The sequence below is a fragment of the Streptomyces decoyicus genome (assembly GCF_019880305.1).
Taxonomy (GTDB): Bacteria; Actinomycetota; Actinomycetes; order Streptomycetales; family Streptomycetaceae; genus Streptomyces; species Streptomyces decoyicus.
This window is the reverse complement of sequence record NZ_CP082301.1, coordinates 8,410,090-8,467,760: the sequence shown is the minus strand read 5'-3', so window position 1 is coordinate 8,467,760 and position 57,671 is coordinate 8,410,090. Positions and strand designations below refer to the sequence as shown.

General features: G+C 69.4%; 44 protein-coding genes and 7 pseudogenes (2 of these 51 only partly in view). 26 read left to right on the top strand and 25 right to left on the bottom strand.

Annotation, left to right across the window (positions count from 1 at the left end; genetic code table 11):
- The 4 genes in view from K7C20_RS37080 to K7C20_RS37065 are tightly spaced (at most 41 nt apart) and all read left to right on the top strand, a layout consistent with a single transcriptional unit that may run on beyond the window.
- Nucleotides 1-1,622, top strand: the 3' portion of a protein-coding gene (locus K7C20_RS37080) for a YncE family protein (protein ID WP_053209653.1). 3,127 nt of this gene lie to the left of the window's left edge; 1,622 of the gene's 4,749 nt are visible here — the last part of the coding sequence; its start codon lies beyond the left edge, outside the window; the stop codon is at nt 1,620-1,622.
- Nucleotides 1,619-3,967, top strand: coding sequence for a hypothetical protein (locus K7C20_RS37075; RefSeq protein ID WP_053209652.1), 2,349 nt, complete (start codon nt 1,619-1,621; stop codon nt 3,965-3,967). Before K7C20_RS37080 ends, K7C20_RS37075 begins: the two co-directional genes overlap by 4 nt.
- The gene (locus K7C20_RS37070) at nt 3,960-7,565 is read left to right on the top strand and encodes a hypothetical protein (RefSeq protein ID WP_053209651.1); all 3,606 of its coding nucleotides are present in this window, start codon (nt 3,960-3,962) and stop codon (nt 7,563-7,565) included. The genes K7C20_RS37075 and K7C20_RS37070 overlap by 8 nt, the downstream gene beginning before the upstream one ends.
- Before the next feature lie 41 nt (nt 7,566-7,606).
- Nucleotides 7,607-8,923, top strand: coding sequence for a hypothetical protein (locus K7C20_RS37065; RefSeq protein WP_030083908.1), 1,317 nt, complete (start codon nt 7,607-7,609; stop codon nt 8,921-8,923).
- 282 nt (nt 8,924-9,205) lie between these two features.
- Here the strand turns inward: K7C20_RS37065 and K7C20_RS37060 are convergent, their stop codons facing one another.
- Entirely contained in the window at nt 9,206-9,382 is a 177-nt protein-coding gene (locus tag K7C20_RS37060; RefSeq protein ID WP_160328743.1) for an alpha/beta hydrolase, read from the bottom strand.
- Nucleotides 9,383-10,549: 1,167 nt separating this feature from the next.
- Entirely contained in the window at nt 10,550-11,389 is an 840-nt protein-coding gene (locus tag K7C20_RS37055; protein WP_030083910.1) for an SDR family oxidoreductase, read from the bottom strand.
- 92 nt (nt 11,390-11,481) lie between these two features.
- Between K7C20_RS37055 and K7C20_RS37050 the strand changes: the two genes are divergently transcribed.
- Both K7C20_RS37050 and K7C20_RS37045 read left to right on the top strand, forming a co-directional pair.
- On the top strand, nt 11,482-11,853 hold the full coding sequence (locus K7C20_RS37050) for a winged helix-turn-helix transcriptional regulator (protein WP_030083911.1): 372 nt from the start codon (nt 11,482-11,484) through the stop codon (nt 11,851-11,853).
- Nucleotides 11,854-12,015: 162 nt separating this feature from the next.
- Nucleotides 12,016-12,396 carry a hypothetical protein gene (locus K7C20_RS37045; RefSeq protein ID WP_030083913.1) on the top strand — a complete coding sequence of 127 codons (381 nt, stop codon included), beginning with the start codon at nt 12,016-12,018 and terminating at the stop codon, nt 12,394-12,396.
- Nucleotides 12,397-12,435: 39 nt separating this feature from the next.
- On the opposite strand, the gene K7C20_RS37040 is transcribed toward K7C20_RS37045, so the two are convergent.
- Nucleotides 12,436-12,750 (bottom strand): hypothetical protein, encoded by a 315-nt coding sequence (locus tag K7C20_RS37040; protein ID WP_030083915.1) that lies wholly within the window; start codon nt 12,748-12,750, stop codon nt 12,436-12,438.
- Nucleotides 12,751-12,993: 243 nt separating this feature from the next.
- Between K7C20_RS37040 and K7C20_RS38830 the strand changes: the two are divergent.
- From K7C20_RS38830 to K7C20_RS37025, 5 genes and pseudogenes are all read left to right on the top strand, one after another.
- Nucleotides 12,994-13,191 (top strand): annotated as a pseudogene (locus K7C20_RS38830) (hypothetical protein); the annotation flags it as partial.
- 60 nt (nt 13,192-13,251) lie between these two features.
- Nucleotides 13,252-13,455: pseudogene (locus K7C20_RS38825) on the top strand (IS110 family transposase); the annotation flags it as partial.
- Nucleotides 13,456-13,565: 110 nt separating this feature from the next.
- Nucleotides 13,566-14,093 (top strand): hypothetical protein, encoded by a 528-nt coding sequence (locus K7C20_RS38820; RefSeq protein WP_246655323.1) that lies wholly within the window; start codon nt 13,566-13,568, stop codon nt 14,091-14,093.
- Nucleotides 14,094-14,678: 585 nt separating this feature from the next.
- Nucleotides 14,679-15,053 carry a hypothetical protein gene (locus K7C20_RS37030; RefSeq protein WP_030084138.1) on the top strand — a complete coding sequence of 125 codons (375 nt, stop codon included), beginning with the start codon at nt 14,679-14,681 and terminating at the stop codon, nt 15,051-15,053.
- 508 nt (nt 15,054-15,561) lie between these two features.
- A complete protein-coding gene (locus tag K7C20_RS37025) occupies nt 15,562-16,008 on the top strand; it encodes a DUF5958 family protein (RefSeq protein ID WP_150127294.1) in 447 nt (148 codons plus the stop codon).
- A gap of 305 nt (nt 16,009-16,313) precedes the next feature.
- On the opposite strand, the gene K7C20_RS37020 is transcribed toward K7C20_RS37025, so the two are convergent.
- The gene (locus tag K7C20_RS37020; RefSeq protein ID WP_053209649.1) at nt 16,314-17,129 is read right to left on the bottom strand and encodes an SDR family NAD(P)-dependent oxidoreductase; all 816 of its coding nucleotides are present in this window, start codon (nt 17,127-17,129) and stop codon (nt 16,314-16,316) included.
- A 724-nt stretch (nt 17,130-17,853) separates the two neighbouring features.
- On the opposite strand from K7C20_RS37020, the gene K7C20_RS37015 reads away from it, so the two are divergent.
- A complete protein-coding gene (locus K7C20_RS37015) occupies nt 17,854-18,348 on the top strand; it encodes a hypothetical protein (RefSeq protein WP_030084149.1) in 495 nt (164 codons plus the stop codon).
- Here the strand turns inward: K7C20_RS37015 and K7C20_RS37010 are convergent.
- The 5 genes and pseudogenes from K7C20_RS37010 to ku all read right to left on the bottom strand — a co-directional run bounded on the left by K7C20_RS37010 (nt 18,323) and on the right by ku (nt 23,999).
- Complete coding sequence (locus K7C20_RS37010) at nt 18,323-18,646, bottom strand: TfoX/Sxy family protein (RefSeq protein WP_030084151.1); 324 nt, start codon at nt 18,644-18,646, stop codon at nt 18,323-18,325. The genes K7C20_RS37015 and K7C20_RS37010 overlap by 26 nt on opposite strands.
- A gap of 174 nt (nt 18,647-18,820) precedes the next feature.
- The gene (locus K7C20_RS37005; protein WP_150127293.1) at nt 18,821-19,630 is read right to left on the bottom strand and encodes a hypothetical protein; all 810 of its coding nucleotides are present in this window, start codon (nt 19,628-19,630) and stop codon (nt 18,821-18,823) included.
- 1,426 nt (nt 19,631-21,056) lie between these two features.
- Nucleotides 21,057-21,800, bottom strand: coding sequence for a VOC family protein (locus tag K7C20_RS37000; RefSeq protein ID WP_030084155.1), 744 nt, complete (start codon nt 21,798-21,800; stop codon nt 21,057-21,059).
- A 323-nt stretch (nt 21,801-22,123) separates the two neighbouring features.
- Nucleotides 22,124-22,662: pseudogene (locus tag K7C20_RS36995) on the bottom strand (Dps family protein).
- Nucleotides 22,663-22,919: 257 nt separating this feature from the next.
- The gene (gene ku, locus K7C20_RS36990; protein ID WP_030084157.1) at nt 22,920-23,999 is read right to left on the bottom strand and encodes a non-homologous end joining protein Ku; all 1,080 of its coding nucleotides are present in this window, start codon (nt 23,997-23,999) and stop codon (nt 22,920-22,922) included.
- Between the two features lie 893 nt (nt 24,000-24,892).
- On the opposite strand from ku, the gene K7C20_RS36985 reads away from it, so the two are divergent.
- Nucleotides 24,893-25,348 carry a hypothetical protein gene (locus K7C20_RS36985; RefSeq protein WP_030084159.1) on the top strand — a complete coding sequence of 152 codons (456 nt, stop codon included), beginning with the start codon at nt 24,893-24,895 and terminating at the stop codon, nt 25,346-25,348.
- A 7-nt stretch (nt 25,349-25,355) separates the two neighbouring features.
- Nucleotides 25,356-26,228: a pentapeptide repeat-containing protein gene (locus tag K7C20_RS36980; protein WP_030084161.1), complete on the top strand. Its 873-nt coding sequence runs from the start codon at nt 25,356-25,358 to the stop codon at nt 26,226-26,228.
- Between the two features lie 1,296 nt (nt 26,229-27,524).
- Here K7C20_RS36980 and K7C20_RS38810 read toward each other — a convergent pair.
- Nucleotides 27,525-28,115 carry a protease pro-enzyme activation domain-containing protein gene (locus K7C20_RS38810; protein WP_245171525.1) on the bottom strand — a complete coding sequence of 197 codons (591 nt, stop codon included), beginning with the start codon at nt 28,113-28,115 and terminating at the stop codon, nt 27,525-27,527.
- Nucleotides 28,116-28,720: 605 nt separating this feature from the next.
- Here K7C20_RS38810 and K7C20_RS36970 point away from each other — a divergent pair.
- Complete coding sequence (locus K7C20_RS36970) at nt 28,721-28,921, top strand: hypothetical protein (RefSeq protein ID WP_053209648.1); 201 nt, start codon at nt 28,721-28,723, stop codon at nt 28,919-28,921.
- A 950-nt stretch (nt 28,922-29,871) separates the two neighbouring features.
- On the top strand, nt 29,872-30,525 hold the full coding sequence (locus K7C20_RS36965; RefSeq protein ID WP_150127292.1) for a hypothetical protein: 654 nt from the start codon (nt 29,872-29,874) through the stop codon (nt 30,523-30,525).
- Between the two features lie 325 nt (nt 30,526-30,850).
- Here K7C20_RS36965 and K7C20_RS39155 read toward each other — a convergent pair whose 3' ends face one another.
- On the bottom strand, nt 30,851-33,127 hold the full coding sequence (locus K7C20_RS39155) for an ATP-binding protein (RefSeq protein ID WP_048828541.1): 2,277 nt from the start codon (nt 33,125-33,127) through the stop codon (nt 30,851-30,853).
- 647 nt (nt 33,128-33,774) lie between these two features.
- On the opposite strand from K7C20_RS39155, the pseudogene K7C20_RS39595 reads away from it, so the two are divergent.
- From K7C20_RS39595 to K7C20_RS36945, 4 genes and pseudogenes are all read left to right on the top strand, one after another.
- A pseudogene (locus K7C20_RS39595) lies at nt 33,775-34,011 on the top strand (hypothetical protein); the annotation flags it as partial.
- Complete coding sequence (locus tag K7C20_RS36955) at nt 33,991-34,347, top strand: dihydrofolate reductase family protein (protein WP_409351354.1); 357 nt, start codon at nt 33,991-33,993, stop codon at nt 34,345-34,347. The pseudogene K7C20_RS39595 and the gene K7C20_RS36955, both read left to right, overlap by 21 nt.
- 45 nt (nt 34,348-34,392) lie before the next feature.
- On the top strand, nt 34,393-35,982 hold the full coding sequence (locus tag K7C20_RS36950; protein WP_245171477.1) for an alpha/beta hydrolase: 1,590 nt from the start codon (nt 34,393-34,395) through the stop codon (nt 35,980-35,982).
- Between the two features lie 245 nt (nt 35,983-36,227).
- A complete protein-coding gene (locus K7C20_RS36945; RefSeq protein ID WP_030075116.1) occupies nt 36,228-36,938 on the top strand; it encodes a 2-phosphosulfolactate phosphatase in 711 nt (236 codons plus the stop codon).
- A 19-nt stretch (nt 36,939-36,957) separates the two neighbouring features.
- Here the strand turns inward: K7C20_RS36945 and K7C20_RS36940 are convergent.
- Nucleotides 36,958-37,095 (bottom strand): annotated as a pseudogene (locus K7C20_RS36940) (IS5/IS1182 family transposase); the annotation flags it as partial.
- Nucleotides 37,096-37,550: 455 nt separating this feature from the next.
- Between K7C20_RS36940 and K7C20_RS36935 the strand changes: the two are divergent.
- The gene (locus K7C20_RS36935; RefSeq protein WP_030075117.1) at nt 37,551-37,772 is read left to right on the top strand and encodes a DUF7489 domain-containing protein; all 222 of its coding nucleotides are present in this window, start codon (nt 37,551-37,553) and stop codon (nt 37,770-37,772) included.
- 265 nt (nt 37,773-38,037) lie between these two features.
- On the opposite strand, the pseudogene K7C20_RS38800 reads toward K7C20_RS36935, so the two are convergent.
- Together K7C20_RS38800 and K7C20_RS36930 are read right to left on the bottom strand one after the other, a co-directional pair.
- A pseudogene (locus K7C20_RS38800) lies at nt 38,038-38,121 on the bottom strand (chitinase); the annotation flags it as partial.
- Between the two features lie 15 nt (nt 38,122-38,136).
- Entirely contained in the window at nt 38,137-38,712 is a 576-nt protein-coding gene (locus K7C20_RS36930) for a CGNR zinc finger domain-containing protein (protein WP_030075118.1), read from the bottom strand.
- A gap of 103 nt (nt 38,713-38,815) precedes the next feature.
- Between K7C20_RS36930 and K7C20_RS36925 the strand changes: the two genes are divergently transcribed.
- Complete coding sequence (locus K7C20_RS36925; protein ID WP_030075119.1) at nt 38,816-39,988, top strand: epoxide hydrolase family protein; 1,173 nt, start codon at nt 38,816-38,818, stop codon at nt 39,986-39,988.
- A 225-nt stretch (nt 39,989-40,213) separates the two neighbouring features.
- Nucleotides 40,214-40,600 (top strand): annotated as a pseudogene (locus K7C20_RS39590) (Uma2 family endonuclease); the annotation flags it as partial.
- A gap of 377 nt (nt 40,601-40,977) precedes the next feature.
- Here the strand turns inward: K7C20_RS39590 and K7C20_RS36915 are convergent.
- Nucleotides 40,978-41,340 (bottom strand): peptidase inhibitor family I36 protein, encoded by a 363-nt coding sequence (locus K7C20_RS36915; RefSeq protein ID WP_078953355.1) that lies wholly within the window; start codon nt 41,338-41,340, stop codon nt 40,978-40,980.
- An 87-nt stretch (nt 41,341-41,427) separates the two neighbouring features.
- Between K7C20_RS36915 and K7C20_RS39585 the strand changes: the two genes are divergently transcribed.
- Nucleotides 41,428-41,733 carry a transposase gene (locus tag K7C20_RS39585; protein ID WP_078953354.1) on the top strand — a complete coding sequence of 102 codons (306 nt, stop codon included), beginning with the start codon at nt 41,428-41,430 and terminating at the stop codon, nt 41,731-41,733.
- A gap of 202 nt (nt 41,734-41,935) precedes the next feature.
- Here the strand turns inward: K7C20_RS39585 and K7C20_RS36905 are convergent, their stop codons facing one another.
- The 10 genes from K7C20_RS36905 to K7C20_RS36860 all read right to left on the bottom strand — a co-directional run bounded on the left by K7C20_RS36905 (nt 41,936) and on the right by K7C20_RS36860 (nt 55,022).
- Nucleotides 41,936-44,674 carry a helix-turn-helix transcriptional regulator gene (locus K7C20_RS36905; RefSeq protein ID WP_053209645.1) on the bottom strand — a complete coding sequence of 913 codons (2,739 nt, stop codon included), beginning with the start codon at nt 44,672-44,674 and terminating at the stop codon, nt 41,936-41,938.
- Between the two features lie 417 nt (nt 44,675-45,091).
- A complete protein-coding gene (locus tag K7C20_RS36900) occupies nt 45,092-46,288 on the bottom strand; it encodes a M6 family metalloprotease domain-containing protein (RefSeq protein ID WP_048828572.1) in 1,197 nt (398 codons plus the stop codon).
- A 65-nt stretch (nt 46,289-46,353) separates the two neighbouring features.
- Entirely contained in the window at nt 46,354-47,619 is a 1,266-nt protein-coding gene (locus tag K7C20_RS36895; protein ID WP_030075125.1) for an alpha/beta fold hydrolase, read from the bottom strand.
- A gap of 200 nt (nt 47,620-47,819) precedes the next feature.
- A complete protein-coding gene (locus tag K7C20_RS36890; protein WP_030075126.1) occupies nt 47,820-48,545 on the bottom strand; it encodes a GntR family transcriptional regulator in 726 nt (241 codons plus the stop codon).
- Between the two features lie 46 nt (nt 48,546-48,591).
- Nucleotides 48,592-49,974, bottom strand: coding sequence for an aldehyde dehydrogenase family protein (locus tag K7C20_RS36885; protein WP_053209644.1), 1,383 nt, complete (start codon nt 49,972-49,974; stop codon nt 48,592-48,594).
- Complete coding sequence (locus K7C20_RS36880) at nt 49,971-50,975, bottom strand: proline racemase family protein (protein WP_030075129.1); 1,005 nt, start codon at nt 50,973-50,975, stop codon at nt 49,971-49,973. The genes K7C20_RS36885 and K7C20_RS36880 overlap by 4 nt, the downstream gene beginning before the upstream one ends.
- 25 nt (nt 50,976-51,000) lie before the next feature.
- Nucleotides 51,001-51,909, bottom strand: coding sequence for a dihydrodipicolinate synthase family protein (locus tag K7C20_RS36875; protein ID WP_030075130.1), 909 nt, complete (start codon nt 51,907-51,909; stop codon nt 51,001-51,003).
- A 79-nt stretch (nt 51,910-51,988) separates the two neighbouring features.
- Nucleotides 51,989-53,518 (bottom strand): NAD(P)/FAD-dependent oxidoreductase, encoded by a 1,530-nt coding sequence (locus tag K7C20_RS36870; RefSeq protein ID WP_053209643.1) that lies wholly within the window; start codon nt 53,516-53,518, stop codon nt 51,989-51,991.
- Entirely contained in the window at nt 53,499-53,813 is a 315-nt protein-coding gene (locus K7C20_RS36865) for a (2Fe-2S)-binding protein (protein WP_030075133.1), read from the bottom strand. Before K7C20_RS36865 ends, K7C20_RS36870 begins: the two co-directional genes overlap by 20 nt.
- 54 nt (nt 53,814-53,867) lie before the next feature.
- Nucleotides 53,868-55,022 carry an NAD(P)/FAD-dependent oxidoreductase gene (locus K7C20_RS36860; protein ID WP_030075134.1) on the bottom strand — a complete coding sequence of 385 codons (1,155 nt, stop codon included), beginning with the start codon at nt 55,020-55,022 and terminating at the stop codon, nt 53,868-53,870.
- 301 nt (nt 55,023-55,323) lie between these two features.
- Between K7C20_RS36860 and K7C20_RS36855 the strand changes: the two genes are divergently transcribed.
- Both K7C20_RS36855 and K7C20_RS36850 read left to right on the top strand, forming a co-directional pair.
- On the top strand, nt 55,324-57,069 hold the full coding sequence (locus tag K7C20_RS36855) for an ABC transporter substrate-binding protein (protein ID WP_030075135.1): 1,746 nt from the start codon (nt 55,324-55,326) through the stop codon (nt 57,067-57,069).
- 14 nt (nt 57,070-57,083) lie between these two features.
- A protein-coding gene (locus K7C20_RS36850) for an ABC transporter permease (RefSeq protein ID WP_053209642.1) crosses the window boundary here: on the top strand, nt 57,084-57,671 show its 5' portion. Its footprint extends 357 nt past the window's final position; the window shows 588 of its 945 coding nt (coding positions 1-588); the start codon lies at nt 57,084-57,086; the stop codon falls past the right edge of the window.

Here is a 57,671-nt window from a genome sequence, read left to right as displayed (position 1 = left end):
GCGAGCACCTCGACTCGAAGCTCACGGTCACACTCACCGGCAACGACGGTCCCCAGGACCTGAGCAAGTGGGCCACCACATCGAACGTGGCGAGCCTGCCCGCAGCCCTGTGGGGCAAGTACGACGGCAAGCTGACCACCGGCAGCGAGCAGCGCGTCGACGGCCAGCTGACGGGCGTCGATCTGCGCCTGCCGCAGCCCACGTCGGGCAGCACGCCCGGCCCCATCAAGGCCGGGACGATCGCGCACGACGACCGGACGCCGAACGGCAAGCTGCCGCTGACGCAGCCGGCCGTCGTACCGGTGGTCACCGCCGTGGAGTCCGCGCCGGCACAGGTCGAGGCCGTGCCGCCGGGCACCGTCGATCTCGTCGCCGAGGCCGGGCCGGTGCCGGAGATCCGCGCGAGCGTGGCTGCCGTCACCGGCGGCCACGCCGGCACGCTGATCGACCAGTCCCGCGACCGGCTCTTCGCCGCCATGGACTATCTGGGCGTGAGCCCCGGCACCAATGAGCGGCTCGCCGCCACGGACGGACTGGTCGCGGGCGACATCAACGCGAAGCCCGCGCCCCCGGTCCCCGGCACCCCGACCGCGAGCGAGCGGCTGTACGTGCTGGGCGCGGGGGCTTCGGTGACGCCGGTCGACGCGCAGAGCCTGACGGCGTACGACCGGGTCCCGCTGGAGTTCGCCCAAGGGTCCTCCGCACCGCTTCACTTCGCCGTCAGCCCAGGCGGCCACCGGCTGTGCGCGGTCGACAACGACCAGAACATCGACGTGCGCGACGTCTCGGCGAACCCACCGGGAGAGACCACGTCCCTGTTCCACGACCGCATCTGGGGATACCAGCAGACGCGAGGAGCGGCGGTCTCTCCCGACAGCAAGTGGGCGTACGTCACCGCCACGCAGTCGCAGCAGCTGCTCGTGCTCAACCTTCAGCTGGATGTGCCTGCCAAGAAGTGCGACTTCGGCCTCCAGGCGGTCCTCGGCGAGGTCGTCCCCGCCGCCCGGTGGGACGACGCCTCGCAGATCGTGTACGTCGCCGAGCCCGAGCTGAACACCGTCGCCCAGGTGAACGTCACCAACGGGAAGTACCCCACGACCAACCCGGGTGACAACCTCCCCACGGGCCCCTCCCCCACGCGCCTCGCCGTGGACCCCCAGGGCCGCTGGCTCTACGCGCTCAACCCGACCAAGTCGACGGTGACCGTCACCGACCTCGCCGCCAAGCAGATCGTCGCCGCGCTGCGCACCGGCACCAGCCCGAGCGCCCTGGCCGCCTCTGCCGACAGCAAACGGCTGTACGTGGCGAACTACGTGACCGGCACGGTCTCCGTGTTCGACACCAGCGGTGGCTTGCCACGGGAATCGGCTGAGCCCGTGTGGGTGGGGAAACGGCCGATCGCGCTCGCGGTGTCCGCCGCGGGTGACCGGCTGTACGTCGCCCGGGAGAAGGTCCAGCAGGTCCAGGTCGTGGACGTCGCGTCGGACCAGCCGGTCCTGCTCCCCGTCACCGTCCCTCTCAAGGACGACCCGGTGGCGCTCGCCGTCACCGTACCGCCGACCGTCACCGGCACCCCGGCAACCCCCAGTGTCACCCGAATCACCGAAGGCGGTGCAGCATGAGCCATCCCGAGTACGCCCCGGACCCCGACCCGTCGCTGAACGTGCAGTTCGTCGACTCGCTGGTGCCCACGCTCACCGCCGGGCGGTACAAGCTCACCGCGCACCAGTCCCTCACCAAGGGCGGCGCCCGGGTCGACACGGACAACTACCTGGACACCCCGGTGACGCAGGACGTGGAGGTCCGCGCGCCGCGCTTCACCGTGCAGCCGGAGTGGATCCACGGCGCGTACCCGACGCCGGGCGCCAGCGGCTTGTACGACGACGTGCTGCCGCACGTCACGCTCGACCGGGTCCCTCTGCCGTGGGAGCGCGAGGCGAGAGCGCAGAGCGGTGCGCGCCTGCCGTGGCTGGCCCTCCTCATTTTCGGCGAGGGTGAGTTGCCCGACACCGACCCGCACTGCCTCGGGCAGACGGACGCCAAGACGGTGGCCGACCTGATCGGCTCCGAGAGCGGCGTCGTCCTGCCCCCGTTCGACCGGACCACGGACCCCATCACCGAGGGCGACAAGCAGCAGGTGTGCCGCACCGTCCTGGTGCCCGCCGCTGTCTTTCACGCGCTGGCCCCGACCGAGGCTGAACTGCCGCTCCTGACCCATGTGCGCCGGGTCAACGAGGAGCACCAGCGCGTCGCGCTGGGCGACGACCTGATCCAGGTCGGTGACTACGCGGTCGTCGTCGGCAACCGCCTGCCCCGCGCGGCGGGCGGGCGCTATGTCGCCCACCTGGTGTCCTTGGAAGGCTGGCAGTCGCGCCTGCCCGACGGCGCCAAGGCGTACGACGGGCCCGACGAGAAGCTGCGGCTGATCTCCCTGTGGTCGTGGGCGTTCGAGACGATCCCCGACCACGCCCCCGGATTCGCCGCGCTGACCGAGCACTTCGTCGACACCGAGGGCACGGACGGCTCCGCGCTGCTGCTGCGCGTGCCGCTGCCCGACCTGCCGCTGTCCGGGAAGGACCAGCAGGAAGTCGCCGACCGGCTCGGCCGGGGCTACCTGCCGATCTCGTGCCGCACCGAGTCCGGACGCTCCACCTTCGGCTGGTACCGGGGGCCGTTCACCGCCCGGTACGTCCCGCCGGAGACCGACCGCGAACGGCGCCGCTGTGCGACGGAGGCGCTGATCCAGCTGCAGCAGTACGGCGTCTTCGACGTGAGCCTCGCGACCGCGTTCACCGCGGGCCGGGGCGTCGCCCTCGCCGACCACCAGTTCGGCGCGGCGCTGCTGCGCCTGCGCGGCAAGGTGCGGCGAGCGGCGGAGAAGAGGAGCCGTGCGACGGCGACCACCGGGGCCCGGTCCCGTGTCGAGCACCTGGCGGCGAACGGCCTCGCCGGCCACCTCCGCGAGGTCCTGACCACTCCGGCCCGCGCCCAGGCCGTCAGCGCTCCCGTGCAGCGCCCCGGCGTCACACCCGTACCCGCCGCGACCGAGTTGCCCGCCACCGCAGGGCTCACCCCGGAGTGCCTGCGCGCCGACGCGGACCTGCACATGCGGCTCACGTCGGACGACACACCACTGGTGGACCCGCACGACGACGACCTCACCCCCGTCCGGAACCGGCTGCTCGACCTGCGGAACCTGACGGGCGTGCCGTTCGCACACCTCGTGCCCGACACGCGGATGCTGCCCACGGAGAGCCTGCGCTTCTTCTACGTGGACGCGAACTGGACCGCCACGTTGCTCGACGGCGCCCTGAGCGTGGGTCTCGCCCACACCTTCGACCTCACCTCGGACGACCTGGTCTTCGGGCCCACGGGCGTGGCCCCGCTGCCGCCGCAGGCCACGCCGGTCACGGGTCTGCTGCTGCGCTCGGAGCTCGTCAGCGGCTGGCCTGCGCTGGAGGTCCGCCCGTACAGGAACCCCCGGACCACCGAAGGGGAAACGGCCCTGCGGGTAATGCGCCGCGAGGCACTCGCCGACGACATCCTGCTCGTGCTCGTCGAGGGCGTGCCGGGCCGGGTCGAGCTCGCCGAGCCGCAGCAGGGCGTGCACTTCGGCATCGACGAGCCGGAGGAAGGCGGCGGCGACGACCCGGTCGATGACGGCATCATCCGGCTGCGCGAGATCGACCCGAAGAGCCCAACGCCCCTCGGGCAGGAGACCGGCGCACAGTTCCCGACGCAGCCGGGACTGCGTTCCTTCCTGCGTACCGCGGGCACCGGTGGCCCCGACACCGTACTGAACGTCGCGGCGCTCGCCGACGGGCTGAAAGGAGCGCTGAGCCTGAACCGTCCGCTGACACCCAGCGAGTTCGCCATCCAGATGATCAACGCCGCGCAGCGCCGCACCTTCACCACCGTTTCCAACGCGCACACCCCCTTCACGACAGGAGGCCACCCCAATGGCTGACCGCGACGACACCCTCATCGTCCCGGTGGACGTGGACGCCCTGGTGGTCAACCAAGACCTGCGCCAGCGCGACGGCCAGGGCTTCCGACGCTGGCGCCCCAACTTCAACCTGCTGCGCCACAGCCTCAGCCCCGAGGTGGCCCCGTTCACCAACGAGGACCCGTGGAACGCCACCCAGCAGGGCAAGCCGGACGACAAGTACAAGAAGTACGACGGCGTCTACGTGCGCTGGGAGCTGCCCGACGCGCTGCGCCAGGGCGCCGCGCGGGGCGAGGGCCGGCGGACGGAGTTCCCGCTCGTGCCCAACCGCTGGCTCGTCGTCCGGCAGGTGCAGGGCAGGGACGACCTGACCGCCGGCTGGGTGGTGGAGAGCGACTTCCTCGACCCAAAGGACGGCACGTCGCGCTTCATGCACCCGGTGCGGCCCGACGCCGGGGATCCGGCGACCACGCCGTACCGCTCGACGATCATCACGACGCAGATCGGCAAGAAGCAGAGCATCAGCGGCAGCAGCACGTGGAGCGAGCCCACGGACGCCTCGCGTAAGGAGCTGTTCCTCACCGCGGTCGGCCCCGGCATCATGACCTTCCACGTCTACCAGCCGTACCACGAGAACGTCTTCTCGCTGCATGACCCGCTGGACGGCGTCGACTCCGCGACCGTGAACTACCAGGTCGTGGGCTGGTATTCGGACCCGGCCCAGGAGGAGCTGCGCCGCCGCCTCGACGGCGCGGGCGCGACGGTCGCGTCCGTCCTGGCCAATCTCGGCTGGACGGTCGCCGACCTGCCGGGCACCTGGACACCCGACAGCACCACCTACTGCGGCCGCGCCCTCCAGGTGCAGTGGAACCGCAACGGCAGCGCTCCGGACTCGGACCGCCCGGAGAAGACGGACGTCCGTGACCGGATCGCCGTGGGCAGCAGCGCGGACGAGGCGCATGCCGCGCTGGTCGCCAAGGCCCGCGCGGCACTGCCCGACGGCGCCGGCAACGCCACCGACCCCGCCCTCCTGCACGTGCTCGGCAAGGGCCTGCTGAACACCCTCGACGAGCCCGACGGCGACGTCCTCACGGCCCAGGCCCTGCACAAGGGCTGGTTCCAGCAGGTGCCGGGCGGCTACGTGTGGCGCCTCGCCGACACCGCCGACAAGGGCCACGTCTCCGGCGCCCCGAAGTCGGTCACGTGGTCCGGCGTCGCGCCCGAGCACGAGGCGTGGCTGGCGGAGCTCAACGGCTACCAGAGCGCATACGACGCAGCGGAGCGCAAACTCACCGCACTGCAACAGCGGTTGTACGCACTGTGGTGGATGCACAGCCTGCCGCTCCTCCCGCCGCAGTACCGCCGCGAGCGACTTTACGCCGAGATCGACCCGGCGAACACGGACGGCCTCGCCGCCCGCGTGGCCGCCGCGCAGAACGACCTGAAGAACAAGAAACTGAAGGCCGTCACCGACTGCCTGGGCCGCCATCAGCTGCCCGAGGGTTACGAGCTGCGCAAGGAGACCTTGCCGCCCTTCTACCAGGTCACCGACCCGACGATGGTGCTGGCCGGCGCGAAGGGCCACACCGCGCACAAGCCGCTGACGGGCGGCGGGGCACTCATCTGCCGCATGCCGTCGCAGATCGTCAGCGACGGGCGCGCGAACCCCTTCGCCTCGCTCCAGCTGAGCGGGCTGCCGCCGGTCGTGCCTGCCCTGCTGATCGAGTTCGCGTGCGTGCTCGACCCGAAGGACGCGGGAAAGTACACGGCCGACATCGCCCCGGTCCCCTGGCGGCAGCCGTGGAAGCCGCTGCTGTTCCAGTGGCGGATCGAGCACTGGCAGGTCCCCTACGGCACCCTGAACAGCCCCAACTGGACGTTCGACGGCAGCCACTACCAGTGGACGAACGGCTCCCCCGCCGCCCACGCCATCGAGGTGACCGGCCGCCGCTTCCTCGTACCGCTGCCGCAGTACACGGCGAGCAGCGGGCTCGAACAGCACGCCGCCGACCACCCCGACGCGGCGACCGCCGAGGCACTCACGACAGCAGCGGCGCAGATCAAGGACCTGGACCTGCTCTCGCAGCGGCTGGACGGGCTCACCGACGCCTTCGCCCTGCGCGACCCCGCGCCCGGTGTCAGCCCGCCCGGCAGGATCGGCGAGCTCGTCGGTGACGCATTCCGTCACCTGCCAAACCCGGGCATGCTGCCCGTGCCGTTCCAGGGCTGGCAGGACTCCGGATTCACCCAGATCCGGGCCGGGCAGTTCGCGGTGAACAGGCTGAGCATCGTCGACGAGTTCGGCCAGAGCCTCGACGTCCTGCTGCCCGGCGACGCGCCCACGTTCGTCCCCAAGGTGGGCGACAGCCTGCACACCCACGACAAGTTCGTCCAGCCCACGGACACAGGGCGGTTCGTCCAGCTGCCGCCGCGCCTGCTCCAGGCCGCCCGGCTGCGGTTCGACTTCGTCGCCGAGCACGACGACGCGCGGCTCGTCGACCTCACCGCGAACACGACGCCGGTGAGCGCGTGGATCGTCCCCAACTACGTCGACCGCTCGTTGCTGTGCTACGCGCCGACCGGCGAGCCGCTCGGCGAACTGCGCCTCGAACTCCGTGAGGGCGCAGGCGGCGACGTGACGGCCGTGGTCGGCTGGGGCCCCCTGCCGGATTCCCAAGCGGACACGCTCGACGCGCTGCGGGAGGCCCAGCCGCAGCTCTACGCGTTCGCCGGCGAGCTGGCCGCGAAGGGACCGGACGCCTTCGCCGACCTGCTGGCCACCGTCGACAACGCGCTCGCCGGGATCGACCCGGGCAACCCGTACGGCGACGAGGTGCTCGGCGCGCTGCTCGGGCGCCCGCTCGCCCTGGTCCGCGCCCGGCTCGGCTTCGAGCTGGACGGCCTCCCCGTCGCCGACGGGGGCTGGCAGCACGCGCTGGACTGGCAGACGCAGGAGGCGTGGGCCACGCGTCAGGGCGAGACGGCGCCGGCCGAAATGGCCCACCTCGACTACCAGTGGCCTATCCGGCTCGGCAACGCCGGGCAGAAGGGCGACGGTCTGGTCGGCTACTTCTCCGAGGCCGACTACGGGACGTTCTACTCGGTGGCCACCCCGGGCGACCACCCGCACACGGACTACGTGGCGCGGATCTCCGACGCCAACTGGCCCAGGCTCCGGGCGGACTCGACGGACCAGACGCACCTCACGCTGCTGCTCGACCCGCTGGCCACCGTCCACGCGACCACGGACATCCTTCCCGTGACGGGACTTCAGCTCCCGTCACGCTTCACCCGGGCAGCCATGGCCGCGATGCAGGTGGCGCTGCGGCTCAGCCCGGTGCTGACCACGACGCGGAAGGTCCCGGCCAAGGACGTGGGCGTGGGCGACGCGTCGTCCGGCTTCGTCAACACCCTCGCCATGCCGCACCCCACGTCCCCGCAGGGCACGTGGGACTGGGCCGAGCTGGTCGTCCCGGACGCGCCCGCCGGCGCCGCCCCCGCGCCGCAGTGGAACCACGAGTCGATCGTGCAGATCGACCAGACGGCCCGACTGGACGAGAACGGCCCGACCGTACGCACAGGCTTCCTGCGCCTGTCCGGCGGCTTCGAGACCAAGTGACTTCGCAGCACCCCCACCCGACCCTGAAAGGAGCCGACTCCGTGAGCGAGCCGGACGCCCCCCTGCCCCTGCTGGACTACGCCATCATCAGCGAACCGTTCCCGCTGTACGCGACGACCGGTACCGACGACCCTGCCACGGCCCTGTACATCGTGGTCTCGAACGGCGGCGGCGAGACCGTCTACTGCCGGGAGATCGTCTTCTACCTGCCGAAGGGCGATCTCGCCCAGAGCCTGGTCAATGCCCCCGCGGGCGACGGCCGGGCCAAGGGCTGGGACGTGGTACGCCTCCAGCCCGGCACGCAGACCGCCCTGCCGTCGGGTGACTACGCCCGGTTCCAGGCCACGCCCAAGGGCGACGACAAGAAGAAGACGGGCGTACCGGTCGACGCCTCCGGCCTCGTCATCACCCTGGAGAACCTGAAGATCAGCACCCTTCCCGGCACGGCCCGCATCGAGATCCGCGAGTTCGCCACCACGAACGCGGACCAGTGGCCGGAAAACCCGCGCTTCACCAAGCTGGCCCTCACGAAGTTCCCGGCGCCGAAGATCCCGGCCATGGCAGTCTCCGACTTCACGGCGGACAAGCTGGAGGTGACGGCCGGCACCTCGGTCCGCCTCACGTGGAACGGCCCGTCGACGCTCGACTACACGGTCTCGCACGGCGGCAGTGCGCACCCGGTCGGTAAGCAGCACGAGTACAGCACGACGATCGACCGCGACACGACGTTCCAGCTCTCGTACGTCACCGGCGAGACCACGCACTACCTCACGACCGCGGTCACAGTGACGAACCCGAAGCTGACGGGGCTGACGGTGGACGGCAACGTGGCGGTGGACGGCAACCTCACAGTCGCCAACGGCTCCACCGCTGTCGAGGGACTGACGGTGAGCAAGGACCTGACCGCGAACGGAAACGTCACCGCCGTCACCGCCGTCACCGACGGGAAGATCTTCCGTGTCCGAGAGCTGCGAGGACCATACGGAGAGAACCTCAACATCAACAGCACCATCAGCGTGCTGAAGGACAACTCCGTCAACATCGCGGGCGATATGACGGTGAACGGAAACGTCACCGCCGTCACCAGTGGGATGGTCTTCCGCATCCGGGACCTGCGCGGACCGTACGGGGAGAACCTCGGCATCGACAGCACCGTCGAGGTCAAGTCCGGCAATGACATCACCCGCGCAGGCGCCAGCGTCATCACCGATGGCGACAGCATCGGCCTCCAGAACAACCAGAAGTCCGGCTGGCTCTATGCGCCCGTCATGGATTACGACGGCGACCGCGGCTACGTGTTCAGGTGGAAGCCGGGCAACCGCGTGGGTGGGGACAGCTGGAAGGTGGCACGCGATTAGCGGTCCCCTGCTGGAGGCGGGAACTCAACAACTCAGCCGGGCCGGAATGTTCCGCATAGTAGCCGTCGTGTTCCGGCAGAACGCATAACCCTCCCCCGGAGGAGATGACCGCCCGGAGCCCGCCCCGTGCCGCCATCCTCCTGCCGGCACGGGGCCATCGACGAAATGGTGTGGCCTGCGGCTTTGCCGTGACCCGTGCGCGTGGTCCCGTGATGGACTCAAGAGGTTCCCGGCGTTCCAGAGCTGAGGAGTGAGGGCCGTTCGGCCGAGGCGCCGGGCGACTCAGAGTGTGCAGCGGGCCCCGTCACCGGGTGTTTTCAGGCGGATGAGGTAGTCGGCGAGGGCGTCGTTGATGCAGGAGTTGCGGGCGAGGGCCGCGCCGTACTGGCTTCCCTCGACGGTCAGCAGGCTGCCACCGAGAGTCTTGGCGAGGCTGATGCCGCCCTCGTGCGGCTTCACCGGGTCCGCACCATGCTTGGCTGCTCGCCAGCTGGCCACACGCCGACTGCGGCGCCGATAATGGCGGCGTAGAGAGCCGCCTTCCCCTCGTCCATGATCCGTATCGACTGCGAGGGATGGGCGTGGCCCCGTTCGAAGAATCGGGTGGGGCTTTTCGTGGACGCTCGCCGCTTGAAGTGCCGCTGGCCGGCGAAGCATGACGATCTTCGTCCTCGCCGACGTGTATCTGCGCACCACTGTGGCATTTTCGCCACAGGACCGGCGCCTTTCTGCCATGCAACTCGGGGTCGTGAAGCCCCCATCTGGGAAGAGTGGTCCAGAGTTGGGAACGAACTTTGCTCACTGGGAACAAGGTTCAGGAATCTGCAAGATCGGGCCTGGCTGGCAATCCACAACTCGCCGTAACGCGGGGGTTGCTGTCCCCGATCGGTACTATCAGTCGCAACGCAAAGAAAGCCCGGACCCGACCCGGTTCCTAGGCCATCGGTCGAGATGGGCTTCCTATGCGATGCACCACCTGTCAGGACCGCGAAGACCCGAGATTTGGAGGCCACCTATGGAAGATGACGTTACCACTCCGCCGGTGAACGAGCCGAGCAAGCGTACCCGCCGCCACCGGCTACTACGTCAACGAACGGCTGAACCGGTTGTTCAGCGGCAGCGGCCGCTGTGGCAGGAGCCGCTGCGTGGCGCCCTGTATGCCGCTGGCGGTAGCGCGATCACCGTGCTTACTGCCTGGATCCAGCACTGGCATTGACACCCGCCGGTCTGCGGCCCCGCGCCAGGTCATGGCGCTGGCCGCAGTTGCGTCACGGGCGGACCCGGCACGGGACAGAGCACCCTCGCCGACGCCGTCGCCGCGCGGGGCACTGACGCCCCATACAGAGGAGCCCCGCCCGATTGGGCGGGGCTTCGTCGTGCTGGCTTCAGTCGTCCGCGGGGTCGTCGACGTGCTTGAGCTCCTGCGCGCTTTAACGAGGCCGGGCCCGCTGAGGGTGGCGGCGGCCCGGCTCTCCTCGGGAAGCGGGAAGGGTCCGGCCGGGCCCTGCCCTGAGGGCCTGCGCGGCCCGGCACCTCGCGCGCCGACGACGGCGGCACTAGAGAGGTGGGCGCCCCGTGCGACCGCAGCCACACGAGGCTGCCCGGGCGCTTCAGTTGAGTTGTGCCTCAGCGGAAAGCGGCGAGGTTGCGGGCGACCCAGCCGTTGAAGGGGCGCGGGGCACGGCCGAGGACTCTTTCCACGTCCGGGCTGATCCGCAGTTCGGCCGGGTTTGGGGCGGCGGTGATGTCCAGGGTGTCGTCGGCGAGTTCCGCCGGCACGAACTGGGTCATCGCGGCCTTGGCCTCGTCGCGGGTGAGTTCGTGGAACCGCACCGGCGAGCCGAGCGCGGCGGCAATGGCCTCTGCCTGCTGACGCGGCGTGATCACCGCTGGCCCGGTCAACTCGTACACCCCGCCGGTGTGCCGGTCGTCCAGCAGGCAGGCCGCCGCGACCTCGGCGATGTCCGCCGGGTCGACGACCGGCACCCCGACGTCGCCGAAGGGGGCCGCGACCGCCCCTTGCGTGCGGACGGACTCCGCCCAGGCCAAGGCGTTGGAGGCGAAGCCGCCCGGCCGCAGGACGGCCCAGTCCAGGCCGGACTCCCGCAACGCGTCCTCCAGCGCGCGCATCGCGACCCGCGACGGGCCGAGCGGCCTGGTAGCCACGCCCTGCGAAGACAGCAGGACGATCCGGCGGACCCCACTGGCCTGGGCCAGGCCGATGATGTCGGCCGGCCTGGCTCCGGGGGCGTGCAGGTCGCCGGACAGCAGGAGGAACAGCGCCTTCGCCCCGTCCAACGCGGGCGTGAGGCCCGCCGGCTCGGCCAAGTCGGCCGCCACGTGCCGGACGTCGTCCGGCACCGCCGCCGCGTGCCGCGACACCGCTGTCACCTGCTCGCCCGCCTCGGTCAGGGCCTGCGTCAAAGGCCGGCCCACGTTCCCGGTAGCCCCGGTCACCACGATCATGTTCAGCTCCTAGTCCGTTGTGCACTACGGCAGTTGACGGTAGGAGTCGGGCTTACTTTTCGTAAGAGCATACCCAGAGGTAAGCTCCGGACATGAAGGAAGGCGCGCAGCTGACGCAGGTCGAGGCGGTCCATCGGTATGAGGTGTTTCACACCGACTGCCCCGCCCGGGACGTGGTCGACCACGTGACCAGCAGGTGGGGCATCTGGGTGCTGATCTCCTTGCGGAGCAACGACCTTCGGTTCTACGAGCTGCGCGACAGCATCCAGGGCATCAGCGAGAAGATGCTCGCTCAGACCCTGCGCGCGCTGGTCAAGGACGGCCTGGTCTGGCGGGAGGTCGAGCCGACGACGCCGCCCCAAGTCACCTACGGGCTGACTGAGTTCGGTCAGGAGGTCGGCGAGCCGCTGACGGACTTGTTCAACCGGATCACACAGCGGCTACCGCCTCGCAGCCCGGGATAGTGCGGTAGTGGTCGGCCTCGAAGGCGAATCCAGCGTGACCTAAGGGCTGTCCCGTAAATGATCTTAAGACATGCTGCTTGACCAGCCTGTTTCCGTCACCGGCGAGGGTGAGGTTGTGCAGGCGGGCGATGCCGAGCTCAGCACGCAGGGCAGGGAGGGCGCATGGGGCTGGTTCTTTTCCCGGGCGATGGAGACACGAGCAGTCCTGATGTCTCCTGGTCCTACAGCGGCTTTGCTGCGTTCCGGCGGTGCCTGGCTCAGGCCAAGGGTTTCACGCTCTCCGAGATGTGGGGCTTCGGCGGCGAACGGCCGTGGAGCGAGGTGTCCACTGCGCTGGAGCCACTCCTCGAGCATCCGGACGACGGCGGTGACGCCCTCTCGCCCGCCGACTGCGCGGCGATTTTGCCCCGCCTGGAGACCATCACCGATCAGTCGGCACAGGATGGCGACGACATGCTTCACCAGCACATCGAGGACGGTCGCAAGCCGGCGACCGTCCTGCGGCTCTGCATCGAGAAGCACGTACCGCTGGGCTTCGCCTGAACGAACCCCACTTACGGGACAGCCCTTACGCCACCCGACTCACTGGACCGGCGGGCAATATCCGGTGTTCTCGCCGATGGTGTTGATCTCGGCGTTGGACCGGGTGTCGCCCGCGTAGTTGATCTGGTCTGTGCACTTCGTCCCGGACTTCGCGGGGGTGCCCTTTGGCGCGTCGTCGGCCGAGTTCCGGGCGGTCTTGGCCTCGGGGGAGGGGGACTGGGTGGCCTGAGTGGAGGCGGTGGATGAGGAGGCGTCGGTGCCTCCGCCCTGGCAGGCGGTGAGCCCGAATGCGGCGACAGTGATCACCGTGGCGGCAGCGGCCTTGCGGGCGAGGCGGAGGGTGGTGTGCGACATGGTCTTCCCGTTCTCTCCAAGTAGCGTTTCGGGTTCGGAAACAAGACTGCCGTCCGCCGCTGATGATCTATCGCCGTCCGGCTAACGACCCGCTAACGTCCGAGGCGACCGTCGCTGCCCCGAGGGTCCCGGCTCCTCCACGGGATCGTGCTGTGGCCGTAGTCCTGTGCGGCGTCGACCGGCGCACGTACGGTGTGGCACGGCTCAGCCGATACGGTCGGCGAGGTCGATTGGGGCATCTCGGTGGACTCCACCATCGTGCGGGCCCACCAGCACGCAGCCGGCGCCCGCACCGAACCGCCGCCTGTGCCAAAGGGGGCGGCGGAAGAACACGCCCTGGCAGAGCCTGTCCGCCCGACTGGCGGAGGTGGAACGGGAGGTGAGGACCTGGGCCACTCGCGCGGCCTGTTCACCAGCAAGCTCCACCTGAGCGCGGACGGCAGGTGTCCCTTCACCGAGTGGCGAGGCAAGGGTCAAGCGTAGCTATCCACAGCAGGCAGACTGATCGGTTTCCGCAGCTTCCCGACTACGGCCGACGGCTACCAGCAACTACTGGACTGGGTCCGCTTACACGACATGATCGATCGGGCGGGAGTTGAGTGCACCGGGTCTTACGGAGCCGCCTTGAGCCGGGTCGTGCGGAGCAACGGCCTGGCGGTGATCGAGGTGAACCAGCCGGACAAGGCCACCCGACGTCGACGAGGCAAGACTGACACCATCGACGCCGAAGTGGCAGCTCATGCCGCGCTGTCCGGCAGAGCCACGGCAACAGCAAAGCACGCAGACGGCCGGCCGAAGCACTCCGCCTCTTCAAGATGGCCAAGGTCTCCGCGGCCAAAGCCCGCACTCAGGCCATCAACCAGAGGCTGCGGGCTGCGGGCTGCGGGCTGCGGGCTGCGGGCTGCGGGCTGCGGGCTGCGGGCTGCGGGCTGCGGGCTGCGGGCTGCGGGCTGCGGGCTGCGGGCTGCGGGCTGCGGGGGCAACGAGTGTTGCTCAGGGCTGTCCTCCTGGCGGCCAGCCCCGACCTACGAGAACCTCTCGACGGGCTGACCATTTTCCAAACTCGTCCGGGCTCGCCTGGCTCTGCCAAGGGCTACGGCCGACACGGCCACCGCGGCGCCGTCTTCACCCTGCGTCTCCTGGCCATCCGCGTGGAAGAGCTCGACGAGGAGATCGAAGCTCAGAAGCAGCAGATCATCGATGTGCTCAAGCGGCACACGCCTGAACTGCTCGAGTGCTACGGCGTCGGTCCGGGCACCGCAGCGGCTCTCCTCGTCGCCACCGGTGACAGCCCTGAGCGACTCCGCAGCGAGGCTTCGTTCGCGTCACTCTGGACTGGCTGATCTTGCCGGCCTTGACCTGCGCGCGGTCCTTGGCGGTGTCGTCCAGGTGGCGCTCGTTCTGGGAGAGCTGGACGGAGGACTGCGGGGCCGGGCCGTCGTCGTCGGCGAAGGCGGTCGCCGCCACGGTTGAGCCGACGGTACTGCCGACTCCCGGGGAGCCGACGGTACTGCCGACTCCCGAGGAGCGCTCGACGGGGCTGACCCCGCACAGCGGGACGAAGGACGCCTCGCCGCCCCAGGCGCTCCGGGGTATGCCCCATTGTGATCAGCAGGGTGACGGCCGTGTCCGGCCCGGTGTCCACCGAGGCGAACAGCTGTGGGGCGTGGCGTTCCACGAGCCGGGCCAGGCGGCGTTCCAGGGCCTGGATCTGGTCGGTGAGCTGCTGGATTCGGTGGGCCAGCAGGCACAGGGGGATGCGGGTGGCCTGCGCAGCGACCGCCTCTTCGTCGCCCCGGCGTGGGCGTTGAGGCCCAGCAGCTGTGCGGCTCGCGTTGAATGCCTGCCACCGTCGGGCACTTCTGCCGCAACTCACCATGTGCTTATGGTGCCTTGAGACCGCAGAGCGCGGTCGAAGGGAGATCCTCATGCCTACGCAGACCAGCCGCGCATCGCACAACCTTCCTCGCTTCGAAGACGCAGAACCGCTCGGCCCACAGGACGCGGAGTTCGCCGGGGACATCAAGGCCGTACTGGAGAAGCACGGCAACCTGGACCGGTTCGGCCTGGTCCTGTTACACGACCACTTCTCGGTCGACAGCGACGAAGTGGCCGTCGAGACGAACGACCCGCAGGCCCGCACACTCCACGTCGAGGTGGAGAAGAGGGGAGAGACCAGGCACGCCCGGCCATCGCAGTGGCGGTTCGTCGCGGACTCCGAGGAGACGCCCACCACACAGGGCGACAGCGCCCCCTACGAGGTGCTGATGCTGTGCCTGACACTTGCCTGCGAGGACCGCTGAGGTCGGACGACCCCGGCGACAGCCCGCACACATGGAGAGGGCTGTACGAGCTCCCACGGGTACAGCCCTCTCTGCGCTTCACCCCACCTCGCTCGGACCATGGCGTACAAGGCCGTAAGGCGACGATGACGCCAGGCAGACACCGGCCTCCTTGCGGAGCCCTCGAAGACGCGTCCCGACGTGTCGGCACTCAGGCACGGCGAGTAGCACGTGACGCCAGGGGCCTTCGCCATCCTGCTTTGGACGGTCGGCAGCGGGGGCCCGCAGGTAGGCGGGGCCTGTCGTGCCAAGAAGGCCGCAACTCCCAGGAAGCGGTCCGGTTGAGGGCAGCGCGATCACTGCCGGAGACCTGGTGGAAATCTCTGCACCCCGACCCTGGAAGCCATCGCAGCCACACCCACCGAGCGGGTCGCGGTGCGGCGGCAGTGGATCGACCGCGCACTCCCCCAGCACGCAGGCGTCCCCGCCCCGGCCGAGATCGAATGGGCCACCGCCCACGGCAACTGCCATGCAGAATTGGATCCGTCGCGGCCACACGTCATCTTTCAGCCCAGGCAAAGGTAATACGGTGAAATCCTCAGAACGAATCATCAATGAAATGGCTCAAGGACTCCTTTCCTTGGAGGAGGGCGTGAAATGGTTCACCTCGCTAGAGGAGGCCGATAAAAAAGAAGTGCTCCGTGAAATCGGCCGCTACGCCATGCAGGCTCACATCACAACGCAGGACGGTCGGGAAGGCGTAGCCAAGTCCGGCGTGAAGCCCACGATGACCCCTGCGGTGCTGATCGTCCGGGAACCAATCCTCGATCGGATGGCAACGATCATCAATCTTCCAGCAGCTGAGCATGCGAAGGCTTTTCGCGTCCTCATTTCCACTTTCTCCGTGGCAGATACGCGCCGCAGGGAAACAGAGTGCCGGGGAGCCTGCACTCACGAATGGCATAATCTGGAGTAGGCCGAGCACCTCGACGATCCGCTGTTGGAGCACCCTTCACCGCCAGTCCCCAGGGCGATCGACGCGCCATCTCCCACATCCCCATCCTGCTCCCTCCCGACGACCGTGCCCTGACCGGACGGGAGTGGGCTGAGTCGGCCACCGCCTCGCCCGCGCCGCCAGCATCGAACTCCTCGGCGACGAGCACGGCTGCCGCTGGGGCGCCGTCCAGGCTTCACCTCTTTACCTCTTTCTGGGGCCCTGGCCCCCGCCATGGCTTCCAGCCCCGCCACGGGCCCTGTGGAGCGGGCCTGTCCGGTAGTCCGCTACAGGCGCGGGGTGCGCGCCTCGATCCGGTGGTCGAAGGCGGCACCGCCGACGCCGACCGTGGTCACCCCGCCGTCGACGGTGAGGACGGCCCCGTTGACGTAGGACGCGGCGGGCGACAGTAGCCAGTCGATTGCCTCGGCGACCTCCTCCGGATCACCCGGCCGCCCGGCGGGAGTCAGCCGGTTCGCCTCCTCGTATGCCGCCTCGGCACCGCCCGCCAGCCCCGCCTCCGCCGCGAACCGCGCCATCCGCTGGTCGGCCATCTCCGTACGCACCCAGCCCGGGCACACCGCGTTGGCCCGCAGCCCCTGCGACCCGTAGTCGACGGCGAAGGAACGGCAGAGGTGGAGCAGACCCGCCTTGGACGTCGCATAGGCGGCGTTGCCGACGCTGTTGCGGAGCGCGGCGACCGAGGCGACCGCGACCACCGCGCCGCGGGCCGCCAGCAGATGCGGCAGCGCGGCGCGCAGCAGCAGGAACGGGCCGGTGAGGTTGGTCCGTATCAGCTCTTCCCAGTCCTCGACCGCGGTGTCGCCGATCGCGCCGCCCCGCCCGATTCCGGCGTTGAGCACCACACCATCGAGTCTCCCGTAGGTCGTCACCGTCGTCTCGACGAGCTCGCGCACGGCCTCGGGGTCGGCGGCGTCGGAAGGGTGGGCCAGCGCTCCGGTCTCCTCGGCCACGCGGCGCAGTGGCTCGGGCCGCCGCCCGGAGATCACGACCTGGTGCCCGGCGGTGCGCAGCAGCCGGGCGGTGGCGGCCCCGATTCCCGTTCCCCCGCCCGTCACCAGGACAACACGCTGTTCCGACATGGTCGTTCGCCTCCGAAGGTGGTCGGCTTCCGGTTCCCCGCACCGCGAGCATACGAAGCGCCGGCACCGCCGGGCCGGCCGGGTGCCTGTGCCGTCGGCACCGCAGCTGGGTGCGGGCGAGGAACGACCGCGGGCCAAGGGCAACGGCGAGCAAAGCGGCGATTTGGTGCAGCCGAGCCCCGGCGAGGAGACCAGCCGCGTGGCATGCCTTTGATCATGAGGAGCATGGCTCACCCGAGCAACCTTCACCTGCTGGCGCGAGCGCACCAGAGCCGGGTCGGTTTCGCCGACGGGCACGCTGAGTCTCCGCCCCAGCACCAGCTGGACTCCCCGTTTTTCGAGTGGGCCCAGTTCGATTGGGCCCAGTTCGATTGGGCCCAAGCTCGTTTCCCCGCCCCTATGGGGTGGGGGTGAAGTACGCCGACTTTCAAGAAGGTCGTCGGGGAAGCTGGGGACGATGACGTCGTTAGTGCAGAAGCTGAGAAGGAACGCAGTGAAGGGGCCATCGAAGATGAACCAATCCTCACTGTCCAAGTCATTCACAGTGCCCTTCCAGCGGTCAGGGTTCTCGGGAGGCTCCACGAGCCAGAGGATGTCGTCGCCGTTGCTCGTGACAGCGACGGGCTGGAGCTGACGCGGCGGGCAGGGCGGTTCGACCCACTCACTCATCTTCCCTACCGCGCCTGAGTGCACTTGGCGTCACCTTCATGATGTCGAGAGCTTCGTGGGCGGCGTTGGACTTGAGGGCGCTCCCCCCCGCGAGCTGCCCGCCGCCAATCCGGCCGCCTACGTCGCCCAGCTCGTCACCGCCGCCCGCGCCCGCTACACCTTCCACGCCGCCGTCCCCGCCGACGCCGCCACCGTCCGCGCCCGCACCTACCCCCTCCCCAGCCGCGTACTGCCCCACGGCGACCACACCAGCACCCTCGACCTCGCCGCCGCCAACCCCCACCACATCGCCCAACAGCTCCTGGGCATCGACCTCGACCCTGATCCCGAGGGCCTTGTCCAGGAAACGCCCGAACTCGCGCCACGCCTGGAGCAGTTGGGCCGCCGCCTGCTGCTGCGCCGCCCGTGCGCTGACCGCATCCTCGGCATCTGCCGAAGCCGGGGCGAGCAGGTCGCACGGGCCGGGCGGCGCCGACGCTGCAGATCAGTAACAGATGCCTACGGCCGCGGGCGGGCAGCTCGGATCACTTGGGCGCAAGCTCCGCGGTGACCTCTATGGCCACCTGCAACCCTTCGTCGAGGACGTCGTCGTCGAGGGTTTTTTCCGCCGGCAGCACCCAGCCCCTCTGCTCCTTGCCGCGGAACACCAGGGGCTGTGCGCTGAGGTGGGCAAGAGCGTCGTCCATGCCGTCCGGCCCGATGCGCACCATCAGCCCTTCGTCGTCCACGTTGGCCAGCGCGTTCCCATTGAGCAGCAAGGTGAGCCCGCCGAACATCTTCTTCGCGACCACCCCCTCGGGCTCGAGCCGCTCCCGCACCCCCTCCGCCAGCGCCTCTTCGTAAGCCATGACTCCACGCTGGCCACGAACCCTTTGCTGCGCGCACGGCACGGCTTTGGCCAAGCCCCGCTTCCCATGGCCTGGCCCGTTGCCGGAGCAAGATCCGCAGCGGGGCGCCAGCTCAATGCTGACCCGCCACCAACTCAAGCACTCATCGGATACCGGTGGCACGGCGTGGTGCACCTAAGCGGTACCCGTGATCTCAACCTTGATAGGGACGGAGTTGTTGGCTGGGTCTGTGTCCCCGTTGAACGGCTCGGGCACCGAGATCCGTCCCTCGGCGCCGTCGACCCGACGGTCGATCCGCACCCGCAGGACGTTCCAGTTGACGTTGGTGCAGTAGATGTTCCCGTCCTTGTCATCCCGCGAGCAGTAGTCCACTTCGGATGGCTTCGATTCCCGCACCTCCTGTGTGAGCTTGGCCAGCGTGGTGCCCGGTGGGAGTTCGATACGCATCCGTGTCGGGCCCGGCCCCGGTGTGCCCTGGGGCTGCGGAACGTCCACCTCGACCTCTTCACCGATCCTGCCGCGGATCGTGACACCGCTGACGGACCAGTCCGCCGGCCCCTCCAACGCCTTCCAGCGGAAGCGCAGCTCACCGCCGCGCTCACCGCCGCGCTTGCCGGCGCTGAGGGTCGTTGGCTTCAGGCCGAGCGCGTCACCCGTGCCCCGGTGGTAGTGCGTCTTGTAGTCCGGGGTGTGCGGTGGAGGACTGTCCAACGGCCACACGGCGTATGTGTATGCCGCTTCGAGCTCGTGGTAGTGGGTGTTGATGCGCTCCGCGATCGGCTCGGTCGTCTCGAACGCGGCTCCCACGGGCACGGCGCCCCGGAACTCGCAGAACGCCGTGCGGTAGTCGTCCGAGTAGTAACAGTTGCGGTGTGACGGGGCGGTGTCGTCAATCTGCGCGTTGGTGACCGACACCCGCAGGACGACGCCGCGGGAGGCCGATTCGGGCCCGGTGTTCTTGAACGCGGGCGTCAGGAGCGGCACTGGCGCATCGTATGCACCCACGACTACCTGCGGTTCATGGGAACGGAGCGCGAACGACGCCTTCGGTCCGGATCCGGGCCCCGAGGCACCGGGTCCGAGCAGCGCGACCCCCGCGGCCGCCGCCGCGACTGCGGTGATCGCCACTCCTAACCTGCCCTTACGGAATCCCACTGTCGTCCGTCCCTTCGCCTGGTCACTCGTGCCAGGCTCGACGTTGGCACACCAAGGACGTGTAAACCATGCAGGTCAGGCAATTGACGCCCGGTCCGATGCCGGGTCGTTCGGCAAATGAGATCAAGCGTTATGGGTGACCGTCGTCGGACCCGCCCGATGACCACCACGGAAGTGAACTGGGTCACTCAGCCTTCGCTGACACTGCAACCTTCGTTGTCACAGGACACAGGCGGGCGTGCGGAGCGATAGTTCGCCTCTCCCCTATCGCTCTTCCGACCTGCGCATCTGCCGATCGTGTCAGCGCCCCAGGGCCCAAGCCCGTCCGCATCCGCTGGCCCCAAGAACCGCTCCCCCGAGGAGGCAGAGGAACCGACAGAACGCGGCTCTGGAGGTGACGCAATGGCTGCGGGATCACAGCGAGCCTGACCCACGAGACCGGTGATGGCCGCGTGAAAGCTGGGATATCTACTGCGTCGCACTTCTTGCCTACCTCTTCAGGTCGTTGCTCCGCTTGCCTAACCGTAGTAGTTCCTCCGCCGTTCGTTCTCCTCCAACGCACGCCGTTGCTCATCAGCGGTTATGGCAGAAGCCCAATAGACACGTCCAAGTACATCCTTTACATATGGGCGAATATCCGAGGCATTCACCCCCGCGTCTAGCGAGTCCATGACAGTAAGCACCTCACCAGGATTCAGCGTGCGAGTCCTTGGACGTACGACCCACTCGCCCACGCGCGGGGTATCTCGTGCCTGCTCGTCGTCCTCGCGCGACCAAGGCAGAAGGGTCGAGATGCCGATGGGGAACCACTGCCGTCGGATCCGCCCGACTGAGCCCCATTCGCTGGCCAGGGCAACTTCAGCGATAGCGATGGGTCGCTTCCCTGCGTTGGTCACACGGATGACAAGTGAAGGTCGTTCGCGTGACTGGTAACTCAACTCCCTTATGTCGGCACTTACTCGAATGCTTGCCCGATCCATACGGATGGTGGCCACTGCAACGACGGTGCCGACCGTACCCGTGACCGCACCCCAGATCGCAAGGAGATCACTTACCTGCAAGATGACTCACCACCAGCAACCGTCCTGAGAGGTCGATAAGGCGTTAGCGCCACACCCTCACGGTGCCCAGGCCCGCCGCCTCGTACGCGGAGCCGACCGGTGACCTACCCAGCCGACAGCGAGGGGCGCCGGCGTCTGGAGGGCACTGGCAAACCCGCAGGGCTCACGTGCCGGGGTGTCGTTAAGACTCCGCGTCATGACCGGCCAAGGACGCAGAACTCGTGGCCCTCCGGGTCGGCCAGGCACCTCCACGAGACGTCCCCCTGGCCGAGGTCGAGGTCTGTGGCGCCGAGCGCCCGCAGCCGGGTCACCTCCGCCTCTTGATCGTCACCGGGGTACGGCAGCAGGTCGATATGAACGCGGTCTGGCACGGTCTTCACGCCGGGCATGCGGAGGAAATCGAGATAGGGGCCGACACCCTTGGCGGAGCGCAGCACCGCATGATCGTCAGTCACCTCGTGCAGGGTCCAGTCCATCGCCTCGCCCCAGAACCGGGCCATGGCCCGCGGATCCTCGCAGTCCACCACCACCCGGGCGATCGGCCCGGTGTCCCGGTAGATCTCCCGAGGCTCCAGCACGCAGAACTCGTTGCCCTCAAGGTCGGCGAGGACCGTCCACGGCACTTCGCCCTGGCCCACGTCGACGGGCGTCGCGCCGAGACCCTTGAGGCGCGCAACCAACTCCGCCTGATGGTCCGCAGAGGTGGTGGCAAGATCGACGTGCACACGGTTCTTTATCGTTGTCTTGGGTTCCGGGACGGTAACGACGTCGATGCAGACGGCGACCGGGTCCGGCCAAACGAAGCCGCCGCCGGGTTCAACATTGGTCACGCCGGGCCCCTCGCTGGAAACACCCCAGCCGAGCGCCTTCGCCCAGAACCGGCCGACCGCCGAGTCATCAAGAGCCTTTATGTTCACCTGAACAGGTCGCAGTGCCATGCTGGCGATCCTATGCACCCGCTCTGCAACGACGCAGGTGCCTCGAAAGATCAACTCGCCCCACCAACCGCAATGCTCGGCTCGCCCACGAGTGCGCGCAGCCCCGCCAGGTGAACTGCTCACTCGCCAGACGAAGCGCTGAGTCAGACCGCGCTGAGTGCGGGGCGGCCCTATGGGAGCGACGCGCGACCGCCCAGGCATGTGTACGCCCGTCGAGCCGGTCCGTGCCGAGGTGTACCGCAGTACGGCATCGAAGGGCGGGCTGTTCGTCACCTGCGATGAACACGCTGACAACTCGTCCGCGCCGAGTGCCCGGCGCTTTCTCACGGCCGGCCGCGAGCCTGGGCGGCGGCCTGGGGGGCCTTCCCTTCCGTCGACGCGCCGGCCGTGCTCAGCCGCCCGCCGCTGCTTTCGAGGTGGGCGCGCACGAACCATCGGAACAGCTCCAGTGGAGTGCGCGAAGCTGATCGATGAGCATGTCCTGGGTGACAGGGCCGGGTTCATCGGTCGCCTTCATCGCCGCGCGGTAGTCCTCGATGACCGACGTGTACACGAGGTCGAGGGCGCCCGGGTGCTCGAGCGCCCGGGCGCGGCCGATCGAGTAGCCGTCCCATGTGCGGTCGGAGGCGAGCGCGCCGGGAGTGCCCTGCGGTTCGCCGCCCAGAGTGGAGATGCGCTCTGCGAGGTCGTCGGTCATCGACCGGACCTGCTCAACCTGTGGGTCGAGCATCTCGTGCACAGCAAATGAAGTGCGGTCCACCACGTTCCAGTGGAGGTGCCTGAGGCTGAACGCCAGGTCGTTCAGTGAGTGCAGGCGCCTCTGCAGCAGTTCGATGACCGCGCCGCTGTCCTGCGTCGTCATTCCCGGAACGGTGTAGTCGGGGCCTTGGGCGTCACGGTCGCTCCTTGCTCGGTGGTTGCCTCCGACCAAGCAACCGTCGAAGTCGGGGTGCTGCCTGGTCAGAAGGAGCGGCCCCTGCTCCGAACGGGCCCTGGGCGTCGGGGCGCCCCGCCGCCGGACCGTGAGGATGCACTAACGCGGCGCCGCACGTTCACCGGAGTGCGCGGCGTGCCCGCGGTAGTCGTGGCGCGGCGTGGGGTGCGTGCCGTACAGGGCGGTCAGGACGCTTTCGCGCGGCTTCGTCCGCCGCCCGGTGACAGCGCCGTGATCAGTTCCTCGCGGCTCATCGAGGAACGGCCGCGGATACCGGCTTCGGTGGCGCGCTCGTAGAGTTCGGCCTTCGTCAGCCGGTCCAGACGGGCGGACTGCTTTCCCCCGGAGGACTTCTTCGGCGCCCGGGGCTTGTTCGGCGCCCGGGACTTGTTCGAGGCTTCGGGCTTGTTCGAGGCTTCGGACTTCTTCGTCCCGCGGGATTTCTGTGTGCCGGTCGCTTTCTTCGCCCGGGTGCCGGTGCTCTTCTTCCCCTGCGCCCTCTTCACGCTGGAGCGCAGGACGTCCATCAGATCCACCACATTGGTGGACTCGGGCGGTTCCGCGGCCTTCTCGACCGTCTCGCCCTTCTGCTTGGCCTCGATGAGCCGCCGGACGTGTTCCTGGTAGGTGTCGTGGTACTCCTCCGGTTCCCAGTCCGTGCTGAGCGCCTCGATGAGCTCTACGGCGGTCTTCAGCTCGCGGTCGGTGACCTTGGGCTTCTCCGGGAGGTTCGCCACCTCGTCGTACGGGTCGCGGATCTCGTCGGCCCAGTGCAAGGTGTGCAGCACCAGGAGATCGGCCTCCGCCTTCACCGCGACCAGGTATTCGCGGTTGCGCAGAACGAGCGTGGCGATGCCGGCCTTGCGGGACATGGTGAGCGCCCTGTGAAGCAGTCCGTAGACCTTTGCGTACTCCTTGCCTCGCGGGCCCAGGTAGTAGGTCTTGTCGAAGAAGATCGGCTCCACCGCGTCGAGGTCCACGAAACCACTGATCTCCAGCGCCTTGGACCGCCCCGGAGCGATGTCGTCCAACTCCTCGGGCTCGACCACCACATACGTGTCACCGGCGTCGAGCCCCTTGACGATGTCCTCGGCGGCCACCTCTTCGCCCGTACGCTCGTTGACCCGCCTGTTGCGGATCCTGTCGGACGTGCCCCGCTCGATCTGGTGGAAATGGACCGTGTGGCTCTCCGTCGCCGAGTACATCTGCACCGGAAGGCTCACCAGCCCGAAGGACAGAGACCCGCTCCACACCGGACGAGCCATGGTGTGCACCACCTCCATCACCATGGCACGCCCGGCCCGCCGAGATCGCATCCGCTCCCGCTCGGCCGGCCGATGCCGCGGGGCCGCTCAGGTGACGAAGCCGGCCGCCCGGAAGGCGGTCGGAGCAACGACGGGCCCGGTACGCAGCCCAGATGGCCAACCTGGCACCCACTGGCTGGTCCCGGCCCCGAGGGCCGCTCCAAAGGCCTCCCCAGACCCTTCTGGGCCCTGCGAAACACATATAGGACTCCGTGAGGGCGCTGGCGCCCAGGGGTGCATCTTTCCGTCCGTCGCTCCGGCGGCTTTGGCGGCGAAGATGCGGGCAGCTGCCGAGGGCAAGGCACGGACGGTGATCTGCCGTAGTTGGCCGTCGTCAGAGCTGCCCCTGGCGGCGGCGAACTGCGGCACATCCGCGCCTTCCTCCGCACACTCCCCCACGTGCGGTGTGACCGCTTTCCAGCCACCGAGGCCCGTAGGCATGAGGATCACGGCAGCCCGGCACGTGTCGTAGGCCCGAAGTCGGTGGGGTTGATGGCGCGGCGCTTGGTCGTCACGAGTCCGGCATCGGCGAGTTCTCGCAGGCCCTGCCGCGGGGCTGTCCTCGCTCAGGTCATACCTGTTCTGTGCTTGCTTCCTTGGGGCTGAACCACAAGGCAGTGTTGTCGTCTGCCGGGCCGCGGTGACACAGGAGCACGAGGTGGCCGTGATTCGCCATCCACCGGAAGCCCGTCCGTATCTGAAGGTGGTGGTGGGCGGCCCCGCAATTGCAGCGGCCCCCGCAATTGCTTACACCCGATGTCAGCCACGGTGTTCGGTGCCCCTTGGGAGTGCCACGCTCACCCGTGCGCTTTGATCTGAGTGCATCTATGGGCACGGCTGCTGACACTTGACGCATGGCTATTTCCCGTGAAGAGCGGTCGGTTCCCACCACGCTGCTCTCGAAGGACGGGCAGGTAGTCGGCGACGTCACCGCGTACCACGTGGACCAGACAGATCTCCCGGTCTTCGCCCAGGTCAAGGTGAGTCCGGGGCGCGCCCAGATCATCGTGCCCGTCCTGGAGGGAGAAGTCGACGGCGACAAGCTGACTGTCCCGTACTCGTATGACCAAATTCAAGACGCCCCCCAGGCCACCCTCGGGCTTCTGTCTGCAAGCTCGCTGCGCGACACGATCGAGCATTACCGCTTGGCCGAGGTGGAGCCCGGCGCACCCCAGCCGGAGCCGCCCGAGGAGAAGCCCAGCGCACTCCGGCCGGAGCCGCCCGAGGAGGGCCCCCTTTACGTCCCTCGCAGGCCTCCGCCCATTATCATCCCCGCCTTTGTGCACGTGAACAGGCCCGCGGAGGGTTAGAACAAGCATGCCGGATCCGACTCAGGACTTCAGCGGCGTGTGGAACGCCAATGACAAGATCCGCAGCGCGGCGAAATGGCTCCTTGCCAGCTCCGCGGCTGTGGGCGCCGCACTGATGGCGGGAAGCCAACTGTCCAACATCGGGAAGCTTGCCCCGTCCGAAGGCCGATTCTGGTGGGCCATCTCAGGCTCCGTGGTGGGACTGGTGGCGGTGATCGTCGCCATCTGGCTGGCCACCCGGATCCTGCTCCCGATCACCGTCACTGTCGATCAGATGGTGCGCCAGTGGGAGCACCCGAAGCAGGACCTGGCACCCGCGGTCCGCTTCTTCAAGAACGACACGAGCTATCTTGAAGATTACGGCTCCACGCCCCAGGGCCTAAAAGACCAACAGAAACAGACCGAAGACAGACTCACTGCTGCAGGGCAGCGGCGCGACCAACCCGCTATCGATGCCGGTTTGGTCGATCGGGCGAATCTCGCCGCTGCAGTCCTCCAATTCGAGCAGCTTGCCCAGTACAAGGTCCTGGAGGGCAGGTTCCGACGCACCCTCCGTTGGCTGATCCTCGTCACAGCAATGGCTGCGGCTGGGATTGTCGTCTTCGCCTGGGCCTCGAACCCCCCGGCCACGCCGCCGCCGGTCGCCGTTCTCACGAACGCCACACTCGTGCACGCCAACCTCCGGGACGCTGATCTGGACAACGCGGTCCTCGACCACGCCAACCTCACCGGCGCCGATCTGACCGGAGCCGACCTCAGGCATGCCTCACTCGTCGGTGTGACCTGGCACGACACCACCTGTCCGGACGGTACGAACAGCGACAGGGCCGGCGGCACCTGCGCTGGCCACCTCACTGCGGAGACTGCCGGACGTCCTTGACGCACACGATGCCGTCGCTGTCCGCCAGGTGGGCGGGGTCGAGCGGGGCGTAAGGGCTGTCCCGTAATCCCTGGCGGGCGCACGACGACAGCTACGGCACCTCGCCGCGTTGTCGGAACATCCGGATACACCCAGTATCCGGACGTCCCTCCGCCTTGCGATGCACCGCATCTGACGCCGTGCGCTGATCCACCAGGGATTACGGGACAGCCCTTAGCCGAACTAGGGGATGCACGGGCCGCGGGCCGCCGAGGTCGGGCCGCCGAGGTCGGTGGCGGGGTGGGCGATGCTGACTGGGCCGCCTAGCTGGAAACCTCCGCCGGCGCGGATGAGATTTCGGTCGCCAGCCACAGGCCACCAACAAATATCACCCCAGGGGGCTCGAAGATCCACTTGATCGGCCGCCTGTAGGGAACACCCTGGCCCCCTCAGTGCGGCGTCAACTCCCGCAAAGTCGCGAGTAGTTCCTGACCGTCCGGGACACCCAGCCCCGTGCAGGCGTTCCAGCCGCGGCCGGCCCGGAAGGCACCGTTGCTGCCCTCGATGATCTCGCGGAAGCCCCGTGAGGTGTGGCCGGGCGTAACACCGGCGTACAGCAGCGGCTGGAGCATGCCGAGCGGCCGGCCCAGCGTTTCGACCAGACGGCAGGTCAGGGCGGCCCAGAGGGGTGCGACGGCACTGGTGCCACCGATGACCGAACGCCTGCCGTTCACCAGCACCTCGTAGCCGGTGGCCGGGTCGGCGACGCCTGAGACGTCCGGTACGCCACGGCCCGGAGCGCTGCCGTTGTGCGGGACGCCGGCCGTGTTCTGCCAGACCGGAAGGCGGAACGCCTCGCTGACACCACCGCCGGTGGCACCGTCGCCATCGCCGCCCCACACCCGTTCGTTGCGCACCTCGGCGGTGCCGGGGTCGGCGTCCAGATGGGTGCCGCCGCAGGCCAGGGCGTGCGGGCTGGCCGCCGGGAAGTCGGTGTGCGGCAGGCCGTCGTCGACGCCGTCACTGCTGCCGTTGTCACCGGCCGCCACACACACCGTCACGCCGAGCGCCGCGGCATCGGCCAGCGCCTCGTCGAACACGAGGCGGGCCTGCTCGGTCCAGAAGATCTCCGGCGCCCCCCAGCTGATGCTGAGCGCGGTCGGCGTCGGGGTGGAGTGCACGGCCTGGCTCACCGCGGTGACGAAGCCCTGGTCGGTGTTGTGCGCGAAGTACACCTTCTGCTCGGCGCCGGGCGCCAGCGCGCCCGCGACCTCGATGTCCAGCAGCACCTCGTCGTCGGCTGCCTCACCGGGGTGGTTACGGGCGGTCCCGACGCTCACCGCGGTCACCCGCGGCATCGGCAGCCCCAGGGACTGGAAGTAGGTCTTCAGCTCGGCCGGCTTGAAGCCGCCGCCGAGTTCGATCACCGCCAGCACCTGGCCGCTGCCGTCGGTACCGGGCGGGAAGCGGTACACGTTCGCGAGCTCCGTGGGCTTGTAGGAGATCCGGCGCGCCTCCGCGTGGGCGTGCCGCAGGTGGGGACGGGCCTGCGGGCGGGTCGTCCAGGCCGAGCACCGCGACGACCACACCGTCCAGCGGCGCGGGCACCTCCAGCGGGCCCTCGCGATGGCGGTGCTCGACGGCCTCACCGGAGACCGGGTCCGGACTCGCCGCCCGGGTCAGCTCCGTGCGGAACGCCTCGGCCATCTGCGCCACAGTGCCCGCCACCGTGACCCGGCGGGCCGCCAGGTCGACGTCGGTCACCTGCAAGCCAAAACGGCCCAGCACCTCGCGCACGAGGTCGGCATCGGCCGGATCGGCGCCGTACTGCTGCGCCAGTTCGGACTGCGAGATCGTCTCGGGGCCCACGATCAGCTCGTGCGGGACCTCCGCCAGGCGCCGGAGCATGACCATGGCCTCGACGGGGGCCGCCGCATCGAGGGGCCCTGCGGACCGCGCCCTGGGAGCGGCCGAGCGCTCACTACCTGGAAGGGGTATATATTCAGTCATAGCACAAAGTATCGACCCGACTACTCAGCGCCGCATGTCGCGGCCCGGTGTCGTCGGCTCCAGAACCTTGCCCACCCGGCAGTGGCGGACGGTCCACTGGCAGTGCCGCAGGCCCCGACTACTGGAGGTCACGGGCAGCCTGACGGCCCTTCCCGTTATGGCCTCCGTCGCCGGATACGTATCGGGAGGCATTCCTGCGAACTTCGCCGTTGGTCGTTCGCCGTTGGTGCATTCGCCGTTGGTGCGTTCGCCGTTGGTGCATTCGCCGTTGCTGCCGTGGTCGGCCTCGCTACCTGCTGCATCCGGCGCGAGCCCCACGGCCCCGCCGGCCCCTGCGGTTGATCAAAATGGCCGGGCGAGCGGCGATCCGGCTGAAGCGCAAAGCGGCCGAGCGGCCGAGCGCGGCACGAGCTGAGAGCACCAGGGCCGGAGAAGGCGGGGCGCAACCCGTCTGGCGTAGCGTCGTCGGATGAGTGCGTGCGTTGCCCCCCGCGGCGACACGTATGAGGGCCTGGAAATCGTCGGTTCCAGGCCCTCACACATGCGGCGACTTCGCCTACTACCGCGACATCGCCACCGCCATGGGCGACCTGCCCCAGCCCACCGGCAGCGCCAGCCAGTGGCTTGACGATGCAGACACCGCCCGGGAGCGCCGGCGCGCCCTGGTCACCGCCCGCCAAGACCACCTGCGCGGCGCCCAGTAGTGGCGAAGGACGACACGGGCACCACCGCCCCCGGCCATCGGGTGAACGTGTCTGCCGCGCATCTTCAGCAGCGTTCTGGCCGTTCGTAGGCATGGGCCACACCAGCCGGCTTGCCGAGCCGGCCGGCTGCATCGAAGAGCACAACGACATGTCACGGAGGGCACGTGAAGTTTGGGCGCAGACGCAGGAGGCAAGCCAGAGGATTGGCAACCGCCTCGTCGCTGCGCTCAGCACAGGAACCTCCTGGGCGGAGCTCAACCGTCTTGCTGGAGACCGTGGAAGACGCCCCGCCTCCAGCGGGCCTCGCGTCGAACGACCGACCTGAGCAGACGCCCTCCCCGGCGGGAGGCGCGTCCGCGGCCAATGAACCTCACGTCCCTGCACAGGGCAGGAATGCCGGTAACCCACGGCTTCATGAGGAGACCGAGCAGGAAGGCGTTCCGCCGCTCCCCCTTGTCCGCGCACACGCGGTTGTTTCCGCCACCTCAGATCAGGAGATGGCGTCGCGCGACCCGGCAGCTGCAGTCGCACACCACGCGAACACCATCGGGCCCGATCTGTGTGCACTGCTGCGGGATCAGTAATCGTCTTTCAGGCTTCACCACAGACTGTCTGAAGGAAGCCGGCGACGCCTACAGCGCCCGGACGGCCCCCCACCGCAGGATCGTAGAAACGTCACGCCGCCCCGTAGCCGGGCCGGACTGGGTCAGGGGGGCGCAGGCTCATTTCTAGGTCATGTGACGGATGGATCGAGCCTGCGGAAACAGCATGCTGCATGGGCGCTGGTGAATCCAACGGGGCGACGGCGGGACTGAGGTTCCCGTCAGAAGGCCGCGAATGGACTCATCGGATCCCCCTTCGTCGACCAGAAGGTAAGGCAGACAAGAATGAAGCAAAATGCACGTAGCGTTCGCTCGTCCGGCAGGGGCCGGCGGACTAAGGCGGCAGTGGTGGCATCAGCGGGCGTCGCGACGGCGCTGGCCCTCGGCGTCACCCCCGCACAGGCGGACTCTCCTGGCGGCGGTGGCAGTCTCATGCCCAAGCCGACGCCTGGTCTGACCGCCCCCGGCCCCGACTTCAGCAACCCCGATACGCTCAACGAATTCCTCACTGACTGCGGTGATGTGTGCAGCTTCACGCAAACCGGTTGGGCCGGGGAGGCGAAGGAGGGTACCCCGACGAAGCTGGGGTCCGAGCGCGACAACTGCACCACCGAACCCCTTCCCTTCAGCGAGGCGGATGCAGAGACCAACGGCGAAACGACCACGATCGGCCTCGGTTTTACGCTCGGCAACGCTCCTGTTCAGGCAGCGCCGAGTATCCAGCACGCCTGGGTCAAATCAGTCACAAAGACCTCCACCACCGGCGGTAGCCTGAAGCCCGGTCAAATAGGCTGGATTGATGAGGTTCCCGTCACCCGGAAGGCGACGGGAAACTGGAAGGTGGACGGCACACCCCGCGCGGACAACCGCCACACCGCCTACGGGCCGCTCGAATTCAATGGAGTCGAGTCGGATATCAGCTACAAGATCATCAGGGTTCAGGCCCGCGACATGACCCCCGATGAAAAGGTGACCCGGTGCGGCAACGCGAGCCACACCTAGATCAGTTGCCGCTAGGTGCGGTGCCGGTCGGCACGCCGTAAGCGGCCCGAAGGGCACGGGGGCCTTGTGGGCCGGCGCGGATCGCGAGATCTGCACCGGTGGTCAGGAGGCCCTCGCTGCCTGCGCCGTACTGCCCAGCCGAGTCCGGCGTGCGGGCTCCGTCTGGCCAGTGGCCGGTTCTGCCGGTCAGACAGTCGGGGGGGCGCAGGGCGCCCTCTGAGGATGCCTCGTCGTATCGGCGCCTGTCTGGTGGAGGGTTCGGTGGTGGGTCCGGTCGGGGCGCTGACGCGTTACCCGGCCCTGGAGGCGACCGAGTTCAGTTGCGTCAACGTCTGGAGTTGGGGCCTTGGTGGTTCGGCGCCTGGTGTTCCACGGCCCAGGTCGCGATCTGAGTGCGGGAGGTGAAGCCGAGCTTGGCCAGGAGGTTGGCGACGTGGGCTCCTGCGGTGCGCGGGGAGATCACGAGCTTGGCGGCGATCTCCTTGTTCGTCAGCCCCAGGGCAAGCAGGTCGACGACCTCCTGCTCCCGTCGCGTCAGCGGCGTCGGCGCGTTTCGATCGGCCGACGTGGGCGTGGGTGGGTGTGGCCGGCCGAGCGCGCAGGCGACCGCTTCCTCGCAGGTGAGTTCGGAGCCTGCCTGCACGGCGGTGGCGAACGACTCGTCACCGAGTTCTCCCTGCAACTGAGTTTGGCATTCGTTGTGATGGTGCATCAGGCGGCCGAGGCCGGGCAGGGGGCATCCGACCGACTGCCAGAGGCTCTGTGCCGCGCCGAGCAGCTTGGCTGCCTGGTGGGAGCGTCCGGTGTGTGCCGTGGCCCAGGCGAGGACCTCCAGGCACTGGGCGGTGGCGAGCAGGTTGTGGGCGGGCTGTTCGACGCGCAGTGCGTCCTGGAGCAGGGTGATCGCGCGCTGGGTGTCCCCGCAGAGCCAACGCTGGAGACCGAGCACCCACAGGGCGTAGGAGCGGGACCATCGTGCGTCGTGGGCGGTGCACAGGGCCAGGCAGTCCTCACCCAGTTCCGTGGCCCGGGGGTCGTCGGACAGGCAACAGGCCAGGCTGAGCAGGAACAGGGTCTGCCACTGGTCTGCCAGGTCATGAAGTGCACGGTGACGCTCAAGGGCGTCTTCCAGAAGGGGGACGGCCCGGGGGCAGTCGTCGCGGAAAAGCGCTGCCAGGCCGGCGAACCGCACGGCGTGGGCGAGTGACTCCGCGTCGCCCAACGCCTCGGCGAGGTTCTGGCACTCGGCCAGCCGGGCCTTTCCGGCGGCGGTATCGCCGCACAAGTGGGCCAGCCATCCGTCGATCCACAGCGCCTTGGCCCGCACGGAGCTGGGCTCCGGGGCTTGCGCCAGGGCCCGGTCCAGCCAGTGGCGTACCTCCTCCAGTCCGCCCGCCCCGATCCGGTGGCTCCACAGCGAGGTGACCAGTTGGAGCGCGTTGCCGGCCTCCCCCGGTGTACTCAGACAGAACTCCAGGGCGGCGCGGATGTTGGCGTGCTCCAGGCGCAGGCGGGCGAACCAGGCCAGCTGGCGGGGGCTGAGCCATTCGGATTCCGCGCGGGCGGCCAGGCGCTGGTAGTGGTCACGGTGCCGGCGCTGTGCGAACTCGCGCTCCTCGCTCTCCGTACCGTCGTCGAGCAGGCTGCGGCCGTACTGCCGGATCGTCTCCAGCATGCGCAGGCGCACCTGGTCGCCATGGTCCTCGCGGATCAGGATCGACTTGTCCACCATCCCGGTCACCACATCGAGGATCTCCCCCCGGGAGAGGCCGTCCCCGGTGCAGACCTCTTCTGCCGCCTCCAGATCGAACCCACCGCAGAAGACGGAAAGCCGGGCCCACAACCGCCGCTCGGACGGCGTGCACAGCTCGAAACTCCCGTCGATGGCAGCGCGCAACGTCCGCTGACGGGCCGGGGCGGCGCTGCTGCCCCGGGAGAGCAGGGCGAACCGGTCATCGAGACGTTCGAGGATCTGTCGTGGGGACAGGACCCGCAGCCGGGCCGCCGCCAACTCGATGGCCAGCGGAATACCGTCGAGCCGGTGGCAGATCCCCGCGACGTCCGCACCCTGGTCATCGCTGACGGTGAAGCCCGGAACGACCGCCGCGGCCCGGTCCATGAACAGGCGCACCGCCTCGTACTGCGCCAAGGCCGCCGCCGGCGGGCTGTGCGGGTCCGGCGCCGGCAGCGGTCGCACGGGCAGCAGGTGTTCACCGTCCACTCCCAGCGCCTGCCGGCTGGTTGCCAGCACCTGGAGGTGGGGCGCTGCCGCGAGCAGGGAGCGCGTCAGCTCCGCGCAGGAGTCCAGCAGATGTTCGCAGTTGTCCAGCACCAGCAGCAGCCGCTTGTCCGCGAGGTGGTCCGACAGCACCGGCAGCGCGGGCCGGGCCGAGTCGTGATCGAGCCCCAGCGCGGTCAACACCGTCTGTGCGAGGAAGGCGCCGTCGTTCAGCGGGGCCAGGTCCGCCACCCATGCCCCCTTGGGGAACGAGCGCCGGACCTCGGCGGCGATCCGCAGCGCCAGCCGGGTCTTGCCCAGGCCGCCCGCACCGGTGAGCGTGAGGATCCTGGTGCGGGCGAGCAACCGCCGCGCTTCGGACACCTCCCACCGGCGCCCGACAAAACTTGTCACCTCTGTCGGCAGGTTCCCCGCCTTCCGGCCCGGTCCGGTCCCGCAGGAGCCACCGCCCGACGGAGTGGCGAAGGAGAGGTGATCGCTTCCCTGATGATCCTCGTGCACAGCCGTCCTCTCGCCTTCCCACTCACCCGCCACTCTCCCGACTGCCGAAGTACCGGCGCCCCTAACGCCGCCGGGATCCGTCCGGCAGACACCGCAGAGGTGAGGTGCGTGGTGCGCGCGGCCGCCGCGGCGGCACAGGCGGCGGAGACGCCGCAATGGGTGAGGGGCACGGGAAGTGACTCCTGTCAGGCGATGGGCCATCACATCCGCCGTGATCACGATGGCTTGGAGCCCCGAGTCGAAGATGCCCTCGATCAGCCGGTCGGATGCTGATTGGTCATGCAGCCAATCTCGGCCGGACAGATGGCGAGCTCTCCATGAACGAATGACGAGAACGTAACAGTGCCTGTCTGCCGCCATGTGGTCGCGCTGACCACAGCACTGAGACAGCAGGGCATCGCCCATCATCGAATGCGTCCCCATGTGCTGTTCATCGAGGGCGACGGTCGGCAGGCCGGCAGCGCGCGGTCGGCCGTCGCCCGCGACTGCACCTTGGCTCGCGCCGGTGCGTGCCGTCACGCCGGTGGGGTCGGGCTTATCCACCCGCCACGTCTCTCAGTTGGATTGTTCCGGACGGGCTGTGGGAGATCGCGAGGCCGTTGATCCCGCCGTCGAAGGTGCCGCCGCAGGGCGAGGGGACGCAGGACACGCCTGAGGAGACCGTGTTCGCGGTGCTCGTATACGTGCACCGTGTTCGCGGTGCACGTATACGTGCTGGTGAGTGGCTGGCGCCGGCTGGCGGGATATGCCCAAGATCGTCTTCTCCCGGGCCCTGGAGCGAGCCGCCGGGAACTCCACCATCGTGTGGGGCGCCGTCGTCGAGGAGACCGAGGCGCTCAAGGCCAGCCGGGGCGGGGACCCTCGCGCTCGGCGCCTCCGGCCTGGCCGTTTCCTTCCTGCGGCACGGCCTCATCGACGAGTACCGCCTCTACGTACCCCCGTTTCTCCTCGGCCGCGGCAAACCCCTGTTCCCCACATCGGACAACAGACCCCTCCACCTTGCCGGAAACCCGACCTTCGGCAATGGCGTCGCCCTCCTCCACCCCCGATGCCCCCTCCCGCCCGCTGTTACCTCTCGATAACGAATCCACCAAGGCACCATCATGCGGGACCGTAATCCTCGCGCCATGAAGCATTCGCATCAGCTCTCCAGAACATCCGCGAGTCGGGCGGCGGCCTTGGCCAAGGGCCGTTCGGTCGGCATCACGGCCGCGTCAGCGGTTGCCGTCCTCGCCACGTCACTTCTGGTCCCGCAGCACGCCTCGGCCGGCCCGAAGCCCGCGCCGAAGGCAGGCTCGGCGCAGACGATCCACTGGGGGGCCTGTCCGAAGGCAGACCCGCCGTATCCCAACCCGAGCAAACGCGCGGAGTGCGGCACCGTGCGGGTTCCGGTCGACTGGGCCAACCCGGACGGGCCGACGATGAAGATCGCGGTGGCCCGCCAGAAGGCCACCGACCCCAGCCAGCGCATCGGAGTGCTGCTCTCCAATCCGGGAGGCCCCGGAACCCCGGGTGTGGACGACGCCTCCTATGCCGACTCCCCGAACGACGGCTACCCCAAGAGCATCAGGGAGCGCTTCGACATCATCGGCTTCGACCCGCGCGGCATCGGCCGCAGCGGAGAGCTGCGGTGCGACGACCAGCTCGCCGCGAAGATCCCCACCCGCCCGAAGAACGCCGCCGAGTTCCAGCGCATGCGCGAGATGAACAAGCGGCTCGGGGAGAGCTGCCGCCAGCGCACCGGCCCGCTCGTCGACCACATGGACAGCGAAAGCGTCGCCCGCGACATGGACGTGATCCGCGCGGCCCTCGGCGAACGGAAGATCAGCTTCCTTGGCCACTCGTACGGCACGCTCATCGGCCGGCGCTACGCCAGCCTCTACCCGCATCACCTCCGGGCGCTGGCGCTCGACAGCGCCATGGACCCCGCCCGACCTGATGCCAAGCGCTTCCTCATGGAAGGCACCGCCGCCGCCGATGACGCGGTGCAGCAACTGGCGAACTGGTGCTCCAAGGAGGCCTCCTGCGCCCTCAAGGGCAAGGACGTGAAGGCCGTTGTCCGCCAGCTCTTCACCCGTGCCGACAACGCCACGCTGGTGGATCCCGGCCCGCACGGCCCCACGCGCAAGAAGGTCACCGCCGACCAGTTGGCCGGCTTCCTCACCAGCTACCTGAACAAGTGGAACCCGCAGACCACCGCCGAGCAACTGGCCGCGCTCCGGAGCGGCAAGGGAAAGGTGTCCTGGATCGACGACACCCCGGAGCTCGCCTGGCGCTCGGTGATCTGCCGCGACTTCGACTTCCGCCTGCGTGACTACGCCGACTACCGCGCCCTGCTGCAACAAGCCGAATCCGCCCACCCGCAGGCCCGCTACAACGCCCAGGCACTAGACATGATCGTCGGCTGCCAGGGATGGCCGACCGCTCCCAAGCCGCAGCCGGCCCAGAACAAGGGCCCGCTCCCGCCGGTGCTGGTGGTGAACGCCAAGCACGACAGCGCGACCCCCCTGGCCGGCGCACAGCGTATGGCACGCGCATTCCCCGACGGAAAGCTCGCCGTTCTCAACGCAGTGGACCACTGGCTCTACCGCCACTGCCAGTCGCCCCTCCCGCAACAGGCCATCGACACCTACCTCCGCACGCTGAAGACTCCGCACGCCGGCACGGTCTACGAGCCCTCTCAGCCGGCACAGCCTCAAGCCGAACGAAACCGCTAGCTGCACGTTCGCACGCTCCACCGCTTCACGTGTTTTCGCTTGTTACCCTCCTCTCACCGGAGCGAAAGTTCCGCCTGACCAGCCCATCAGAGCTGTCTCCCACAGGCTATGAGCCACTGGTCTCCCCGCTGGCCCGCCCGATACTCGAGCGCGTGCCCGCGAGGTCGCCGCCCGCAGCTCCCGAGTCGCCGAAAGATCGTCAACGCGTCTTGTGGATGGCTTCAGTGGGCTGCGACCATCCCGGCATGGACTCGCGAGTAGTCGGAATACCCGAGGTGGACGGCACCGAACAGGTGGCCGTTGTGATCGATGTGATGCGGGCGTTCACCACCGCCGCATGGGCTTTCCACCGCGGGGCAGACAAGATCGTTCTCGCTGCCGACGAGGACGAGGCACTGGCGATCAAGGCATGTCACCGGGGCTGGCTTGCGCTCAAGGACGGGGCACTGGTCAGCGGGTTCGACCTGGTCAACTCCCCTGGCCTGATCCAGGAGGCCGACTTGGCCGGACGCACCGTGATTCAAAAGACCACCGCGGGAACGGTCGGAGCCCTGGCGGTTGTCGAGGCGAAATTGGCACTGTGCGCCAGCTTCGTCGTGGCCGGCGCGACGGCCCGGGCCCTGGCGGATGCCGGCGCCGACTCGGTGACGTTCGTGGCCACCGGCGAGGACGGCCGTGCCGCCGAGGATCTGGCCTGCGCCGAGTACCTGGACCGGCTCCTGGCCGGGGATCGTCTCGACGCCAGCCCCTATCTGCATCGTGCCCGCACCTCCTCAGCCGCGGATGACCTGCGCGGCGGGCGACGCCGCGGTGCTCACCCCACCGACGTGGAGTTGTGTTTGGAGGTCGACAGGTTCGACTTCGCCATGAAGGTCGGACTCGAGGAAGGCATGGCAGTGCTGCGGCCGCTCCGGACTCGGCCAGATGCGGTGTCCGCTGTACACCGCGCACAGTAATCAGTGATCCGTTTCCGCCTCATGCTGACGTGAGGTGGGGGGTGAGGGCGGCCTTGACGATGTTGGTGATCCGGGTGGGGCTGCAGCGCTGCTTGCGCAGCAGGCGCCAGCCCTTGAGCGCGGCCATGGCCCGCTCGCCCACGGCGCGGATCGGAGCTTCATCATTTCCCGACGCCAGGGCGCCCGCCCGTCGCACCAGCCAAGGGATCAGGTTGGAAGCGGCCCACTGTCTGAAGGAAGCCATCGACCCCTACAGCGTCCGGACGGGCCCTGCCGCAGGATCGTAGAAGCGTCACGCCGCCCCGTAGCCGGGCCGGACTGGGTCGGGGGCGATGCCCTGCGCACGGGCGAGAGCGAACTCTTGCCGTGGGGCTGAGATCGACGGTCACACGCTGGAGCAACTGGTGGCCGCCGAAACTGTGGGAAGCGAAGTCCCGGAGCTGCCGACGCCGCAGCCCGCCGTGGACCTTCTCGCCGCACTGGAGCAGAGCGCCAGGCCGCACGCCGCCCCTGGCAGTGAACGGCCGCGGTGGCCCGGCAGGACAAATGTCATCCCCAGGACAGGACTCAAGGATCTGCAGGGTCGGCTGCCGACCCTCGTAAGCTCCACACATGTTCAAATCTCGCAAAATCGGACGAGACGACTCCTGGGAAGGCATCGTCACCAATAAGTCCCGGGGAATGCTCGACGGCTCGAACCTGTACCACTTCGTCGAAGTCCGCCTTGCCGAGGGCGAATTCGTGAAGGTCCGGATCAGCCGCCGGCTCTGGAAGTCGATCGAGGTCGACGATCGGATCGTCAAGCGGCCCGGCGCCGACCCGGCCAGGGAGTAGCCCTCCAGGAGCCTGGAGGTATGGGAAGCAACTACTGCCGGTCCAGGGTCGCCGCAGGCATGAGGCAAGAAAGACACCCCGGTCAGCGCGCTCTCAGCTCTCATGAGTCAGACCTCCGGCCCGGGACAGCACTTACCCATGGTCCCGGCACAGCTGCCGCGTCGCGGGGGACGCACGAAGGTGAATGGTCAACCCGCACTGGGCCTCGACACCGTTGTCGAAAGCACGGCCTGCACGGATCGCCGCCTGCGGGATGCGGCAAGCCGCCGTACCCCTCACTGACGGTGCGGCGGGCGAGGCCGGCGACCGTGCTCTGCGAGGTCCGGCCGATCTCGACGGCCGCCGGCGACTACCGAGGTAACGATCACTCCGCTGATCTGGAGTTTTTGCGCTGGTTGGCATGGAAGCGCGCCTTCTTCTGACGATTCCCGCACGTGTTCATGTCGCACCATTTGCGGGTGCGACTTTGACTGGTGTCGAAGAAGGCGGCTTGGCAGGTTGGCGATGCGCACAAGGCCAATTTTCCGTCTCGTTCGCCTGCGATGATGCTGATCGCGTCGGCGGCGATCACGCTGAGGGCATCTTCCACGCAGGAAGCCGAGCTGAGCCGCCATAGCCGCTTGCCCTCGGGCGTCAGGACAGCCGCGGCCCGACCCTGAGTGCTGCAGTCATTGATGACTTGGACAGCGGACGCAGGGAGAGCGTCCTGGATCGCGGCCGCTGTCGCGGCGGCGTGAATCGACTCCCGCAGTTCCCGAGCGAGTTCGAGCTGGGCGGTGGTGCAGGAGTCCACGGTGAGGCCGTTCACTGCCAGCCAGTCCATGAGTCGGTGCGGCGTGGGAATGCGCTCCACAGCGTTGCCGTGACGCTCCGACAGGGTCCCCGTGAAGCTGGTCGCCAGCACGTTACCGAGGCGGAAGTCAGGGAACCCAGCATGCATGGAACCACCTTAGCAGGTTGCGCGCCGACAGGAAGGCGCGGTAGAACCGCCTTAGCCGGTTCACGATGGTTCGCAGCCGGTTCCACGATGGCCAGGAGGTCTCATGCCCCGTCCAACCAGCGACGTGCAAGCATTTGAAGCCCACGCAACCGACGCCGACCTCGACGATCTGCGCGCGCGACTGGCCGCCGCGCGGCTGCCGGAGGCTGAGACCGTCTATCGCGCCGCGCCCGACCCTCACCGATGGGAACAGGGCGTTCCTCTCGCCGACCTCGTCGATCTCGTGAACTACTGGCGCACCGGGTACAACTGGCGGTCGTTCGAAGCGCGCCTTAACCGGATCGGCCAGTTCCGCACGACCATTGATGGTCTGGGAATCCACTTCCTGCACCGCCGATCGGCGCGCGCAGATGCCACTCCCCTGGTCTTGACGCACGGCTGGCCGGGCAGCATTGCTGAGTTCATCGATGTAGTAGACGAACTGGCAGATCCGAAAGATGCAGACTCGCCGGCGTTCCACGTCGTGGTCCCGTCGCTACCAGGCTTTGGTTACAGCGACAAGCCGGCCGCCACCGGGTGGGGAACCGAAAAGATCGCGGCCGCATGGGTGGAACTGATGGGAAGGCTCGGCTACAGCAAGTTCGCAGCCCACGGCGGCGACTGGGGAGGTAATATCACCACGGTTCTCGGCGGCAGGTTCCCGGCGCACGTTCTCGGCATCCACACAACGTTCGCGGAGGCACCACCCGGGTTGACAACTGACGGGCTGACGGCGGTCGAACGCAAATGGGCCGAGGACACCCGCGATTTCTGGCGCCACCGCGCGGCGTACGCGAAGCAGCAGGCGACCCGACCGCAGACCATCGGCTACTCGCTCGTCGATTCACCGGTCGGGCTTCTTGCCTGGATCCTCGACAAGTTCGCCGAGTGGTCGGACACCGAAGACAGCCCGTTCGAGACGATTTCCAGAGACCGCGTTCTTGACGACGTCACCCTGTATTGGCTGACGCGGACCGGCGCATCGGCGGCCCGCATTTACTACGAAAGCCACAACTCGCTCGATCCCGAACTTCGGGTCGACGTCCCGTCAGCAATCACGATGTATCCCCGCGACATCGAGAAGTGTCCGCGCGCCTGGGCACAGGAGCGGTACCGACAGATCGTCCGATGGAGGTCGCCCGAAATCGGCGGACATTTCCCGTCGCTGGAGGTTCCCGAGTATTTCGTCAAAGATCTACAAGAGGGCCTCGCGGCAGTGCTGGCCGCTCATCGGTGAACGCGGCTGGGTGCCGGCACTCGATCACCGCCTGATCCGGCTCAAGGCGTTGCCCGACGGCTTGCAGACCGAGTTCATCGAGACGGCAGAACGTGGTCGGACAGGGCGCGGCGAAGATAGCGTGGAGCATGTCGAGGTCTTTCGGATGGTAGGCCTCGATGCTCACCCACCAACACCCCCGACTACACCCTCAACTGCGAAGAGCCAGTATCTGTCGCCGGGTCTTCCAGGAACCTGGACATGCCCGGCTCCTCGAATTGGTACGTGCCGGATATCGCCGTCGTGCCGGCCGCGGCCGCGAAGGACACGGGTGCGCTGCTGCCCGCGGACACGCTGCTTGTCGTGGAGGGCACCTCGGAGCCCAACGCAGAGACGGGCCGGGTGGTGAAGCGAAAGCGGTACGCGGAGTACGGGGCGCCGCCGCTATACCTGCTGGTCGGCCGTCAGGAGCGGTCCGTGCCCCAAAGGCCCGCCAAGAGCACGTTCTCGCCATCCTCCAGGCATCTGCCGGCACCCCGCGCCGGACGACGCCAGGAGACCGAGGCCAAGTCATCCGTAATCAACCGAAGCGGAAGAGGCCGAAGAAGAAGCGTGAGAAATTATTCTTCGTGAGGTCTCGTCAGCTCGTTGACCGGACCCTTTACTGCCGCCGGGTGGAGCCTTTCGGTCTTCGAGCGTGACGATGTCCCGGCTCTATTGCCGAAACTCACCGACATATCCAGGTCGCCGAACTGTGGCTCCAGCCTCGTTCTGGGGCTTCGAACCGGCACCGGGTGGGCCGCTGCCGTGGCTGACCGGTAGGCGGTGATGGCGGGCTGAGTGCCCAACGGGGCTCCCTCGCGGACAGTCGGTTCTTGGTCGAAATTCTGTCCTGCCGGGAGCCCCATCAGGCGACAGAGCAGCGCCGGGTCAGCGTCCGTGGGCCTGTGCCCACCCGGACATGCGTCGCTGGTAACGGCGGGGTGTGATGCTCCGGCGAAAAGCCGTGGCTAGCAGGCCTTCCACGAGGAGATCCTGTCGTTGGCTGTCGATCCGACGTTGGGGCGCGAATCGCCTGGGCCCACCCTCGCCAGGAGGGATCCCTTGCCGTTCGAGTTCTGGTAGAAGCAGACGTGGGAACCGGTGCGGTTCCTGAGGGCGGTCGTCCGATCGTTCATGTATTCCCCGACATTGGGACGTTCAGTTCCGGGAACGAAGACGAAACGTCCTTCGTAATTGCTGTTGTCCCAGACGCAGACATACCCTTTGGGGCAGTCGTTGGGATCGGCGCTGGCCGGTGTCGCTCCTAGGCCAACCGTCGTTACTGTCACACACGCTGCCGTGATGACACCGGCCACCAGAGTTTTCTTCATGTCTTTCCGTCTTCCTCTCGTCGATCTGTGTGCCGCAGTTCGCGGTCATCAGGAATTCGTGAGCAGGCCCGGCGCGCAGTCGGTCGGATGTGGCGTAGCTGTGCTGTCCGCCGCAGGTGCCGGATTCCCGGTCCCTCTCCCCGGCGCCCTCGTTCCTGCCCTGCTTTCCTCACCTGGTGCGCGGACTCCGACATTCCCGAAGTCCGACAGCTCGCCATCACCGTCGACCGCTGGTGGCCCGAGGCCGAGGCATTCATCGACCCCGGGTACAGCAACGCCAAGAGCGAGGGCATCAACCGGGTGATCAAGCTTGTCGCCCGCGAGCGTTCGGCTTCCGCAACGTCGTCCCCCTCGTCGTTCATGGGTGCGCGTCAGTTCCCGTCTTGCCGGTAGAGACACGCGCCGTGATACAGCACCTCTCTGTCGGAACGTCCCGTCCGAGCGTTGTCCGGGGCGGCTGTCCCGGACGCATGTTCATGCTCGGCGCTGTCGCACTGCGGTCGCATCGGCGAACATCGCCTACACCTCTCGGGCGGAAGGCCGGTGGCGTAGGCGAACATCGCCTACACCTCTCGGGCGCACGGCGGCCCGGGGGTCAGGGAAGCTGTATGTCCCTGAGCCGGCGGCGGGAGGTGATGCCCAGCTTGCGGAAGATGTTGCGCAGGTGCGCGTCGATGGTGCGCGGGCTCAAGAACAGCTGCGCGCCGACCTCCTTGGAGGTGGCCCCGGTGGCCACCCGCCGCGCGATGTGCAGCTCTTGGGCGGTAAGCGCATCGGTCGGCTGGGCAGTTGGCTTGTGTGGCCGCTCGCCGGTGGCGCGCAGCTCACGGGCGGCGCGGGCGGCGAATGCCTCTGCCCCCATGCCGGACAGCAGTTCGTGGGCGGTGCGGAGTTGCTCGCGGGCGGCCTGGCGCCGGCCTTCGCGGCGCAGCCATTCGCCGTAGACCAGGTGGGCGCGGGCGAGATGGGTCACCATCCGGCAGCACCCGAACCGCTCGATCGCCTCGCGATACAGCGCCTCGGCGGTCGGCCCGGTGCTGGTCAGCGCTCGCGAGCGCGCCTCGAGACCGAGCGCCCACTGGGTGCCGCTGGCGCGAGTTCGCGAGCTGAGCAGCTCCAGCGCGGCGGCCGCCGGGGCTGGTTCACCGGCGCGGACGGCCGCCTCGATGAGCTCGGGCAGGGCCAGGTTGCTGTGCTCCAGCTCGTCGGAGTCGCTCGGGCCCGCTGCGGCGTCGAACGCGGCGCGGTAGTCGCCCAGGCCGTTGTGCAGCACGGCCAGCGTGTACTGGGCCACGGTGACCACCGCGCTCTCGCCCCGCCGGGTCGCGTCCTGGACCATGGCCGCGTACAGCTCGGAGGTTTCGGCCTGCCGGCCGCGCCAGGCGGCGAGCATGATCCCGGTGATGGTGACGGCCGCCGGCTGGATCGCGGTGGCCTCGGCGACGAGCTCGGCGGCGTGGGCGAGGTCGCCGGTGTGCACGAGCACGACGGCGAAATAGTCAAGCGCGGCGGGCAGCTCGGACAGTGCGCCCGCTTCGCGGGCGAGCCGGACGCGGCGGCCTGCCAGCTCATGCACCGTCTCGTCGTCGAACAGCGCCACCGCGACGCGGCTGGCCAGCCACAGCCAGCGGCGGCTGTCGTCCGCTGCCGCGGTGCGGGGTTTGCGATCGTGGTCGCCGAGCGCCCCCAGTGCCCGCCGCAGACTGGGCACGCTCGCCTCGTAACCCTGCGTGGCCCTGGTCACCAGCCCGTCGAGCAGGAGGTCCACCACCCCTGGCGGGTGTGGCGGTGCGGGCGCGGCCTGGGCGGCTTCGGCCACCTCCAGCACCCTGCGACCGCGGCCGAAGGAACCGGCGACGACGGCCGCTTCGAGTGCCTGCAGGTAGGTCTGGCGGGCCATCGCGACATCCAGCGGGACGAGCGTCTTGGCCGCGTCCAGCAGCATCCCGGGCACGTCGCTGCCCCGGGTGGTATCGAACGCGATCTGGGCGCGCAGCAGCTCCACCCGGGCGCGTCCCAGCGGATCCAGCGGTACGGCCGCCGCAACCGTCAGGAGCTCCAAGGCGGCTTCGGACGCGCCGGCCTGGTGCGTGGCATGTGCGGCGGCCAGCGCCCGGCGTGCACGGTCGGCGGGTTCGGGGGTCAGCACCACCGCCTGTTCCAAGAACGCGGCCGCGGCGGCCGGCCCACCGCGGGTCCACGCCCGGCCGGCCAAGCGCTCCAGCTCCACCGCGATCGTCTCGTCGACCCCGAGCGTGGCCTGCGCGCGGTGCCAGGCGCGGTGGTCGGGGTCGGCCTGCGAGTCAGTCGCCGCAGCCAGCGCGCGGTGCACGCGCCGCCGGTCGGACAGTGCGGCGGCACGGTAGACCGCCGAGCGCACCAGCGGATGCAAGAACCGCACCCGGGCGCCGATCTCCAGCAACTCCGCCGCCTTCGCCGGTGCAGCAGCCTCGGCGTCGATGCCCAGGTACTCGGCCGCACCCCGCAGCAGCGCCGTATCGCCGAGCGGCTCAGCCGCCGCGACCAGCAGCAGCAATTGCGTCTCGGCCGGCAGGCTGCGTGACCGGCGCTGGAAGCTCTTCTCGATCCTGCGCGGCACGCTCAGTGCATCCGGCAGCCCAAATCCACCCGCCAGCTTCGCCGGCTCTGCGCTTCGGGGCAGCTCCAGCAGCGCCAGCGGGTTGCCCCGCGCTTCGGCGATGATCCGGTCACGTATCCGCTCATCCAGCGGTGTCCTGACCCCGGTGGCGAGCAACGCCTGCGCATCCGCTTCACCGAGCCCGTCCAAGCCCAGCTCCAGCAGGCCGGCGAAGGGGTGAGCGGCGCTCGGGTCGGGGCTGCGGTCGCGCAGCGCGAGCACCAGCGCCACCCGCTCGGCGTCCACCCGCCGCGCCACGAACGCAAGGGTCTGTGCGGATGCCGCATCCAGCCACTGCGCATCGTCCACCAAGCACAGCAGCGGCCGTTCCTCGGAGACCTCGGCCAGCAGATTCAAACTGGCCAGCCCGACCAAGAAGCGGTCCGGCGGGTCCCCGGCACGCAGCCCGAACGCCACACCCAGGGCGGCCTGCTGCGGTTCGGGCAGCGCACCCAGCCGGTCCAGCAACGGCGCACATAACTGGTGCAAGCCCGCGAACGCGAACTCCATCTCGGACTCCACGCCGGCCGCACGCTCCACCCGGAACCCCGACGCGGCGCCATGGGCATACTCCAGTAACGCGGTCTTACCGATACCGGCCTCACCGCGCACCACCAGCACGCCGCTGCGCCTCGACCGCACGTCCGCGAGTAGCCGTTCGATCGCCTTACACTCGGCGCGCCGGCCTAAAAGCATCGTTGGGTTCTCCTGTGGGCGCCGGCTGACGATCGGCCGGGCTGATACCTCGCCTGCGTCCCTCTCAAGCTCGGCCAACCGAAGCCTGGCGATTCCGTCCTCTGAGGCAATTCGTCGCCTGTGCGAAGGCATCTGCCGGACCTGGTCCTTCAGCCTGGACAGTGGTGATGAGACCCTGCCCCGGTCGCATGGACGGTCCGGGCACCCACGTGCCGGGCGCGGTCCAGCAGTGTGACAGCGCTCAAGATTTACGTTCGCATTGTATCCGTCGGCGAGTGAGCCGCGTATGAGTTGTTCGGCGATCCGGACACACCGTCAGCCCGGGTCCGAAAGCAGCTTCCGACCTCGCCTGTCGATCTTCGTGCGACTGCGGCAACGCGGCGGGGTGCGGTGGCCGGCGGCATCTCCGGACAGGGCTTAGGACACGCCGAGCCGCACCACATCCCCCCTTCCGTCACTCGCGAGAACGTCGATACGGACGCCGCTGTCCGGGTCTGTGAAGGTCTGGCCGGGTCGGTACGCCGCCAGGTCGAGTCCGGTGCAGCCGGTGGGCGGCGTCGCGGCGGGGTTGCCGTTCATGACCCGGACCGGTCCCTCGCCGGTCGGGGTGGCGGAGTTGACCTTGTAGATGAGCACACCGACCGAGCACGCGTCCCGGTCGTTGCCCTCGGCCCGGCGGGACTCCGCGACGTACGCCGTTGTCTCGCTGGTGCGCAGTACGGCGATCTTGGTGCCATGGCGCCGTTCCACCGGGGTCAGGCGCACGGTGCGGCGACCGGGGACGGCCAGGCAGGTGACTTGGGCATCGCGGGTCCAGCCGAGTTTCCAGGAATGCCAGCCCAGGTACTGGGGCGTGGGGCCGGCAATGTTGCCCATGACGTCCCAGCCGCCGACGTACTGGTGGGTGGGGCCGGTGAAGGAGTACAGGTCGGGCAGACCGAAGGTGTGGCCGGTCTCGTGGGCGGCGACCTTGGGGCCCCAGCGCCACAGGTCCTGGCCGAAGGTGACGGCCCACTTGATGCGGGTGCCGTCGGCGGTCACCCCGGACGTGGTGGGGTCGTAGAGGTAGGTCGGGGAGAAGGAGATCGCGGACGCCGTCCTGGTGGGGACGACGTAGACCATGTCGTAGCGGGAGAAGTCCGCGTACGGGTCGGCGGCGGTGATTGCGTCGCGTACGTACTTCTCGTGTGCCTCGAAAGTGAGGCCGCGCTCGAAGCCGTACGTGTCCGAAGCCGCCGGCATGCGGACCCAGCGGTGCAGGGAGGTGAGGGCGAGGCGGGTGCGGCCATAGCTGGCGGTGCGCATCCAGTCGGCGGCCGGGGCGAGTTGAGCTGAGTACTCCTTCGTGGAGCCGGTGGCATGGGCGTCGGGGAAGTCCACGAACAGCGTCAGGACGCGCCGGGTTCCGGTGGTGGGCTGGAACTGGACGCGGCCGGTGTCGTGGCCTTCGTCGGTCCAGCCCGTCTTTCCGGGCAGCGCGCAAGCGGCGGCGGGAGACGGGGGCCGGTGGGCTGAAGGCGAGGAGGCCGCGTTCACCGTCGTGGGGGCGGCGAGACACGAGGCGAGGGTGAGGGCCGCCACGCAACGGCGCAGACGGCTCGGTGAGACGGACAGGCCGGGCATGTCACTCCCGTCGGATCGGAGGGGACGGCTGGGGGCGGGGGCGGAGGGCGTTCGGCTCACGCGCGGCCTGCGGCCAGGTCCATCAAACGGGCGAGGACGCGGCCGTTCGAGGCGGTGATGCCGTCGTGCTCCCACTCGTTGGTGACCCAGACGTGGGTGGCGCCGACCTCGCGAGCGGTGCGCAGGGAGAGTTCCGCGTCGACGTACATGTCGTCGTGGTAGACGGCCGCGGCGACGGGGACCTGGTTGGCGGCGAGTCGTTGGAGGTCGTAGAGCGGGGGCCAGTCGGTGCGCTGGGACAGAAGGTCCGCGGCGTCCGCGAAGGGGCGCAGGCCCGCGATCTCCCGGAACATCCAGGGGTAGATCATTTCCCCGGTGAAGAGGAGGGGGTCTGCCTCCTCGGCGAACTCGGGGAAGGCGGTGCGGGCCCGGGCGGCCGCCCAGCCGGTCGGCCCGGCCCCCTGCCCGTACAGGGTCTCCTGCATGACGGCGAACAGCGGGTTGTCGGTGAAGCCGGTCAGGGACTCGACCTGATGACGGAAGGTGTCGGTCAACTCGCCGTCACTGTCCAGGGATTCGTCGAGCAGCCAGTGGATGCGCTCGAAGCCGTCGCCCATGCCGAGGGCGAGGCCGAGGGTGCGCAGACGGCGGGCGGTGAGGCGGTCGCCGCCGGGCAGGCGGATGTCATTGGATGTGAGATGGTCGGCGATCTTGCGGAGGCGAGGGACGTCGTCGGGGTAGCGGGCGTAGAAGTCGAGGACCCGGTCACGTACACGGGGGTAGGTGCGGGCGTACACGTCGTCGGCGGTCGCGGTGAGTCCGGGCAGGCCGCCGGTGACGTAGCAGGCCCGCAGGCCGTCGGGGGCCAGGGAGAGATAAGTGAGGGTGATGAAGCCGCCGTAGCTCTGGCCGAGTGTCTCCCAGGGTTCGTCGTTCCCCAGTTGCCGGCGTATCAGTTCTGCGTCGGCCACGATCGCGTCGGCGCGGAAGTGGGCCAGATATGCGGCCAGTTGGGAGGCGGAGGCGAACCGGGAGGCCATGCGCGCGGTGAGCGGGGTGGAGCGTCCGGTACCGCGCTGGTCGAGGAGCAATACCCGGTGGGTCTTCAGCGCGTGGGGCAGCCATCCCGGCGAACCGGCCGAAGGGCGGGGCGCCTTGCCGCCTGGGCCGCCCTGCAAGTAGAGCAGCCAGGGCAGTTGGTCATCGGCGTGAGCCGGGTCGACGACCTCGCGCGCGAAGACCTGGAGGGTCGGGCCGTCGGGACGGCGGTGGTCCAGCGGGACGGTGAAGACGTGGTCGGTAGTGGCGTACGCGGGGTTCATGGGGCCCTTTCACAGCGAGGCACGGCGAGGCATGGCAAGGCACGGCGAGCGAGAGGTTGCGGGTCGGGAGCCATCGATGAGGTGTGACATTGCATACGGGCGCGTACGTCAGCGTGCCTCAGCCGTCTGCTTCCGAGGAGCTCTTACTTGGGCATAGCGCGGCGTTATGGGAGCCCGCCCCGCCTCGACGCCTCAGAACCTCAGCCGGACCGCTTCCCGGTACGCCGCGCCGCTCCCTTGCCGCCGGCCGAGGAGGAGCTGCTGCCGCCGCCGGCCCACAGGGAGCGGACATGGCCCAGGTGCTCGGCCATGCACCTCTCCGCCCGCTTGGCGTCGCCGGCGAGCATCAGGTCGAGCAGCTCCAGGTGTTCCTCGGCCGAGGGGATCAGTTCGCCGCGCTCGTCCAGGGCGGTGAGCCCGTAGAGCCGTGAGCGCTTGCGCAGGTCGCCGACGGTTTCGACCAGGCGGTCGTTGCCGGAGAGCGCCAGGAGCGAGAGGTGGAACTGCCGGTCGGCCTCCAGGTAGCCGATGAGGTCGTGGGCGCGGGCCGCCCGCACGATCTCCTCGGCGGCCGGGCGCAGCGCCTCCAACTCCTCGCGTGTGGCGCTGCGGGTGATCCGGCCGACCATGGGGATCTCGATCAGCCCGCGGATCTCGGTGTACTGGTCGAGGTCGCGCTCGCTGACCTCGGTGATCCTGAAGCCCTTGTTGCGGACGGGCTCGGCCAGGCCCTCGCGGACCAGGTCGAGCATCGCCTCGCGTACCGGGGTGGCGGAGATGCCGAAGTCCTCGGCGAGTGCGGGTGCCGAATACACCTCGCCCGGGCGCAGCTCGCCGGAGATCAGGGCGGCCCGCAGGGCATTGCTCACCTGGTCGCGCAGCCGCTCCCGGCCGACGTTGAGGTCGCGGTGCTTCAGGTGCCCCATGGGGTCGTGATCCCTTCGGTCCGGCATGGACCACCACTGTACAATGTCACGTTGTCCTGGTGGGCGACAGAGTGTAGGTCCGGCCGGCGGTGTAGAACTCCAGCGCTGCCCTGCCCTGTTCGCGCGGCCCGAGGCTGGATGCCTTGGCGCCGCCGAACGGCAGGTGGAAGTCGACGCCGGTGGACGGTGCGTTGATCCGGATCATTCCGGTGTCGAGCCCGTCGAGTCCGCACAGCGCCGCGTCCAGATCGGCGGTGTGGACCGAGGTGACCAGGCCGTACGGCACGGAATTGGTGAGGCGTACGGCGTGTGCCACATCGTCGGCGGGCAGCAGGGCCGCGATCGGGCCGAAGACCTCCTCGTGCAGGAGGCCATGGCCCGCGGGAACGTTCTCGACCAGCGTCGGGGCCGCGTACCAGCCGGGACCGTCGGGCACGGTGCCGCCGGTCAGCACATCCAGGCCTTGCCAGGCGTCACTGGCCCGGTCACGGGCGCGCTCGTCGATGAGCGGCCCGCTCACGGTCGCCGCATCGGCCGGGTCCCCGACCGGGATCGCCCGCAGGGCTTCGCAGAGCGCTTCGCGCAGGGGGCCGAGGGCTGCCCCGACCGCGACGACGCGGCTGGTGGCGGTGCACTTCTGGCCCGCGTAGCCGGCGATCGCGGCGGCGATGTGGGCAGCGGCCTGCTCGATGTCGGCGTCCGGGAGGACGATCGCCGCGTTCAGGCCGCCCATCTCGGCCTGGACCGGAATGCCCCGGGCCGTGGCGTCGCGTACCACGGCTCGGCCGACGACGGTCGAGCCGGTGAAGGAGACGACGTCGGCGGCGGAGACGAGCGCGCTGCCCTCCGGCGCTCCGCCGGGCAGCGCCGTGAACACCCCTTCCGGCAGGGCTCGTTGGGCGATCTCTGCCAGGCGCCGCGCACAGGCGGTGGCCTCGGGTGCGGGCTTGAGGACGACCGCGTTGCCGGCCGCGAGCGCCGGGGCGGCCTTCCAGCTCGGAATGGCGAAGGGGAAGTTCCAGGGCGTGATCAGTCCGGCCACGCCGTGCGGGCGGCGGCGGGTGAGCAGCAGGCCGGGGCCCGCTGCGGTCTCGTGGACGGCCCCGACGGGTTCGTACGGGGCTTGGGCGTAGTAGCGCCAGATTGCGGCGGTGCGTGCGACCTCGGCACGGGCTTCGGTGAGGGGCTTGCCCACTTCACGGACGGCGAGCTCGGCCAGCTCGGCACCTGCCGTATCGATGGCGGCGGCAACCGCACCGAGGGCGGTCGAGCGAGCGGCCGCCCCGCCGAGCAGCCATCCGGGCTGGGCGTCGCGGGCCCGTTCCACGGCCTCGATCGACGCGAAGGCGCCGGGCGCCGGGGTCTGGAGCAGTACGTCGGACGGGTCGGCCGGGTTGTGCGAGGTGATCAGGGAGAGGGTGTCGGTCACAGGAGGAAGCCTCCGGGGAAGGGGTCGGCCGGGTCGAGGAAGTACTGGGCGGTGCCGGTGATCCAGGCGCGTCCGGTGACGGTCGGCACGACAGCGGGCAGCGAGCCGACGGTGGTCTTCTCGATCAGGCGCCCGGTGAAGCGGGTGCCGATGAAGGACTCGTTGAGGAAGTCCTGGCCGAGGGGCAGTTGGCCGCGTGCGTACAGCTGGGCCATCCGGGCCGAGGTGCCCGTGCCGCACGGGGAGCGGTCGAACCAGCCGGGGTGGATGGCCATCGCATGCCGCGAGTGGCGGGCGCCGGAGCCGGGAGCGGCGAGGTAGACGTGTTTGACTCCGGCGATCTCCGGCTGCTCGGGGTGCACGGGCCGCTGGGGCGAGGCGTTGATCGCGTTCATGACGGCGAGCCCGGCGGCCAGCAGGTCGTCCTTGCGCGCACGGTCGAACGGCAACCCCAGCGCGTCGAGTTCGACGATGGCGTAGAAGTTGCCGCCGAACGCGAGGTCGTAGGTGACCGTGCCATATCCGGGCACGGTCACCTTGCTGTCCAGCGCGGCGCAGAACGCCGGCACGTTGGTGAGCGTCACCGATTCGGCCGCGCCGTCCGCGACCCGTACGTCGACGGTCACCAGCCCCGCCGGAGTGTCGAGCCGGACGGTGGTGACCGGTTCGGTCACCGGCACCATGCCCGTCTCGACCAGGACGGTGGCGACCCCGATCGTGCCGTGCCCGCACATCGGGAGCAGTCCGGAGACCTCGATGTAGAGGACGCCGTGGTCGGCGTCGGGGCGGGTGGGCGGCTGGAGGATGGCGCCGCTCATGGCGGCATGGCCGCGCGGCTCGTACATCAGGAGCGTCCGGAGGTGGTCCATGTGCTCGATGAAGTACGTCCGTCGCTCGGCCATGGTGGCGCCGGGGATGACGCCGACGCCACCGGTGATGACGCGGGTGGGCATGCCCTCGGTGTGTGAGTCGACGGCGTGGAAGACGTGACGGGTACGCACGGGCTTCCTTTCCGTGGGGGGGTGGTCAGCGGTGGCCGTCGGCGACGGCCTTCTCGGTGGCGGCCCGCACGGCCGACTCGGTCTCCGCGGTGAGCGGGGAGCGCGGCGGGCGGGTGGGCCCGCCGCGTCGGCCGACGAGGTCCATGGACAGCTTGATGGCCTGGACGAACTCCGTCTTGGAGTCCCAGCGCAGCAGGGAGTGCAGGGACTTGTAGAGCGGGCGGGCCGTCTCCAGATCGCCCGCGACAGCGGCGTGGTACAGCGTGGCGCAGCCGGCGGGGAAGGCGTTGGGGTATCCGGCGATCCAGCCGACGGCACCGGCGAGGGCGAGTTCGAGCAGCACGTCGTCGGCGCCGATCAGCAGATCGAGTTCCGGGGCGAGCTCGGCAATCTCGTACGCCCTGCGGACGTCACCGGTGAACTCCTTGACGGCGACGACGCTGCCGTCCTGGTGCAGCCGGGCCAACATGGCGGGGGTGAGGTCGACCTTGGTGTCGATGGGGTTGTTGTACGCGACGACCGGCACCCCGGCCCGCGCCACCTCGGCGTAGTGGGCGCGCACACCCTGCTCGCCGGCCCGGTAGGCGTTCGGAGGCAGCAGGAGCACCGAGCCGCAGCCCTCCTCGGCCGCCTGTTCCGCCCAGCGCCGGGCTTCGCCGCTGCCGTAGGCGGAGACGCCCGGCATGACGCGTGCCCCGTCGCCCGCAGCCTCGACGGCGGTCCGCACCACGCGGGCCCGCTCCTCGTCGGTGAGGGTCTGGTATTCGCCGAGCGAGCCGTTGGGCACCACACCGTCGCAGCCGTTGTCGAGGAGCCAGCGGACGTGATCGGCGTAGGCGTCGTGGTCGACGGACAGATCGTCGCGCAGGGGCAGGGCGGTGGCGACCATGATGCCGCGCCAGGGGCGGGCGTTGTTCCACGTGGTGGCGGTCATGCCGGTAAACCTCTCTATAGTATGTGACATTTCACTAGGCCCCGAGGGGCTCGGCCGGAGGTCGGCCGTCACCGCCGGATCATCCTTCGGCGTCGGGGGCGGCGTCGGGCTCGGATGTGGTCTCGGATCGACCGCCGGGCGCGTCGGCGTCGCCCCCGGGCTCGTTGACGCCGGGGACCACGGGGTCGTCGAGCGCGGCGAGAGCCGAAAGCGGAACGGGTGTGGCGAACGGTCGGCGCTCCGCCAGGGGTTCGACGGCTTGGTCGCGGGCCATGAGGCAGGCCACCGCCGGACCGCACATCCGGCCCTGGCACCAGCCCATACCGGCTCGGGTCAGCAGCTTGACGGTACGTGCGTCGCGTGCTCCGAGGTCCTCGACCGCCTCGCGTATCCGCCCGGCGGTGACCTCCTCGCAGCGGCACACATCGGTGTCGTCCGGGAGCCGGTGCGCCCACCCCGGGCCTGGCGCGTGGGCCGCGGTCATCACTTCGGCGAAGGCCCGCATGCGGTCCCTGCGCCGCTGCAGTTCCCGGACCCGGCCGGCGTGGGCGGGGCGCCCAAGGAGCCGGGCGGCAGCAGCGACTGCCGCCAACTCCCCTTCCACCCTGGCCAGTTGCGCACCACCCACTCCCCCGGTCTCACCCGCCGCCCACAGCGAGCGCACCGAGGTCTCCTGGACACCGTCCAGGGCCAGGGCCCTGGTGCCGTCGGACAGCGGGCGGGTGGCACAGCCGAGCGCCGTGGCCAGGTCGACCTGGGGGACGAGGCCGTGCCCGACCGCCAGCGCGTCGCAGTCGATCCGCCGTCCCGTCCCCTGTACGGGGCGCCAGTCGCGATCGAGACGCATGACGGTGACGGCCTCCACCCGTTCGGTTCCGTGCACCTCGGTGACCGCGCTGCGCAGCCGCACCGGCACCCGGTGCCACAGCAGTGCCGCGCCGTGGACCAGCGCCTCGGCCGCCTTGTGCGGATTGGTGACCAGCGCGCGGGGGTGCCGGGCGTAGCGCAGATAGCCGGTCGCCTCGACGACGGCCGGCACCCGTGCGCCGGCGGCTGCCAGCGAGGAGGCGACCGCGAGCAGGAGGGGGCCGCTGCCCGCGACGACGACCCGCCGTCCGGGCAGCACCAGGCCGGACTTGAGCATGGCCTGCGCTCCCCCGGCACCCACGACGCCGGGCAATGTCCACCCGGGGAAGGGCAGCTGCCGTTCGTACGCGCCGGTCGCCAGGAGCACCGCGCGGCACCGTACTCGCACGGGGCGCTCGCCGCCGCCGTCGGCCCCGGTGACGGCGTGCACGGACCACGCATCGGCGGCCTCGTCGTCCTTGGTCACGCTCCACACGTGGTGCCCGGGAAGGTGGCGGACGTCGCTCTGCGCAAGGCGTCGGCGCAGGTCGGCGTAGGCGGACCAGTCATGGTGCAGGGCTTCGGGCCGGACGGCGCCCAGGGCGGGTGCCGGCGTGCGGTAGAACTGCCCGCCCGTGTGGGTGGAGGTGTCCAACAAGACGACGGACAGGCCGAGCTCACCGGCCGTGACGGCGCCGGCGAGGCCGGCGGAGCCCGCCCCGATCACCGCGAGGTCGTACGGTTCAGACGCCGAGAGCGGCACGGCCGTGTCCTTCCTGAGTGGTGATGGCGTCCCCCGGCCGGGCCGGCACCAGGCAGGCCCGCCGGTTGGGCTCTCCGTTGATGGTCGCGAGGCAGTCGTAGCACTGCCCGATGCCGCAGAACGCGCCCCGCGGGCGCCCGCCGTTGCGTGTGGTGCGCCAGGCCAGGATTCCGGCTGCCCACAGGGCAGCGGCGACGGACTGGCCGGGCAGAGCGGTCACCGCGCGCCCGTCGAACGTGATCCGGAACGGCGGACCGGGCTGGGCGCCGACCAGCTCGGCGGGGGTACGGGCCACGGGTGCTCCTCTCATGGCGGGCATGGCAGTGATGGCGGCGGTCGCAGGCGGGTCTCAGGCTGCTGGAGGAAAGCGTTCCGGCCGGAACGGGGTGATGTCGAGCGGCGGTTCGCCGCCGCTCAGCCATCGCGCGACGGCCAGTCCGGTGGCGGGGGCGAGCCCGACCCCCGCACCTTCGTGGCCGCAGGCGTGCAGCAGGCCGGGGACGCGCGGATCGGGGCCGATGGCGGGCAGGTGGTCCGGCAGATACGGGCGGAAGCCGAGGTAAGTACGCATCGCCCGGACCCCGGCGAGGACCGGGAAGAGTGCGGTGGCCTGGGCCGCCAGGCGCCGCAGCACCTCGACCGAGAGCGTGCGATCGTAGCCGACCCGTTCCCGGCTGGCGCCGATCAGGACCGGCCCCGCCTGGGTGCCCTCGACGACCGCCGAACTCTGCAGCGCCGCGGAGCCACTGGCGACATCGGCGACATAGTCGGCCGCGTACACCTTGCGGCGTACCACTCGGGGCAGCGGCTCGGTGACCAGGACGAAGCCCCGGCGGGGCCGTACGGGAAGCGCCACGCCCGCGAGGCGGGCGAGATCGCCGCTCCAGGTCCCGGCGGCGTTCACCACGTGCGGGGCGTGGAGCTCCCCGGCTGTCGTCCGCACTCCCCGGATCTCGCCGCTCCCGCCGGTGAGCAGGTCGGTGACCTCCTCGCCGAGGCGCAGCCGGATCCGGTCGCCGCCGGCGCGCAGCAGATGTGCGGCGGCGAGCGCCGGCATGACCTGCGCGTCCTGGGGGTAGTGGAAACCGCCCGCCAGGCCGGGGGCGAGATGGGGCTCCAGGTCGTGCAGGTGGTCGGGCGGGACCTCGTCCGCCGTGACACCCGCCGCGCGCTGCCCGGCCGCGAAGTCCCTTAGTGCGGCCATTCCGCTCTCGCCGGCGGAGACGACCAGTCCGCCTTTGGGCTCGTACTCGATGCCCGGCGGGAGTTCTTCGGCCAGCTCCCGCCACAACCCGGTGGACAGCAGGGCCAGTTCGAGTTCAGGTCCCGGCTCCTTGTCGGAGACCAGGAGGTTGCCCTCGCCGGCCCCCGTCGTACCGCCCGCCACGGGGCCGCGGTCGAGCACGGTGACGCGGAGGCCGGACCGCGCGGCGTAGTAGGCGCAGGCCGCACCGATCACGCCGGCCCCGACAACGATGACGTCTGCGGAGTTCCTCGTGAGCACGTCAGTAATATTTCACATTGCACCGCCTCTGCCAAGGGCCCGCGATCCATTACGTCGGACCGATTGCCCTTGCTTGCCAATGAGTTCCGCCCCCCACTCAGGAACGCGGCGAGTTTCACCGAGGCCGGCATTTCATGATGTGCGGTACGGATTGCGGCGGCCGCGGGGTCGCCCGTGACAGCCCCCTCGGGCACGGGTGGGTAACGAAGTCGGTGAGGCCTTGTCAGTGCAATTTCACATTACTATGTTACCGGTCACATTCCAGCCACTGGCTGTCCAACTGCTTCCGGAGTGACCACTCATGGACAAGCGCACCTGCTCAGCTCTGGCCGCCACACTGGTGGCGGCCCTCACGTTCGGCACAGCCGGGTGCTCCGGCGGGCAGAAGGCGGACGGTGCCCGCGGCCGCAAGAACCCGGCAACGGCCAACAGCGGCCGAGCGGTCGGCGGGACGCCCCAGAAGGGCGGCACCCTCACCGTCCTGTCCAACCAGGACTTCACCCACCTCGACCCGGCCCGCAACTGGGTCATGAACGACATGGATTTCGGGACCCGACTGCTCTACCGCACCCTGGTGTCGTACAAGGCGGCCCCCGGAACCGCCGGCGGCGAGCTGGCCCCCGACCTCGCCACCGACCTCGGCACGCCCTCCAACGGCGCCAAGACCTGGACCTTCCACCTCAAACCGGGGATCAAGTACGAGGACGGGACGCCGGTCACCGCCCAGGACATCAAGTACAACGTGGAGCGGTCCTTCTCCCCGGACCTGCCCGGCGGCGCCGACTACGCGGCCCGCTACCTCAAGGGCGCCGAGGGCTACCGCGGCCCGGCCAAGGGCGAGCACCTGGATTCGGTCAGGACGCCGAACGACACGACGATCGTCTTCGAACTGCGCACGCCCTTCGCCGAGTTCCCCAACGCGACGGTGATGCCCACCTTCGCCCCGGTGCCGAAGGCGAAGGACAACGGGCCCCGCTACGACAACCGGCCATTTTCCTCGGGGCCGTACAAGATCGAGACGTATCAGCGCAACAAGAAGCTGATCCTGGTCCGCAACCGTCACTGGGACCCCAAGACCGACCAGATACGCAAGGCCTACCCGGACAAGCTGGTCATGGTGATGGGGCTCAAGCCCAACCAGATCGACGACCGGATGATCGCCGGCCAGGGCGCGGACGCCTCTGCCGTCCCGTGGTACGCGCTGCGGCCGGAGAGCGCGGCCAAGGTCCTGCCCAGGGCCGACGTGCGCGAGCGGCTGCTGGCCGAGTCGACGAACTGCACCGACATGGTGCAGATGCACACCGGGCGGGCCCCCTTCGACAACGTGAAGGTCCGTCAGGCCGTGCAGTACGCCCTCGACAAAGAGGCCGTGATCACTTCCTCCGGCGGCCCCGCCTTCAATGACGTGTCCCATGCCTACATGCCCGCAGCCCTGTTCGGCGGCAAGCAGCCGGACACCCTGAAGATCCCCGCCACCGGCGATGCGGACCGGGCCAAGCAGCTGCTGAAGGAGGCCGGGAAGCCGAACGGCTTCACCACCAAGATGACGGTCTCCAACGGGGACAAGGGGCGGGCCGAGGCGATCCAGCAGTCGCTCGCCAAGGCCGGTATCAAGGTCACCATCGAAACGGTCGACCCGTCCGCGTTCTACGCCACCATCGGCGACACCGCCAACCGCACCGACATGGTGTACACCGGCTGGTGCCCGGACTACCCGTCCGGCTCCACCTTCCTTCCCTTCGTCTTCGACGGCCGCTACATCAAGGGGAAGGGCAACACGGGCAACCACTCCCTCTTCCGCGACAAGCCGACCATGCAGCGGATGGACGAGATCGCCGCGATGACCGACGTCAAGAAGGCGAACGCGGCCTGGCGGGAGCTGGACGGCAGGATCGTCGCCAAAGCCCCGGCCGTACCGGTCCTGGTGCGCCGCTGGCCTCTGGTGGTGGGGAGCAACATCGCGGGCGCGTACGGGCAGACCTCCTTCGGCGGCCAGCTCGACTACGCCTCGGTCGGCCTCAAGGACCCCGCCAAGAGCGAGGGCTGAGGAGCGTACCCGCCATGTCCTCCACCTCCATGTCCGCACCGGCCGTCAAAACCACTCCGGCGAGCAGCGGCCCCTGGCAGCTCGCCCGGCAGCACCTGCGCCGACGCACCGCCGTGAAGATCTCCCTCGTCGTGATCGTGCTCTTCGCGATCACGGCGGCGGCCGCCCCGCTGCTTGGCACGCTGGGCGGCTGGTCACCCGAGGAGTTCGACAAGACCGCCGTCGACCCCTACCTGGGCGGGCAGCCGATCGGCCCGCTCGGCGGGATTTCCGCCGACCACTGGCTCGGGGTCGAACCCGTCACCGGCCGCGACCTGTTCGCCCGAGTCGTGCACGGCGCGCAGGTCTCGCTGTTCATCGCCTTCGCCGCCACCGCGATCGTCGTCGTCGCCGGTACGGCGGCCGGGATCGCGGCCGGCTACTTCGGCGGCCGCACCGACACGGTGCTCTCCCGGCTGATGGACCTCATCATGTCCTTCCCGTCCCTCATCTTCATGATCGCGATGATGTCGGTGGCCCGGGACGTCAACCGGATCGTGCTGATGACCGCCGTGATCGGGCTCTTCGGCTGGCCCGGCATCGCCCGCGTGGTACGCGGCCAG

Bases quoted from the DNA above. Each gene is read 5' to 3' on its own strand.
- K7C20_RS37075 (WP_053209652.1), top strand. From the start codon at position 1,619: ATGAGCCATCCCGAGTACGCCCCGGACCCCGACCCGTCGCTGAACGTG.
- K7C20_RS37070 (WP_053209651.1), top strand. From the start codon at position 3,960: ATGGCTGACCGCGACGACACCCTCATCGTCCCGGTGGACGTGGACGCC.
- K7C20_RS37055 (WP_030083910.1), bottom strand. From the start codon at position 11,389: ATGATCGTGGTGACCGGGGCTACCGGGAACGTGGGCCGGCCTTTGACG.
- K7C20_RS37050 (WP_030083911.1), top strand. From the start codon at position 11,482: ATGAAGGAAGGCGCGCAGCTGACGCAGGTCGAGGCGGTCCATCGGTAT.
- K7C20_RS37045 (WP_030083913.1), top strand. From the start codon at position 12,016: ATGGGGCTGGTTCTTTTCCCGGGCGATGGAGACACGAGCAGTCCTGAT.
- K7C20_RS37040 (WP_030083915.1), bottom strand. From the start codon at position 12,750: ATGTCGCACACCACCCTCCGCCTCGCCCGCAAGGCCGCTGCCGCCACG.
- K7C20_RS38820 (WP_246655323.1), top strand. From the start codon at position 13,566: ATGGCCAAGGTCTCCGCGGCCAAAGCCCGCACTCAGGCCATCAACCAG.
- K7C20_RS37030 (WP_030084138.1), top strand. From the start codon at position 14,679: ATGCCTACGCAGACCAGCCGCGCATCGCACAACCTTCCTCGCTTCGAA.
- K7C20_RS37025 (WP_150127294.1), top strand. From the start codon at position 15,562: ATGCAGAATTGGATCCGTCGCGGCCACACGTCATCTTTCAGCCCAGGC.
- K7C20_RS37020 (WP_053209649.1), bottom strand. From the start codon at position 17,129: ATGTCGGAACAGCGTGTTGTCCTGGTGACGGGCGGGGGAACGGGAATC.
- K7C20_RS37010 (WP_030084151.1), bottom strand. From the start codon at position 18,646: ATGGCTTACGAAGAGGCGCTGGCGGAGGGGGTGCGGGAGCGGCTCGAG.
- K7C20_RS37000 (WP_030084155.1), bottom strand. From the start codon at position 21,800: ATGGCACTGCGACCTGTTCAGGTGAACATAAAGGCTCTTGATGACTCG.
- ku (WP_030084157.1), bottom strand. From the start codon at position 23,999: ATGGCTCGTCCGGTGTGGAGCGGGTCTCTGTCCTTCGGGCTGGTGAGC.
- K7C20_RS36985 (WP_030084159.1), top strand. From the start codon at position 24,893: ATGGCTATTTCCCGTGAAGAGCGGTCGGTTCCCACCACGCTGCTCTCG.
- K7C20_RS36980 (WP_030084161.1), top strand. From the start codon at position 25,356: ATGCCGGATCCGACTCAGGACTTCAGCGGCGTGTGGAACGCCAATGAC.
- K7C20_RS38810 (WP_245171525.1), bottom strand. From the start codon at position 28,115: ATGCTCCGGCGCCTGGCGGAGGTCCCGCACGAGCTGATCGTGGGCCCC.
- K7C20_RS36970 (WP_053209648.1), top strand. From the start codon at position 28,721: ATGAGGGCCTGGAAATCGTCGGTTCCAGGCCCTCACACATGCGGCGAC.
- K7C20_RS36950 (WP_245171477.1), top strand. From the start codon at position 34,393: ATGAAGCATTCGCATCAGCTCTCCAGAACATCCGCGAGTCGGGCGGCG.
- K7C20_RS36945 (WP_030075116.1), top strand. From the start codon at position 36,228: ATGGACTCGCGAGTAGTCGGAATACCCGAGGTGGACGGCACCGAACAG.
- K7C20_RS36935 (WP_030075117.1), top strand. From the start codon at position 37,551: ATGTTCAAATCTCGCAAAATCGGACGAGACGACTCCTGGGAAGGCATC.
- K7C20_RS36930 (WP_030075118.1), bottom strand. From the start codon at position 38,712: ATGCATGCTGGGTTCCCTGACTTCCGCCTCGGTAACGTGCTGGCGACC.
- K7C20_RS36925 (WP_030075119.1), top strand. From the start codon at position 38,816: ATGCCCCGTCCAACCAGCGACGTGCAAGCATTTGAAGCCCACGCAACC.
- K7C20_RS36915 (WP_078953355.1), bottom strand. From the start codon at position 41,340: ATGAAGAAAACTCTGGTGGCCGGTGTCATCACGGCAGCGTGTGTGACA.
- K7C20_RS39585 (WP_078953354.1), top strand. From the start codon at position 41,428: ATGTGGCGTAGCTGTGCTGTCCGCCGCAGGTGCCGGATTCCCGGTCCC.
- K7C20_RS36905 (WP_053209645.1), bottom strand. From the start codon at position 44,674: ATGCTTTTAGGCCGGCGCGCCGAGTGTAAGGCGATCGAACGGCTACTC.
- K7C20_RS36895 (WP_030075125.1), bottom strand. From the start codon at position 47,619: ATGAACCCCGCGTACGCCACTACCGACCACGTCTTCACCGTCCCGCTG.
- K7C20_RS36890 (WP_030075126.1), bottom strand. From the start codon at position 48,545: ATGGGGCACCTGAAGCACCGCGACCTCAACGTCGGCCGGGAGCGGCTG.
- K7C20_RS36875 (WP_030075130.1), bottom strand. From the start codon at position 51,909: ATGACCGCCACCACGTGGAACAACGCCCGCCCCTGGCGCGGCATCATG.
- K7C20_RS36855 (WP_030075135.1), top strand. From the start codon at position 55,324: ATGGACAAGCGCACCTGCTCAGCTCTGGCCGCCACACTGGTGGCGGCC.